Below are 57,671 nucleotides of genomic sequence, written 5' to 3' on the forward strand. Positions count from 1 at the left end.
CTGCGCACCTGTTCCACCGCCAGGCGCCAAATACTAAGCCCGCTCAATGAGCGGGCTTTTTTATTGCCTGCGATTTATCGCTCGAGGCAAATAGCCACCATCAATATCTATCCCCATCCCTTATCCTCTTCTGTTTTATAAAGTGTCATACCGTCTTAAGCCTTTAGCTCAGTACTAGGTTACGTCGGTAGGAGCATCGAAGGATGTCTCTGATTAATTTAAGTCGAGGGGATTTTGGCGCAGGGCTAAAAGGTGTTATCCGTTAATAAGTGGCTTCATTAAATGCAAATAGTTGCCTAGTGGCATCGGACTAATTGTGGATCTATTGCGGGTTTTTTAGATTATCGTGAGGTAAGCATTGCCGGAATTGTAGAATTACTAGGCAAATAATATCCGGTTTGGGGTAATCAATGCCGATTATTAGTGCGGTTTAGTCGTTCAATAGAGATGTTGTGGCACTTAAAGCTGTATCGGCGGTTCTGAATTAAAATTTATATGATTTTATAAAAACATTATGAAATGCTGATGATTGGTTATTTTATGGCATTTAATTTGCATTTTTTAGGCTGCCCAACCAGAAGCGGCAAAAACGACGGAATGTTGTCGGTTGAGCAGAATTTTTTGTCATGTAGATGTTCGTAAGGATATGTTTCTACTGACGTTAGTGGCATTTGCTTTGCTATTTGTAGCCTAAGGCTTACTTAGGTAACTAATTATAACAATTGAGCTAAAAGCTCGAGCCTAAGTTAAAGCGAATGGAAGAAAGTGGTAAACGGAAACTAACGTAAGTAGGAATAGACCAATGATTTCCCGATTTTTAGTGTTATGCGGCACATTACTGTTGTCTGCATGTTCAACCATTGTCGACGGGGTAGAAAAAGTAGCTGACGATGTTCAAGAAAGAGAAGATCGTAACCAACGCCAAGTAACGGTGAGTACCGATAGTCGTTCTCCGATCCCTGACGACCCTTTTTATGCGCCAATTGAACCTAGCCCAGCAGCCGACCCAGTGATTGTTACGGGCTCTATGTTCAATAGTAATACCTCTCGCAGTTTATATAGCTATACGCCGCCTTTCGCCTTAGGCGATACCATTACAGTGATGCTTGAAGAAGAGGCAACGGCGACTAAGTCTGCTAGCTCAAACCTTGCCAAAGAAAATAGCTACAAACTTGACCCTGTGACTGTGCCTGGCGGATCGCTAACGATTAATGGCAAAGTTGTTGAACTCGAGATGAGCCAGAAACAAGACTTTGACGGAACCTCTGATGCTAACCAACGCCACCGCTTATCCGGTCGCATTACTGTATCGGTAGTAGACATACTGAATAACGGAAACTTGGTGGTTCGGGGTGAAAAGTGGTTGGTAATAAACAACGGCAAAGAGTACATGCGCTTTACTGGCATAGTGCGACCACTTGATGTTGGTGAAAACAACTCTATTGGTTCTTATCAAGTAGCCGATGCTCGAATCGAGTTTAGCGGTACCGGGGATCATGCTGACGTACAAACTCAAGGCTGGCTGTCGTCATTCTTGGGTGGAAGTATGTGGCCACTATAGGAAAAGCCAATGTCCTTATTTATTAGGGCTTTCTGCCTATGGGTAATGCTAGCGGGCGTTAACGCCCCTAGCTATGCCGTGTGGTTTGAAGGCGAAGGCCAAGCCAAGATTGTAGACGGCCAAGTGGATAAAGCGCGCCAACAAGCGATTCAAGATGCTTTGCTTACCCTGATGTATCGAGGTGGAGCAAGCGTAAAGTCGCTACAGATAGTGAAGTCAGGAGTATTAGAAACCGACGAGCTAACGGTGCGCACTAATGGCGAAGTTTATGACATGAAGCTGTTAGTAGAGACCATTGAAGACGATCAAATGACAGTCACGGTTGCGGCTGACATCTTTCCTCTTAATACCTGTGAAAAAGACAGTTATGCGAAAACGCTGTTTGTTGGGCCTTTTCAGCTACAAAAGCGCGAACATGCACAACTTGGTGGTATTTATCGTACCCCTGAGGAAGTATCTCAGCGCTTGTTTCACCGCTTCAAGTTAAAGAGCAAGCGAGTAGACGCACGGCATTTAATGACCCGACAAATCGCTTTTGACGGTCGTTACGCTAATGATATTGAGCCGCAAATGTTGAAGGTTGCGAGGAGTCTATCTTCGCAATACGACGTGCAATACATCTTGTTTGGCAAAATCAATGATATGTCTAGCTACAACGAAACAAGCACCAATTTATTGGGTATGAAGAGCACTGTTAAGCAGCGTAACTTTCAAGTGAAGTTATATGTGATAGACGGGATAAATGGCGAAACAATCTTACGTAAGAGCTATGGCTCTAATCGAGAATGGCCATTTGATGTCACCATGAAACTTGACGTAACAGGACAAACTTTTTGGTCTTCTGACTATGGCAACTTGATTGATTCTTACATCGACCAAGCGGTTGTAGACGTAGAGGATGCCCTGTATTGCCGCCAAAGTTTAGCCACTGTGGTGGGTTTATATAACGGACAGGTGGTGATTAATATTGGACAAACCAATGGCGTGCGCAAAGGTGACAAGTTTGAACTGGTGAGGCAGCAGTACTTGATGCACTTAGATGGCGGCTTGCGTGGCCCGATATTTAATGCAGACGATACTCAGTTAACGGTGATGTCGGTGCAATCAGACCGCGCAGTGTTAGCGACCAAGCGTTTTTCAGATATGGCAAACATTCAAATACGAGATGTGTTGGTGGCAGTGGACAACGATCCATTTGCGATTACCGACAGCTCACAGTGATATTCTAAAGGAACGGAACATGACAACATCTTATAGTTCTACGCCATTGGCTACTAATGACGTAGCCTACAAACCTAAGTTACTTGATGTCAGCAATCAGCAGCCTAGCGAAGTGAAAACTGATACCAGTTTTAGTCAAAAGCTAAAGCAAGCGCTCACTCCAGATAGCCAAAAAGAACCGGTAACGGAACAAGTTGCTAGCAGTGCCCAAACAGCGGGTGCGGTAGAAAATGGTGTGGGAATTACTGACATTGCCCCTGCTGCTATGGATATTGGTCTTGGTTTAGCCACCGGAAATCCCATTCAGGCTGGCTTGGCTGGAGCAGATTTAATGCAAACCGTATTGAAGGCTGATATTGAAAAGCAGTTCACTGAACTAGGACAAGGAATTGCTGCGGCCTTAGTGGCCGGATTGTCTGGTGATCCAAGTGCCACTCAGGTATTACCTACCGCTGAAGAACTTGCTGAGCAAGCGGCTTTAGCCAGCGCTGAAATAGTTAATGAAGGTGGTTTACAAGTGGCAGCCGCTAATCAGTCTGCGGCCGGCCTTATTGGCACTAGCCAAGAAGGTAAAAGCGTTCCTACCAAGGGGAGTGTGCCAAAAGCAATGTTAGAGGCACAAGCTAACATCAATGACGATGAGTTGTTAGATCCCAATAAACCAAAGGTTTAGCCGCAGTAAATACCCGGCCTATTTCCCTTTTAGGTCGGTAACCCTTCCAATACTTTGTGCTTCCTCTCCTTATTTCATAGGGTTTGTTATAATTGCTTGATGAAAAGCTTAGGGCTTGAATACTATTTTGTGCGTTAATTGCATATCATGGGCGCAGCTCAGTTGTTGATGTAAGGGATTATATGAAAACGATTTTTACACTGTTATTCGTCGTTAGTTTGTTGGCTTGTGGCGGCGGTGGTGGTGAATCTACAGTGGTAGACAATAGACCTAGCTACTCACTAAGTGGCACCGCGAATGTGCTTACCAACACCGTAGTTGATAGCGATGTGAACGACCCTAATGCGCTGTACTCGTCCAATAATACTGCTAGTACTGCTCAAGTTCTCCCTCCTATTGCGGTAGTAAGTGGCTATTTAGCTAGCCATTTTACCGGTGTTAGCGGTGACCGCTTTGCTAATATGAACGATTCGATAGATATCTATCGGGTTGATTTGGAAGCTGGGCAAACCTTGTTTTTGGAAATTGCTGATTGGGAAACAAGCAGTAATGATTTTGATCTTTCCCTATATAGGGTGAGTGACGAAACTGAAGTAGCTAGTTCAATCGGCACAAATAAAACAGAGCTTATCCAAGTGACGGTTAGTGATAGCTACTATGTAGTCGTTGATGCTTATCTTGATAATCAACTAAGATCACAAGGCCCTTATACTCTGCGTCTTATCGATCAAAACCAGCAAAATGTCCCTGAAAGTACTAGCTTAAGTACTCAACATGCATTCATGGTTGATGAAATGATTATTCAACGCAGTGAGCAACAGTTTAGAGCGACGAATAACGAAGATTACGGCCTTTCTTCTGTTGCTTCAGGACCAAGCATGAGCTTGTATCGTGCCGAAGAAAATCTAGCGGTTGCATTAGCGACTAGCGCTGATTCACCTAGCGGTTTAAAGCCAAGCAATAATGCAGAATACCTCGCTAAAAAACGTACCTTACTCAAGATTAAAGAATTGAAGTATCGCTTGGGCAGTGATGAGGTTACGCCAAACTACCTTTATCAAGCGAGCGCATTATCAAATGACCCCCTTGTTGAGCGACAATGGCATTATGAGCAAATTGGTTTAAGTGCCGCATGGCAAACCATGCAGGGACAAACCCAAAGCGATGTTGTAGTGGCCGTACTTGATACCGGGATGTTCGAGAATCATCCTGATTTAACTGATCAACTTACTACCGATGGCATGGATTTCATTTCTAATACCCAAATATCTTTAGATGGAGATGGCGTAGATACTGACCCTGAGGATCCTGGTGATAAAAGTGGAACGAATGGCAGCTCTTCTTGGCATGGTACCCATGTAGCAGGTACCGTTGCAGCGCGTACTAATAACTCTGTGGGTGTGGCCGGCGTTGCGCCAGACGCTAAAATAATGAACCTTCGGGTGCTTGGTTTTGGCGGAGGTACTACTTTTGATATCAGCCAAGCGGTGTTATACGCCGCCGGTTTAAGTAACTCGTCGGGTCGTTTACCGAACAAAGCCGCAGACGTTATCAATATGAGTTTAGGCGGAGGTGGCTTTGATTCAGCCTTTAACAAAGCTGTGCAAGACGCTGTTGCTCAAGGTGTTATCGTGGTTGCGGCAGCCGGGAACGAAAGTACCTCGCAACTGAGTTATCCAGCCGCTTTTGACAATGTGATTGGTGTCAGCGCTGTCGATGCTCGCAAACAACTTACCAGCTACTCAAACTACGGCACCTATATTGATATAGCAGCACCAGGTGGCAATAGCAGTGTCGATCTGAATGGTGACGGCTATGGTGATGGTGTTTACAGTACTTACGTTAATGAAAGTGGTAGTAACTTAAGTGCTAGCTACCAATACTTAAACGGTACTAGCATGGCCGCTCCCCATGTAGCTGGCGGCGTAGCGTTGATGAAGCAATTAAATCCACAGCTAAATACATCGAGCTTCTTATCTCTATTAGCAAACGGAAAGCTAAGTGATGATATTGGCGCCAGCGGCAAGGATTCCTCCTTTGGTTACGGCTTGTTTAACGCTGAGAAAGCGGTACAAAGTCAGCTAGATTTGCTTGACCCCGACCGCAGCTACTTGAGCTTAAGCATTAGTCAAATTAGCTTAAGTGCCCAAGAAAGCGAAGTAAGCTTCAATATTCAATCCATTGGCCCTAACGCACTTACCGTTACTCGTGTTGAAGAGCAAGCCGCTTGGCTTACCGTAGATTCTAGTGCAACTGATGGTAGTGGTTTAGGTAGTTATGTTATTGAAGCAAGCCGAGACGGCTTAAGTGACGGTAATTACAGCGCCGATATTACTATTACTGGGTCCGATAGTTCGCAGCATATTGTTGCAGTGTCTATGGTTGTTTCTACCCAGCAGGCCAGTGACAACGGTTTGGTTTACATACTGTTATTAGATAGCGAAACCAGTGAAACTAAATACACACAGCTGTCTTCCATGAGCAATGGTGTATTTAGCTTTAACTTTGCTGAAGTGCGAGAAGGAAGTTACCGTTTGTATGTGAGTACTGACCTCGATAACGATTATGTTATTTGTGATCAAGGCGAGTTATGTGGTGCTTATCCGGTACGTAACAACATCACCCCAGTTGAAGTGAGTTCTGACTTAAAGGAGCTTAGTTTAAGTGTGGAGCCTATCGTTACCGAAGACGTGAGTAACCGTGCGTTGCCTCTGAATATCTCTAAAAAATAACTTTTCTACACCTATCACCGCTAATATCCTAAAATCATTAGGGTATTAGCGATTCATGTATAACTGCGATTCTTGTCATACAATTTAGATAATTGATAAGCTAGTTGTGATATTTTGTTTAATAATATGTCTATTAGCAGGCAAATTAGTGCAAAGTCAGATCCAGCTCAATTACTTGAAAAGTAAAGCTTCGGGGAGTATTGGTTCCCAAGATGCGACAGGGCATAATTACATTGAATAAGCGTTGGTAAACACAGCTATGTAGTAAGGCTGAGTTTTTAGTAGAAAGGGGATTTGATGCTCGAATTAAGTTGTTTACGTTTATCTCAAGATAAACTTGCGGCATTAATTGAAATAACTCCACAGGAGACACATGTTAGTGTCACCGACGTTAAAGCATTAATTCTTCGTTCAAATTTTGGTGATTACTTTGTCGATCCAGAAGCGATTGACGATGCTGTAGCCAAGTTTGCCGAGCTACGTGAGTCGCCAGAGCTGATTGAGCAATGGGGTGAAACCTTTGTTAAGTTAGCTAATATTAGAAACGCTGAAATCACCATTGATGTGTCTGAAGACAAAATGGTAGCACGAGCCATGATCACTGCAGCCTACGCTGGAAATCCAATTTCTCAAGGGGAGTTGGTAAGTGCTATGCAAGAAGCTGGTGTGGTATTTGGTTTACAAAAACAACGTGCTTTGAACTTACTCGCTACTGCTAAACAAGCCGACCCAGGCGTAAAAACTAAGAAAGTGGTGGCTTTAGGCCGTCCTTCAGTCGATGGTGAAGATAGCCGCTTCGAACGCTTTGTTGCCACCCCAAAAGAGCGCCTACTTAAACCTAAAGAAACCGAAGATGGTCGCGTTGATATGCGAGACTTAGGCAACCTAGAAACGGTTGAACCTGAGGTTGAATTGATGCGCCGTCATCCACATACCGTTGGTCAAGCGGGTAAAAATGTTTGCGGTGAAGAGCTACCATTTAAACAAGGCCATGAGCAGCCGTTCACTGTGGGTGAAGGCACTAAAATTGCCCCTAATGACGCTAACTTATTGCTTGCTGATAGAACCGGATTACCACTAGAAATTGAAAATGGTATGAAGGTTGACGATGTATTATCCATTAAAAGCGTAGACGTGAGTTATGGACACGTAGATTTCGCTGGCAGTGTGTTAATCACCGGTAATGTTGGTGAAGGCATGAAGGTTAAAGCTACTGGTGATGTGCACATTAATGGCTTTGTAGAGTCGGCAGATATTACCGCCGGCGGCGATGTAGTGGTGGGTAAAGGTATTATTGGTCATCGCCTAATGGAAGGTGACGAAAACTTCTCTTGTAAGGTCAATGCAAAAGGCGAGCTGCACGCTACCTTTGTGCAATATTCACATATCGAAACGGTAAAAGACGTTACCATTACCAGTCAAATGCTCCACAGTAAAATTGAAACCGATGGCAAAGTTACGGTAAGTGATGCCGGTGGTTTGCGCGGCACCTTAGTTGGTGGTTCAATTGATGCTGGCGGAGAGATTAGCGCCGTAGTGTTGGGAGCAACAGCCGGTACCGCCACGCAGTTGCGTATATCAGGTGAGTTTGAAGGTATTCAAGACGAGCGCCGTAGCCTTAACAATATCAAACATAACCTACATCAAAAGCTCAGCAAGGTGCTTGATGCACAAATGAGGTTGAGCTCTACCAAGCAAGAAGACCGCGAAGAGGGCACGGCAGAAAAGCTGTCTGCCACTATGCACCATACTCGCCAAGAGCTTGTACAGATTGATTTTGCCTTGGACTACAATCAGCAAATGGAAGACGAGTTTTTTGCTAATGCTCGGCTTACTGTTAAGAAAGAGCTGCACCCCAATGTGCGTCTCGACATTGTTGGCCAAAAGCTGTTTACTAATCGTGAGTACGGACCCACCGAAACTCAATATGAAAACGGAAAAATTAGTTTTGTTCCGTTAATGCCAGGGAAAAAATAGCCATCAATTTTCCCTCCATATAGTGTGTTATAAATGAGGGAATAATAATGAACTGGCAATCTATCGCGCGACAGCCGTTAGGCTTTTTCCCTACCCCAATGCATAGCTTACCGAGCTTATCGGCGCACCTAGCCGGCCCGCAAATCTATATTAAGCGTGATGACTTAAGTGGATTAGCCCTAGGTGGTAATAAAGTCCGCAAGTTAGAGTTTTTGCTAGGTGAAGCGCTGCAACAGAAAGCTGATTGCATAATCAGTGCTGGAGCCGCTCAATCTAATCATTGCCGACAAACTGCAGCCGCTGCCGCTAAGCTCAATTTACCCTGCTATTTACTATTAGGTGGCAAAGCCCCAGAACATGCCCAAGGTAATGTATTGCTTGATAAACTGTTTGGCGCGACGGTTATTTGGACAGGTGAACAAAGAAAGGGCGAAGGTATAGCAGCACTCGAGGTTCAGCTTAAAAGCAAAGGCTTAAGACCCTATGTGGTGCCTTATGGTGGCTCCGACGCGATTGGCTGTTTAGGTTTTGCTGCTGCTTTAGAAGAGCTATTGCAACAGCAAAGCGATATTGAAGAGATTGTATTTGCTTCAAGCTCTGGCGCGACCCATGCAGGCTTAATGTTAGCGAAAGCTTACTTAAACTCATCGATCCAGTTGCGCGGGATTAATATCGATAAGGCCAACCATCGCGCTCAACATTTCGGCCAAACCATTGCTGATTTGGCTAATAGCGCGAGTAAACAATTTAGCCTTGATTCTCAATTTAGCGCCAGAGACGTTTGTTTAGATGATGAATATCTTGGTGAAGGTTATGCAGTGTTAGGGGATGCTGAGCGAGAGGCCATTATGTTACTGGCCGAGACCGAAGGGATACTATTAGATCCGGTTTATACCGCCAAAGCGATGGCGGGGCTAATTGCTCGAGTACGGCAAGGGAAATACTCCTCCCAGCAAAAAATACTGTTTTGGCATACCGGTGGAACCCCCGCCTTGTTTGCCTACGCTAAGCAGTTACTAAGCTAAACTAAGCTATTAAGCATAGTGAGTTTATAGTATTCATAAATCGAACACATTTTGAGGGCGTATTATGGAATCAGGAATGCATACACTGAGTGATTTGTTTGAACAGCTAGGCTTAGATCCTTCGATTAATGGGATTGCTCAATTTGTTACCGACAAGGGGCCAATTGCTGCTGGAGTGGTATTACATAAAGCCAGTTTTTGGACTCCCACCCAGGCGAGTTTTTTGGCTGAAGCGGTTGAGCAAGACGCTGATTGGGCTGAGTTAGTTGATCAGCTGGATAATATGCTGCGCTAGATTTAGCTTTTTGGTCGCCGCACGTTCTCAATCGCATTTAAAGCCTGTTCTAAGGCCGTGCTAAAGTTAAACTGCTGGGCATTATGGTCTTTAGCTTGGCAAACACCACTTACGAAGCGGACATGTTGTGATGTTTGTTTGTAGCACTGAGGCTTAATTTTTACAGATTGATTCAAAGGCTATCCTTAGCGTTTGCTTATTTTTCGCTGCCATAATGTTCAATGGCGTATTTAATCATGGCAACGCTGCTGTCTAAATCCAATTTACGACGGATTTTTAAAGTGTGAGTTTCCACGGTTCTAATACTAATCGATAAACTATCAGCGATTTTTTTGTTACCGCAACCAGTGGCTAGCAGGCGCAGTACTTGCTGCTCACGTTTGGTTAAGCTTACTGTGCTGGAGCTGCTCTCATTATCAAACAGCATGTTGGATACACCGGCACTGATGTAGCGGCCACCATTGGCTATTGCTTCCAACGCGCTGATCAGCTCGCTGGAGGCAATATCTTTCAGTAAATATCCTTTGGCTCCATTACGCATCGCGTTCTGCACATACTCTTTATTGTCGTGCATGCTAAGCATCACCACTTTGCTGTTTGGACATTGTTCTGCCAACGCTTCTAGCAGCTGAATACCATTTAACTTAGGCATGTTTATATCGGTAAGCACAATGTCTGGGCAAAGTTGCTGCGCCATACTTAAGGCTTGCTCCCCATCTGCCGCAGTGCCTACAACATTAAAGCCGGGGTTGGCTTCTAGTCGCATTTTTAGTCCGTCTTGAACTAAGGGGTGATCGTCTACCAATAGAATACTGGTCATGCAGTTTGCTCTTGAATAGCCTTAACAGCTGTTTCAACTTCTAGCAGTGGTACTTTAATCGTTATCAGTGTCCCTTCTCCTAATTGACTGTCTACGTCTACGTGGCCGTCGATATGGGCAATGCGTTCAAAAATATTGCGTAAGCCAAGGCCGCTGCTGGCCAGTTCTGGTCGTCGAGTGAGCTCTTTAATAGAGTGGCGGCGTACTCTTTTACCCATCTCAAAACCAATACCATTGTCTCTGATCTTCATCACTAAGGTTTTTGCATGCTGGTTTAACACTATGTCCACGGTGTCGGCTTGTGCATGCTTTTCCACGTTCTGCAGTGCTTCTTGAGTGATGCGATAAAAGGTGGTTTCAACCGTAGACGGTATATTTAGGTTATCAATGTCGCACTCTAAAAACACATCTATTCCTGTACGGTGTTCAAACTCTTGGCAAAAACCGCCTAATGCGGCCGCTAAACCCAGGTCATCTAACACGCTGGGGCGTAAATCTTTAGAGATACGACGAATTTCGCCAATGGCTTCATTAATGGTACCTAGGCCTTGATTAAGGCTGGCGGCTACCGAAGCTGGTGTATTGTTACATTCGGTGGCGCTTTCTAGGCGATACTTAATAGAGACCAGTAGTTGGTTAATGCCATCGTGAAGCTCGCGCGATACACGCTGGCGTTCTTGTTCTTGCGAATCAATAATCCGCTGGGTAAGTTCTTTTAGCTTTTTGTCTGCTAGTTTATGCTCCGAAATATTTAAAGATGCCCCTAAAAAAGCGATTAAAATCCCTGAAATAGTGGTAATGATAAATAACCAGATAAAGGTTCTATTAATGTTCTCTTGAGTTTGCATTTCCAGCTTGGCGAGCTCTACATCCACATCATCTAAATATACGCCAGTACCAAACATCCATTGCCATTTGTCTAGCATCACCACGTAACCAAGCTTTTGAACGCGTTTTCCAGTGCTGGGTTTTTCCCATAAGTAATTACTAAAGCCGCCGCCAGCCTTGGCTTGGGCAATTAAGTCTTGGATTAGATGAGTGCCCTCAGAGTCTTCAAAATCCCAGAGGTTCTGACCGACTAACTCGGGTTGGATTGGATGAACTAAATTCACCCCTTTTAAGGTGTAGGCAAAAAAGTAGCCGTCTTCGGCAAAGCGCAGGCGATTTAGTAGTTCCCGTACTTGATGTTTAGCGTGCTCGTCATCGGCGGCTGCGGGTTCGTAAATGTCGCGAATGCTGGCAAAAGCTTGGTCGATATGGTTTTGCAGCTCTAGGGTTTTACTGCGCATGATGTTTTCTTTGATCAGCGCCAGCTGTTGGTCGGTAAGAATCGAAGATTGTTTAAAAACCAGGGTAGCAATTAGCGCAGTAACACAAACTAGAGGAACAATTGATAACAAGATAATTTTAAACTTGAGGGACCACATCTCGTGACGGCCTAACAAAGAGAATGTTAACTATATGTTAATCTATGCTATTTCCTAAAAATAGTGATCTAGCTCTCACTCCTACCAAAGTCTAGCGTGTACGTGATCTTACGTAGAAAAAAACCGTGCTTTAGCGGATAGGTTTTATTGTAACAAGTCGCTAACATTAAAGGTGACCATTAAGCAGTTGGTTTACATCTAGAACATTTAACCAACAATGGAAAATAACAACGAAAGGGAGAACAACATGCTTAAGTCCCTCTGCAGTAAAACTCTGCTGGCTTCTGCTATTATCGCGTTTAGTTCGGCAGCTGTTTCAGCCGATAAAGTGTACAAACTAAAACTGGCTGAAACTTGGGGCCCTAACTTCCCCGTTTTTGGTGATGCGGTGAAAAACATGGTGAAAATGGCCGACGAAATGTCGAATGGTCGTTTAAAGATCCGTGTTGACTCTTCGAACAAACACAAAGCACCATTCGGTGTTTTTGATCTAGTAAAAAGTGGCCAGTATGACCTAGGCCATACAGCGTCTTACTACTACAAAGGTAAAGTGCCTAATACCCTTTACTTCACTACCATGCCATTTGGTATGAATGCACCAGAGCAACACGCTTGGTTGCAATATGGTGGTGGTCAAGACTTGATGAACCAAGTTTATGCTGACCACAACTTAGTGCCGTTCCCTGGTGGTAACACAGGGGTGCAAATGGGTGGTTGGTTCCGTAAAGAAATCAACTCGGTGGGTGATTTAGAAAACCTGAAAATGCGTATCCCGGGTTTCGCCGGCGAAGTATTGGCTAAGCTAGGTGCTACGCCAGTGAATATTCCGCCGGGTGAGCTTTACACCGCACTTGAGCGCAACACTATTGATGCGTTGGAATGGGTAGGCCCTTCGTTAGATTTGCGCATGGGCTTTCATAAAATTGCCCCTTACTACTACATGGGGTGGCACGAGCCAGCCACCGAGCTGATGTTTATTGCTAACAAGAAAAAGTTAGAAAAAATGCCAGCGGACTTACAAGCTATTTTGGCTGTAGCAATGCGTAAAGCTGCCTACGACATGTATATACACTCTTATGCAGAAAGCGCTAAAAACTGGCAAACCATGTTGCAAGAGTTCCCTGATATTCAGGTGAAAACTTTCCCACCAGAAGTCATCAAAGCGCTTAAAACGGCTAACGATGATTTGTTAAAAGAGAAAGCAGCAGCTGACCCAATGGCCGCTAAAATCATTGAGTCTCAACAGCAGTACATGCAACAAGTTCGCGCTTATACCGCGATTTCAGAACAAGGTTACTTAAACAGTACCGAAGGTTTGTAGAGCATAGTTGGAGCCGCAGAGTATTGCGGCTCCATCAGCTAAACCAGAATAAGCAAGTGGATTGCTTGGGAGGCTAGGGATGTTGCGTTTGCAACGAGCAGTAGATGGATTCTCCAAGGCCATAGCAGGTCTAACAGCGGTACTGATGCTGTTAATGTTGGTAAACATCTTTTATGACGTGATCATGCGTTACTTTTTTCGCTCCAGCTCAATTGGTATGCAAGAGCTAGAGTGGCATTTATTTGCAGCAATGTTTTTATTAGGTATTGCTTCTACTTTGCAGGCCGAGGGGCATGTTCGTGTAGACATTATTTATGACAAGTTGTCGAGTCGCAAACGCGCCTGGATAGACAGCTTGGGTGTAGTATTTTTTCTGTTTCCCTTTTGTGGATTAATTGCTTGGTATGGCTACGACTTTGCCTTGGAATCTTACAATTTGGGTGAAACCAGTGGTGACCCTGGTGGCTTGCCCTATCGTTGGATCATCAAATCAATGATTCCCATCTCCGCGATATGTTTAGCTGTAAGTGGCTTTGGCATGTTGCTTAAAAATCTTATTCAGCTGCGAAATACCGCCTAGCTCGTAATAACAAAAAGGAAGTTGTCATGATTGGGATAGTCATGTTTTTCGTGGCCTTGCTAATGCTGCTTACTGGTTTTCCGGTAGCCTTTATCTTTGGTGGTGTCGCGCTGGTTTTTGGCGTATTTGCAGAAGGCATAGACCTGTTTGCCTTTATGCCGTATCGCATAATGAGCATTATGCAAAACTCGGTGTTAATGGCGGTACCGTTGTTCATCTTCATGGGCATTGTATTGCAGAAAACCCGTTTGGCTGAGCAACTGTTAGAAGCGATGGGCCAACTGTTTGGCCGGGTTCGTGGTGGTTTGGCGGTATCTACCATTTTAGTGGGCGCTTTGTTGGCTGCCTCTACTGGAGTGGTGGGTGCGTCGGTTGTCGCCATGGGCGTAATCTCGTTGCCAGTGATGCTTAAATATAAATATGACAAGCGTTTAGCCTCTGGGGTCATTTGTGCTTCGGGCACGCTTGGACAAATTATTCCTCCTTCTATCATCTTGATTATTTTGGGTGATGTAATGGGGGTGCCGGTGGGCGATTTGTTTAAAGCTGCGCTATTGCCTGGTGCTGTATTGGTGGGCGCGTTCATACTTTATGTACTAGGGGTTTCTTACTTTAAACCAGAATCAGCCCCTGCTTTACCTAAAGACGAAGCTGCTGGTCATGGTGTGCAACCATGTTGGAATGCCTTTAAGGCCATCGCTCCGCCATTAGCGTTAATGATTGCAGTATTAGGGTCTATTTTCTACGGTATAGCTACACCAACTGAGTCATCAGCAATTGGTGGCATTGGCGCGATTATTCTATCGATTATTTACCGTCAGTTTTCTTGGAAAATTGTTTACGAAGCATCAATTGAGACAGTAAAAGTCACCTCAATGGTATTTGCTATCTTTATTGGTGCAACGGCCTTCTCGATGGTGTTTTCTTATACCGGCGGCGAAGAAGTGATTGAAGAAGTGATGACCAGCCTTCCGGGTGAGAAATGGGGCTTCTTAATCTTAACCATGATTGTGATTTTGATTCTGGGCTTTTTTATCGACTTCGTAGAAATCTCATTTATTGTGGTGCCAATGTTGTACCCAGTGGCTGAGTTACTTGGCATCGATTTAACGTGGTTTGCTATTTTGATTGCGATGAACTTACAAACCTCGTTCCTTACGCCGCCCTTTGGGTTTAGTTTATTTTACCTAAAAGGGGTGGCGCCGCCCGAGGTTCAAACCACCGACATCTATAAGGGAGTGGTTCCCTTTATTATCTTACAAATAATGGTGTTAGCGTCGATATTGGTATTCCCTGAGTTTTATGGCTTTGGTATGTAGAACCATCAATTAAACCATCAATTAAACCATTGGGTAAACCTTTGTAGAGTAATAAAAAAGAGGCCAAATAGGCCTCTTTTTTGTATCTAGTGGCTAGCCTTACAGTTTGAAGCTGCCCACCAACTCAGCCAGCTTATCAGCCAGTTGCTTGAGTGACTTACTGGCTTCCGACAACTCAGCTGCAGTGTCGGTAGCTTCTTGAGTGCTAAGGTTAATTTCTTCTACGTTACCATTTAGCTCACTAACGACCGATGACTGCTCCTCGGTGGCGGTGGCCACTTGAATATTCATATCCGAAATCAAGGTGACTCGATTAGAAATTTCTTGCAAGGCGGAATAAGCGTGACCGGCTTCTTCAGCGCCTTGGGTACTCATTCCACTGCTCTGTTCAATGGCGTTTACTGCTCGGGCCGCTTGTTCTTGCAGGTTGTTAATCATCTGCTGAATCTCGTCTGTAGACTCGGCAGTTCGCCCAGCTAAGCTACGCACTTCATCGGCAACTACCGCAAATCCTCGCCCTTGCTCTCCCGCTCTGGCTGCTTCAATAGCGGCGTTTAGTGCCAACAAGTTAGTTTGGTCAGAAATACCTCGAATAACGTCTAAGATGCTGCCAATAGATTGGCTGCTTTCGGCGAGTGACGCGACAACGGTGGCTACTTGTTGCATCTCTTCGGCCAAGTGCATGATGTTGTCACGCGCTTTAAGTACTACCTGTTGGCCTTTATCTGATTCTTTCTCTGCATCTTGCGCGGCATCGGCGGCTTGCGAGGCGTTGTTGGCAATTTCATTTACCGTCGAACCCATTTGATTGATGGCGGTAGCCACTTGGGTTACTCGATCTTGCTGGTGCTGGGTGTTCTCTAAAGTTCGCTGAGATTGGCTTGCCACAGAGCGAGAAGCTTCACCGAGGTGGTCGCCAGTTTCAGCTACAGAGCTTACTGAACGGTGAATTTTTTCAATAAAGCTATTAAAGCCCATCGCCAGTTTCGCCATTTCATCTTTGTTGTCGGCATCTAACCGCTGGCGTAAATCGCCTTCACCTTCACCTAAATCTTGAAAAACGTCGGCAAGTTTAGCGATGGGGCGAGTAATGGTACCTGCCAGCCACACTGCGACCAGTAAGAAAATGCCAATAACAATGAGAGTGGTCACTATCATGTAATAACGAGATTGATACAGCTCTTCAAATACCTCGTCTTTAGGTACCTGTGCAATCAAGTACCAGTCCATGGATTCAATATAACTTGAGCCTAGAAATAGCTGTTTACCTTGGTGGTTCACTTCAACCAAACTAAAGCCTTGTTTATTAAACAGCGAACTGGTGGCGTCGCCAAACTCTTGGGCGAGTGACACCTTTCCTACGAGCTCTTTATTACGATGTAAACGAATCATACCTTCGCCGTCACTAAGGAAAACAAAGCCACTTTCTTCGATTTTAAAACTGTCGAGAAAGGCGATCATCTCATCCATTGGTTTAGATACACCAGACATGGTGTGGCCATTCACCTGTTGGTAGTTTAGAAACAATTTGGTTTCTTCTGTGGTGGAGGAATATACGCTGACCATGGTTTCTTTGCCTGAGTCACGAAAGGCAAAAAACCAGCTGTCTCGATCAGGGTTCAATTGGCGTAAAAATCCTTTTTGATTCCAGTAGTTGGCGGTTTTTCGGTTAGAAACCGAGGCATCAGCTAGGCCATATTGTTCTTTTAAACGCCCCAGCATTTCAATCAATTGAGTTTCTGAATTTGGCTTGGTTGATTTTAGGGTGCGCTCTTCAACAAAAACATTGTTTGCTAGTTGTTCGGCTGATTGCAGCAGCACGGTCACTTCTTTGTCGATTCTATTACGGATTTGTTTAAGTAAGGCTGGTAGCTCGTTGTTTACCATTCTGTTTTCGATAATGGTTTGTGCTTGGCGCTGGCTAACCAGACCAATAATACTGGTAGACGCAAGCACGGCTAATACGATGGTGATGGTGAGTTTTTTACGAATGGTAAGTTGGTTAAAGAACATTATCCCTCCTAGGATCGCCAAAAGGCAGCAGCTAGCACAGCTATTGAGAAACGATGAAAAGCTGGCCTAATTATTAGGTCAGCTAAACATCTAAATTCGAATTGTTACAATGAGTAACTTAATAAGTGTAGTTAAAAAGAAGTACGTTTGTAGTGGCGATACTCAGGCTTCCAAAAGCTCGCTTCAATGGCTTGCATCAGCACTTCATCGCTGGTTTTTACCGCAAGTTGTTGTTGCATAGCAGTGGTAGCTACAGCGTAGGCAATGTGTTTACTAACAAGCTGAATTTCTTCTAATGGCGGCAATAACGCTCCTTCGCCATCGTTGGCTAGTGGCGAGCATTCGGCCAACGCTCGGCTACTGGCTATCAGCATTTCATCGCTCACGCGGGTGGCTTGGCAAGCCAGTACACCTAAGCCAATACCTGGGAAGATATAGCTATTGTTACATTGGGCAATGGGAAAGGTTTGTTCGCCTAGCTTTACTGGTGGGAATGGACTGCCAGTAGCGACTAAGGCTTGGCCATTGGTCCAGCGGAGTATATCTTCAGGCAGCGCTTCCACACGGCTGGTGGGGTTAGAAAGCGGCAACACTATAGGTTTAGAACAATGCTGATGCATGCTTTCAATGACTTGTTGGGTAAACACTCCTGGTGCACCCGACACACCAATAAGCACCGTGGGTTTGCCATTTTCAACGACGTCGAGTAATGACAAGCTGTCTGAGTTTAAGCCCCATTGCTGCTGAAGTTGGGCTGGTTGTGCCAAGGCTTGCTGAAAATCTAGTAAATTGGGCATGTTGTCTTGTAATAAGCCCCAGCGATCTACCATGAAAATTTGGCTACGAGCTTGAGCTTCGCTAATGCCTTCCTCGACCATTGCTCTAATAATAGCTTCGGCAATACCACAGCCCGCTGATCCTGAACCTACAAAGGTGACGCGTTGTTCAGCAAGGCTAGAACCAGCAGCTTTACAAGCTGCTAATAGTGAACCCACGGTAACTGCCGCTGTGCCTTGGATATCATCGTTAAAGCAACAAAATTGCTCTTTATAGCGTTGTAGCAAGGGCATAGCATTCTTCTGAGCAAAGTCTTCAAACTGAATAAGCGCATCAGGCCAGCGCACTTTTACCGCTTGCATAAATAGCTCTACAAACTCATCGTATTCGGTGCCACTAATTCGCTCATGGCGCCAGCCCATGTACATTGGGTCGTTAAGCAACTGTTGGTTGTCGGTGCCTACATCTAGCACTATTGGTAGCGTATACGCTGGGCTAATGCCGCCACAGGCTGTATATAAAGAGAGCTTACCAATGGGAATGCCCATTCCGCCAATGCCTTGGTCGCCCAAACCAAGAATACGTTCACCATCGGTAACAACAATGATCTTCACATTATGACGGGTGGCGTTGTTTAGCAGTTCATCGATACGGTGACGGTTTGGATAAGAAATAAATAAGCCCCGTGAGCGGCGGTAAATATTAGAGAATTGCTCACAGGCTGCACCCACAGTAGGGGTGTAAATAATCGGCATCATTTCGCTAATATGATCTTCAACTAAGCGGTAAAACAAGGTCTCGTTAGTATCTTGAATGTTCCGAAGGTAAATATGGCGATCTAAATCGTTAGTGAAGCTTTGATATTGTAAATAAGCGCGCTCTGTTTGCTCATCAATACTTTCGATGTTTTCTGGCAGTAGCCCTTCTAAGTTAAAGAAAATACGCTCTTCTTGATTAAAGGCGCTGCCTTTATTTAACAGTGGAGTTTCAAGTAAAGCGGGACCAGCATAAGGAATGTAGAGCGGGCGTTTTTTATCATCCATGTGATTAGATCTTTAACTAGGGCAAACAAGAGAGGTATTTTTTCACAAATTTGGTGTTAGGTCATGCTGAAATGTTGGGGAAATGTTGAATCTAGGTGGCCCAGAAATAGGCCAGCCGGCACCGCTAACAGATAGGAGGGGCGTAACGCCTAACAGATGAGGTATTACCGCCCGGGCATCTAGAAGCGACAACCGACTTAATATAACTATAAAACAGCAGGTGAAAAACGCTAGTGTTATGTTTAAATTATGTTAACTAAATGTTTGTTTTGTGGCTAAGTGATTGAATTAAGCTACAGCGGCAAATGTTAAATTTAGCGGAATATGAGAAAGATTGATGCACTACGTGGACCCTAATTGCCATTATGCAGAGCATAATGGCAATTAGCTTAAATGTTAAAGATGTTGCAGCTCTAAGCGAAGGTAAGCAACCAGTAGCTCTGCAAAGCCTTGGTAAAATCCACCCTTACTGACTTTGCTTAGCGCCTCTAGCCATTGCGGTAGCCACGATAACAAGTGTTGCTGAATAAACTCGGCTTGTTGTTGCGGGTTATCATCTTCGCGCATGATGAGATTACCTAGATAATCTAACTGAATGGCAAGATGATCTGCGGGTTCGTTAAATTCAGGATCTACTCGCAGACCTTGTGCAACCAGCAATGCGAGCATTTGCTCATGCGGCTCTTGATACATCAACTTACTGCTAGATAAATAAATAGACGCGTAAGGTGGTGCACCAACTTTGCTGTCACTCAGAAACTGTTGGCAAAAATCTGCTGCTAATTCCAGCTCTGGGTGTTGCAGCGCCATACATTTAGCAAGATTGTTATTGATCAACTTCACCGCTGGGCTTAGCTCAGCGGTGTCGGCTAATTGTTTCAATAACTGCGCGCCTTCACCAGTGGTGTAGGCAGCTAATTGTTGCTTATCTAGCTCTTTGGTGAACACCGTAGCAAACCACCAGTAGATGCTGGCACGGGTTTCGTTTTCTTCGCTAATATTTGGCGTTTCTATCATTTACGCCATCTCCTTAGGGCCGCCGAATGAGGTAACCGCTGGAGCTTTACCTTCAAACTTCTCGTATTGCACTAAACAAGTATTTGCGCTGGTGGCTTGAGCTAATTGCGAGCTACCGATGTCCATGGTTAAGGTATTAGGATCGCCATAGGTATCGAGCGCACCAATGCTCTCATCCACAGGGCCGTACCACGCACCTTCTTGCAAGCGGGCTACGCCTTTGGCGTAATCCTCTGATACCACCGCTCCAGCTAATAGTTGGCCGCGCTTATTAAATACGCGCACTAAGTCGCCATCGTTAATGCCACGTTTCTTGGCATCTTCTGGATTGATGTACAGTGGCTCTCTGCCTTGAACAGCATAAGTTGCACGGAATTCCTCAGAGTCACACATTTGTGAGTGCAAGCGTTTGTCGGGGTGACAAGACTGCAGCCAAATAGGAAACTCTTCTGAGCCAGGGCCACCATGAGAGCGTTCGGCTTTTTCGAACCACATTGGGTGGCCTTGGCAATCGTCATAACCGTAGCGGTCAATCTTACGGCTGAATATTTCAATAAAGCCTGATGGTGTCCCTAAGGCATTAATCTCTGGGTCTTCGCGGAACGCCGCTTGGCGTGTCCAGTTAGGCCCTTTGCCAAAGTCTACCCAGCCTTCTTTCCAGAAGGTCATGAAATCTGGCATATCAAACTTGCCTTTGTTGGCTGCGGCACACTCATCATAGAGTTGTTTAACCCAGTCCATTTCACTCTTGCCTTGGGTATATTCTTTGCTTTTGCCAAAGCGCTGAGTCAGCAAGGTGAAAATTTCAAAGTCAGTTTTAGATTGGTACAGCGGGTCTACCAGCTTATGCATGGCAATAATGCCGCGGTTACTATAGGAGCCGTAGAGATCAATATCGTTACGTTCCCATTGGGTACAAGCCGGTAAAACAATGTCGGAGAAGCGGCAGCTGGCTGTCCAAGTGAAGTCTATCGACACCACTGTTTCTAGCTTATGGAAAGCTTTCTTCATGCGGTTGCGATCTTGGTGGTGATGCCATGGGTTACACCCTGAGAACACCATCATTTTTATATCTGGCAAGGTGATTTTAGCGCCGTTAGCGTTAATCACTTTACCCGGGTCCAGAATCGCATCAATCCAACGTGCTACCGGAATTGTGCTGCTATAACCTTTGAAATCTTGGTTCATATGAACCCGTTCATTAGGCTTGTCTGGATTACGCGGGAAGGCACCTGGGCTGGCTGCGCCAGTAGACGGTACACCAATTGAGCTGTAGTGGTGAGCGTAAGAAACGCCGCCACCCGGTAAGCCAATTTGACCTAACATTGCGGCTATTACCGCGCCCATCCAATAAGGTTGTTCGCCGTGTTGTTGGCGTTGAATACACCAGCCAAAAATTAGCTGAGTGCGGTCACTCGCCAGCAAGCGAGCAAATTCGCGAATGTCTTCGGCAGGTACGCCACAAATAGCTTCGGCCCATTCTGGTGTTTTCTCTACCTTGTCTTTGCTCTCACCGGTGACATAAGGAATAAACTCTTCAAACCCTAAGGCATAGGTACTGAGGAATTTTTTGTCGTAAAGCTCTTCTTTGTACAAGGTATGCGCAATTGCCAGCATGAACGGCACGTCGGCCTGCGGGTTCACGTATTGTTGCTCACAGTCTAAATACTTTTGAGTTTTGGTGCGCACTGGGTCAACACTAATTACTCTAATTTGTTTGTTGGCGACTTTGTCTTTCAACTGTTCAAGGTATTCAAAAGACTCGTGGGTTTCACATGCCCAACCTACTTGCAGGTTTTTCACCAAGTCGGTGGCCCACAAAACGATGGTTTTACTGTTGTCGAGGATCAGTGGCCAAGAGGTCCCCTGTGCGTAAACTTCGGTGGTTCCTAGTACGTAAGGCATAATGGTTTGCCCTGCACCAGTCGAGTAGTCACCCACTTTGTTTACCGAGAAGCCGTGCATGGATACCGCGCGCTGCATGTGGTTACCACAGGAGTGTACTTGTCCCGTTTGGCGCCAGCCAGTTTGGCCAGCATGCAGTGCCCACGGCCCGTAATCTTTTTGCACACGCTCGAGTTCTTGATAAAACAGATCTAATGCTTCATCCCAGGTGACCCGAATAAAGCGATTGTCACCACGCTGAGTGGTGTCACTTTTATTGCGTTTTAGGTACCAGTCGTAGCGCACCATTGGGTAACGAATACGTGATGGACTATAGATGATTCCCTTAATACCGTTAAGCATGTCGGTAGGGTATTTATCAGCTTCAAATGCTTTAATCTCTTGCACTTTACCGCCATACACTCGAGCTCTAAATGCGCCCCAGTGAGAGCCGGATACTTTCCAAGTACCAGCTGTTTCAGCGGCAGCTGCATCGTTAGCTACTGCCAATAAACTTGGGCCGATCAAAGTACTAGCGCTGGTGGCTAAGATGCCTTTGAGAAAACCGCGACGAGTAATTGCCATGTTAATCTCCTTAATTAGTGGCCAGCGTCAGAAAAATCTGAAGAATGTTTTTGAAGGTATTTTAATACCAGCGCTTGAGTATCACCGTCTAAATTCACAAACGACAACATGCCGTTGAACATACCTGGCCAGGTATTGGTGTCGAAGTGGTTTTCGGCGGGTTGAGTATGACAAACACTACACGCGCTATCGTAAGTGGTTTTGGCGAAGGTCCATAAGGTATCGCGAGAATCGGTTAAGGAGCCGTTACGCATCCACAATTCCACTGACACTTTTTGCCAAGGCAAACCAGTTAAATCGTCTTCTTTGGTTTCCCCCTTGGTCATGCTGCCTTCGGCTTGCGCGACTTCTTTGGTCAGGTAACCATCGTTAATGTTCATGGCAAAGTCTTCAAACAATACCCGGCCAAAACCTTTAGTTTTACGCCAAGCATCTATCTCAACTTTAATTGCATCACCTTTAACTTCTAGAATCTTCACTTTGGTGGCGGCGTTTAACTGGCCGGCTTCTTCGTTTAACTCAGGATTAGTGAACAAGGGCAATTGGCGCACGCTAAAGTAGCTTTCGCCCTTTTTGTACCCTGAGGTGGCCATTTCTTCTAGTTTAGCTAAGGTACCCTCACCAGAGTTCATATTGTCTGGTAGCTCATGGGCAATGCCTTTGTGGCAATCAATACAGCTTTGGTCGCGCTCGGCAGCCATTTTCATCTGTACTTGGGCACGTTCCGACATTGAATCGAAGTCCATGCTGTTGTAGTCGTGACAATTCTTACATTCTAAAGAGTTATTAGCAGTGAACCTGTCCCACTCATGTTGAGCCAGCTCGCCGCGTTTTTCTAAGAATTTTTCACGGGTACTAATGGTGCCAAAAATTTTGCCATAGACTTCTTTTGAAGCCTGCATTTTACGGGCAATTTTGTCAGTCCAATTATGTGGTACGTGACAATCTGGACAGGTGGCGCGTACCCCAGAGTTGTTTTTCCAGTGTACGGTTTCTTGAAGTTCTACATAAACATTGTCGGCCATTTCATGACAGCCAATGCAAAACTCTTCGGTATTGGTTGCCTCTAAAGCGGTGTTAAAACCGCCCCAGAAAATAATACCGGCAACAAAGCCGCCAATAGTCAAAAAACCAAAGCTTAAATGGACGCTTGGTTTGCTCACTATTAACCAAAATTTCTTCAGCATATTTTTCATCGTGGTATCTCACATTACTGCGAATTAGTTCGTTTTCTAAAGTGTATTATTAGGGCGATTAACCGTGTCCTGGGGGACCGGTAAGTATCTGCAGCATCCAAACGATAAAGCCATAACCACCGACAAATGCTACGGCTAAAATAGGAAACAGAATCACTGCGATAAACAGGAATACTTTCCACTCGTCAGACTTACTGGGTTTGTCATCCACGACATTGTTACTAGACATGCAAATGCACTCCTACATTTATGTTATGCATACAATTTAACTTAGTCTTGTTACTTAATTTTGACCAGTTTGTGCTTAGATCTTTGAGCTAACCTGTGGCAAGGATCAACAACACATCAATAGCGATGTTTCACTTTTTCAGGCATTGCGGAAAGTTGCTGGTTAGCAAGGGCGCGTAGTATACCCACTAAGGGAGTAGGGTCAAACATTTCTATCTGCTCAAGTGAGTATCCGATAGCCTCAATAGTTGATAGGCCTTTATCTATCGATGTTTTCCGTATTTTATATTGTCCACTTGGTGCACTGGTAAAGTGAAATTGTTCTAAATTGTGTAACCATGGATTGAGGTGCCAAAGCCGCTTAGCTTTTCGCCAAGTGCCATCTAAAAAAATGAGGCTGGGTGGGCATGGTGGATCGTTGAGGGGCGCTTCTTGAGTTTTTATTGAGGAAAACACCTCTTCAATAGCTCGGCTTTGTGAACTGGGGTAAATCAAATAAAACCGCTCTGGGTGGGTTAACACTTGCTGTTTAAGCATGGCAAAATCAAGTGGCGTTTCTCCCACCATAATCTGCGCTTTATTCAGTGCCAAACAAGCAAGTTGAGCGGTGCCTTTGGCGTGTTTTTGCTCACTAGGGTGCTGCAAAATAATCACCTGGTGGTGATGCTCACATGGTTCAATGTGCTTACATAAGCAGTGAGTTTGCGGGCGCAAACAACGTTGACAGCGGGCTCGACTCATTTAACGATTTGTCAGTGGCAAAAATGAACGCTGAGTATAACCTGCCTAAATAATCTAGTCACAAAACTCAGCCTGCTGTTGCTTGAGCCAAGCGCTGATATCGTCAGGGCAACGCTGAGCAAGGTGTAAATAGGTAGGTAATTCACCAATAGACTCTGGCCAAGCTTTAAGTATTCCTTCAGCTAGGCGAGACTCGACACTAATTTGTGGCAGAATTGCCCAGCCTAAGCCCGCTTCTAGGGCATCTAGCAGTAAGGTCTCACCATTAAACAGGTTGTTCTGTTCGGCTTCACGCACGTCAAATAGCTTGAGATGCCCGTCGAACCGTTGCTGATGGTTTACCAACTTAGGATGAGCCACCTTGATTAAGCCCGCGGGTTTCCACTTAAGCGTGTCTACCTGCTGTTTTGAAGAGCTGGCAGAGAAACTAAAGTGAACCGGCTGCTGAGAGGTACAGCTAAAGTGCAACTCTAGCAAAGGATCAAAGCGTTGTAGTTGGTTGGCCAACAACGTGAGCCACGGGCTAGGAAACCAGGCTTGAAAGCTAATACTTAAGCTTAAGCTTTTGCTGAGTTGAAGATGACGGCAGTGTCGTTGTAGTTCTTGATAGCGGCTTACAATAAGCTCCGCCTGCTCCACCAACGCGAGGCCAGCACTACTCAGTTGATAGGGCGGATTATGCTGGCTAAACAGTGTGCAATTGAGCTGCTGCTGAAGCGCATCTATCCGTGTCAGTATTTGCTGAGGCGAGCATTGTTGCTGCGCAGCGCATTTGGCTAAGTCGGCATGTTTGGCCAGGCATACAAAAGCGGCAAGCGCTTGTTGCTTAGTATTTTCATCCATCATAAGCACTCAAACCTAATAAATTTAAGCACTGGGCGACTTGGCTATCGTGCTGGCTATTTAGCCACAGTATTTCTATTTCTAATTTAGTGGGTGAAAAGTAATTGCTTAAGTGCAGCTCAATCAGGCTCCCGTTTCTAAAGCTGGACTCCAGCCAATGGCGTGGCGCAAAAGCCCATCCCATGCCCAAAACTAATAAATCATGCAGCATTTCTCGGTGGGCCAATTGCCAGCAATTTACTCGATTAAGTTGTAGCTCGATAGGAAGGTGGTTTAAACATAGCTGACGATGGCGCTGCAGTTGTTCGGCGCAGAGTTGCTGATGCTTACTTAGGCTATGACGCGCAGCACACGCCAAAGCCAGATTAAGGTTACAGTAACGGCGCGAGTGGGTTTTTGGCGGCTTTTGTTGCTGGGCCACACGTAAGGCGATGTCTATTTCACCGGCACAGAGTTGTTGCTGTAATTGAGCGCCGCTGAGTTGCACTAACTTGAGTTGTTGCAGTGACAGTTCGCTAATAAAGCGTGGGTAGTAATGCAGTAAGCTTTGGCTTGGTACAAACTCGTCTAAACCAATAATGATTTGCTGCGGCTGAGGCTTTTCTAATGGGCTTTGCAAGAAATTATCTAACTGCAATTGCAGCTGTTTAGCGCGTTGGTACAGCAGCTGACCTTGTGAATTAAGGTTCGAGTAGTCACCATCAAATAGCTTGCAGCTTAGCGACTGCTCAAGGGCCGCAAACACTTTTTTACGGCTGCTGGGGCTACTCGTTTCTGGGAAATGGTGACGTTGCTCGTAGGCATTAACAAACCGGTTGAGCAACTCAATATCCGGTTCTTGCATTCGCGTTCGCCATGATTGCTGTTCTTCTATAAGGCTAGCAGATAATGGCGAAGCGAGCGGCTTTAGAACAGGTAACGAACCCCTGCGCTAGCCTCAAGTTTTACTTCTAAGTCGTCAACCACGTACACAATAGGCTGAATTTCGGCAAAAAAGCGAAACTGCTCAACCACGGTATGCGCGCCAAATACTGCTCGAGCACCCAGCTTGTTATGATGATGGTCACTCCACTTACCGCCAAAACCATAATAAAAGTGTTCTTGATCGGGAAAGCCAATGATTTTGTCGCCACTTAGCGAAAATTCGCTAAACCCTAGATTTACGCGAATGTCATCAAATTGGGCACTTAAGCCATTGTCGCTACCTACCATTACACCCACTTCAGGGTTTGCTTGGCTAGATAACGCCACCATACTCAATAGACTCACGCTAATTACTGCAATTTTCATAGTCACCTCATTTATTATTTGCTGGGCATTTTAAAGAGGCTTATCAATAAGGTAAACAAAACCGCTGCTGCTTTTATCGGCACCACTGCGCATTTATCGTGACAGCCTAGCTTGTTTGGATATTTGCAGATAAATAGTACTTGTTGAGGGCGAAAATGCGTGCTAAATGTAAGGTAAGTGGTGGCATTTTGTTTGGCTTGCCACCCTTGAGCGCTAGCTGTTAATAGTCGTAAGGAGTGCTTATGAGAAGAGAACAAGATTTTGCAAAAACCGGTTTGCTAGGCCGTTACTTGGCAGAAAGAGAACAATTCTTTAAAGGGGCATGCTGCTTTGTTCCTGATTCCCACCAAAACCTAAAAGAGCAGCAACACTGTGCCTTACAACACGCCTATCAACAGTCTTGGATTAACATTTCTGAATTTCAACATTGGTCGCAACAGCTCGATTTGTGATTAGCTAATGTGCTTAGCTCACTTCGCGATGGCTTTAGTGAGTTTTGCTCGGGTAAATCAAAATAGGCAATCGGCAGTTTGATTGCCGCTAGCTGCTGGCGTAAAAACTGATTTAACTGCTGTGGGTTAACGTCCAGTTCGCTACTAATAAATGCCACCGGTCGTTGACCATATTCGCTGTTTTGCTGCGGTACAACTATCGCTTGGTTGATCTGCGGGTGCTGTAACAAGGCCAATTCAATTTCTTCTGGCTGAATGTTTTCCCCTGCGCAGATAAACATGTTGTTGCTGCGGCCTAAGGTAAACAGCTGCGCGCCTTCAATACGGCCTAAATCACCGCTGTTAAACCAACCATCGGGGTCGCAAGCGCGTATTATGTCGCCATTTTTCCAGTAGCCTAAAAATAAGGTTTTTCCGCGTAAATAGATTTCACCTTGGTGAATCTTAGCGCGCCGGTGCGGCAGCAATTGGTAAGTTGCTTGCCCTAAGCGGTGGTGGCGGGTAGCAATTTGTGAGCTCATTTCGCTACTGCCATAGGAGCTATAAACCTGAAAACCGCGACTAATGGCTTCTTCTAATAAGCTATCATTACACGCTGCGCCGCCAATCAAAATGTGTTTTAGGCTAAGCGCGCTCGCCCAAAATTTGGCTTGTGTGAGCAAACGGTATAGTTGAGTGGGTACGAGTGATACATGGGTTGTTTGGCTTGCCAGCAAGTCGGGGAAAACGCGACCTTTGTTTTGAGCCACTACAATCCGTGCACCGGCTAAAATACAGCGCCATACAATGGCTTGGCCACCAATATGATACAGCGGTAAAGACAGTAACCATTGGTCGTTTTCATCTAATGGAACAACCGCTTGTGAGCCTTGTGCGCTAAAGAAGTGATTTCGCCAACAATGCACCACTGCTTTTGGTGGGCCGCTGCTGCCGGAGGTAAATACCATGCTTTGCGGTAACTCGCTGTCGAGTTCTGCTTCGGCGATAAAGCTTAGTGCTTGATGGGGGTTAAACTCTATGCGCTTGGGTGTCGTTAAACAGAGATCTAAATCGCTCCAATAAAACTGACTATCTACGGTTTCGCTTAAGGCTCGTAATTGGCTGAGCGGGTGATGGTGATTGAGCGGGCAAAAAACATAAGCTAGCTGCAAACTGGCGAGTTGTAATAGCAGCATGCGCAGTGGGTCTTCGCCAAAACAACATACTCGCGAGCCTTTGCCAACTCCTTGCATGCGCAATTGCTCAGCGGTAGCACTTACCATGGCATAAAGCTGCTGATAATTAATATGCTGCTCACCAATGCTTAGAGCAATGTGCTTAGGCCTAAGCTGGCTTTGCTGTTTCAGGGGCTGGGTTGACAAAGAATTGATGCTCATAGCGGCATTATGCCGCAAACTGTGAAGTTTGTCGCCGCTGTTGCTATGCGCCAGCGGCGTATCATTACGTAAGAATTAAGCGACTAAGGCACTAATGCCAAACGCGCCTGCTAGACCTGCAATGGTGCGAGTGATTTTTTGCGTATATTGAGATTGTTGAGCTGCCTTACCTAGTGCGAATCCGGCACAAATTAGCGCTACTGAACTGGCAATGAAACCAGCGAAGAACAATTTCATGTCTGCGCCAGCGGGTACTTCGTTACCGTGAGCTGCGCCGTGTAGAGCTGCCACTAAACATACCACTAAACCTACAACACCGGTTGAGCGTGGTAGCACTTTAGCCACTAACACTGCCATTACTAGCAAGGAAATGGCTAAGCCTGTTTCTAGCATTGGTGGTACAAAACCCATGCTTGCCACTACTGCCGCTAGTATTAAAGCAAATACGCTTTGAGCAAGGCTAAGTTTTAGTTTTCCGGTTTGGCTAGCCAGTAAACCAATTAGGCTTAAGGCGATAAGGTGGTCAAGGCCTGTTAGAGGGTGTAATAAACCTTCTGACAAACCGTGGTGGTGACCTTCGTGAGCAAAACTCGGTAACGAAAAGAGTAAGCCTGCGGCTAAAGTAAGTAGCTTTTTCATGTTTGATATCCTTATAAAATAGTTTAGTTAGCAGCGACTGGGCTGGTTTCTTCCAGCATGCCTTGCTCAATAATAAAGTTGATGATGTCTTGCAAACCTTTATTGGTTTTTAGATTACTGAATACAAACGGGCGCTCGCCACGCATCTTTTTCGCATCGCGATCCATCACTTCAAGTGAGGCACCTACATGCGGTGCTAAGTCAGTTTTATTGATGATTAGTAAGTCAGACTTGGTGATGCCAGGGCCGCCTTTACGGGGAATTTTGTCACCAGCGCTTACATCAATCACGTATAGGGTGAGGTCACTTAACTCAGGGCTAAAAGTGGCACTTAGGTTGTCGCCGCCGCTTTCTACTAAGACCAAATCAAGGCCTTTATGGCGACGGTTAAGTTCGGCAATTGCTGCTAAGTTCATTGAAGCGTCTTCGCGAATAGCAGTGTGTGGGCAGCCGCCAGTTTCTACACCCAAAATACGGTCTTCAGCTAGGGCATCGTTACGTAACAAAAACTGGGCGTCTTCTTTGGTGTAGATATCGTTAGTCACTACTGCCAAGTTGAAACGATCTTTTAGTTCTCGACATAAAGCGGTGAGTAATGCTGTTTTTCCAGAGCCTACTGGGCCGCCAACACCTACGCGTAAGGTTTGTTTATTGCTCATTGTTATTCCTCTTATTTGTGGCTGCGCTTAAGAGCGGAACAGCCGACAATACTGGGTTTCGTGTAAGGCGCTGGCCAAGCTTAATGCTGGCAGCGACCCGCTAATTTGGTTAAAAGGTAAGGCTAGCCCTGCTTCTCGTGCTGGTGGCAACAAGGGCAGTAATTCGCTCAATAGCTTTTGGCAGGCGGTTTGCCCCAAGGGCAGCGTTTTACCTGCCACGGCCAGTTGGTTTTCTAGCCAGGTCCATAGATAGCCGTCGGCCAGTTCATCTAGCTCAACTTGCCAATGCACACCGGCCAAGACAAACATACTGGTCCAGCTCATGGGTTCATCGCTTAAATGCGCAGTGATGTTCTCATCGAGTTGGCTTAGCAAAGTGCGCAGGGCGTTACCCATTTGCACATCTTCTAGCTCCAGCTCAAGCGTTTCGCGACTGGCGATTAGCTCTAGGTTTACGCTTTCAAATTGGGCAAAATCTTTGTCTGCGCACGCTTTATACAGCGCCGCTAACATAGGGATGTCTAAACAAGCCAAGCCGGCGTTTAAACAACCACTTATCCACGCTGCCAGTTGCTCTGGGTTATTCACCCAAGCGTTTTCTATGGCGTATTCCAAACCTTGTGAATAGGCAAAGCCCCCCACTGGCAAGCTTGGGCTAACCAAACGCATGAGTTGCAGTTGCGCCATGCTAGACATTAGTGGCTGTGCGCCGGCAAGTGGCTATGGTAAGCGCCCGTTTCTGGGTCAAAGGGGCCTTGATGCTGCTCCACACGCAAACCATATAGCTCAACCAAGTCTTGCAATACGTGGTCGGGTTGAAAGCGCACCCAGCCTTCGCCTACTTGCAGCGGTGTATGGCGGTTACCTAAGTGGTAACAGACCTTAGCAAACATTAATGGGTTATCGCTGTAGGCGGTAGTCACCAGTTCGTCGGCACTTTTAATCTCCACCACTTCGCCATTTTCGGCTTCTAGAAACTGTCCATTTTGTAGCACTTGGCCACGCTCCAAGAAAAAGCCTATGTCTTGCTTATCCTCGGTTTGTGCCTTGATACGGGCTTTTTTACGCAGCTCGTAACTCAATACCACCTGATGATGCACCGGGCCGTGGTAGTGATGGAGGGTTTGATACACCTTTAACATTCATTCTCTCCTTAAAATAAAAAGTAACGCTGAGCGAGCGGTAGCTCGGTAGCGGGTTCGCACTCAAGCAGTTGACCATCGGCACGCACTTCATAGGTTTGTGAATCAACTTCCATATGCGGCTGATAATGGTTATGCACCATGTCTTGCTTCTTGATCTTGCGGGTATTTTTACAGGCCACTAAGCGACTCGATAAACCTAGGGTCTCATCAATTTTTGCATCTATGGCGGCTTGGCTAACAAAGGTGACACGGGTTTCGGTCATGGCTTTGCCATAGGCACCAAACATTGGACGGTAGTGCACCGGTTGTGGCGTAGGAATAGACGCATTGGGGTCGCCCATTGGTGCCGCAGCAATCGCCCCACCTTTAATAATTAATGAGGGCTTAGCGCCAAAAAAGGCTGGTTTCCACAATACTAAATCGGCTAATTTCCCCACTTCAACCGAACCTACTTCATGGGCGATGCCGTGAGTAATTGCTGGGTTGATAGTGTATTTGGCGATATAACGTTTTGCGCGAAAGTTATCACAACCAATGTCTTTATCTTCTGGCAACAAACCACGCTGTACTTTCATTTTGTGGGCGGTTTGCCAAGTGCGGGTAATCACTTCGCCAACTCGACCCATGGCTTGTGAATCTGAGGCAATCATCGAGAATGCGCCTAAATCGTGCAGAATATCTTCAGCGGCAATGGTTTCTTTGCGAATTCGAGAATCAGCAAAAGCCACGTCTTCAGGAATCGCAGGATCAAGGTGGTGACACACCATCAACATATCCAAATGCTCATCAACGGTGTTAATGGTATACGGTCGAGTAGGGTTGGTTGACGACGGTAATACGTTATCTAAACCACAGGCGGTAATAATATCGGGAGCGTGTCCGCCCCCCGCACCTTCGGTGTGGTAAGTGTGGATCACGCGGCCTTTAAAGGCTGCAATGGTATCTTCAACAAACCCTGACTCGTTCAAGGTATCGGTATGAATTGCCACTTGAACGTCATAGTTCTCGGCCACGCTTAAGCAGTTATCGATAGACATTGGCGTAGTGCCCCAGTCTTCGTGTAATTTCAAACCCATGGCGCCGGCCATTAACTGCTCTTCAAGCGGACGTGGCAGGCTGGCGTTACCTTTACCTAGAAAGCCCAAATTCATGGGGAAACTGTCGGCCGATTGCAGCATTTTTCCTAGGTGGAAAGGCCCCGGTGTACAGGTGGTTGCGTTAGTACCGGTTGCTGGACCAGTACCGCCACCTAACATGGTGGTGGTACCCGACATTAAGGCTTCTTCTATTTGCTGAGGGCAAATATAGTGAATGTGCGAATCTACGCCGCCAGCGGTAATAATTTGGCCTTCACCAGCGATGACTTCGGTACCGGCACCAATTTCGATGTCGATATCGTCTTGAATATCTGGGTTACCGGCTTTACCAATGGCTTGAATACGGCCTTCTTTAAGCGCGATATCGGCCTTAACAATGCCCCAGTGATCAAGAATTAACGCGTTGGTGATAACGGTGTCTGGCACCATGGCGCAGCTAGCTTGGCTTTGCCCCATGCCATCACGAATTACTTTACCGCCACCAAATTTTACTTCGCTGCCGTATTGGGCGTAGTCTTTTTCAACTTGAATGATTAGTTCGGTATCACCGAGGCGTACTTTGTCGCCCACTGTGGGGCCAAACATTTCGGCGTAGGCGCGTTTATCCATCTTGCTCATGCTTGTTCCTTATCACTTAGTGGGCCCATTACTTCGCCTCTAAATCCGTACACTTCGCGTTTACCGCTTAGCGCGACCAATTCTACTTTGCGGCTTTGGCCGGGTTCAAAACGTACCGCAGTGCCAGCGGCAATGTTTAAGCGAAAACCCAGTGCGGCTTTGCGATCAAAATGTAAGGCCGGATTCGTTTCGGCAAAATGGTAGTGGGAGCCTACTTGTACTGGGCGGTCACCACTATTGGCTACATCAACGGTGATAGTGGCTAAACCAGGGTTTAGTTCTATCCAACCGTCTTCAACAATCAATTCTCCAGGTATCATTGGTGGTTCCTCTGTGGTGGCCTAAGGGATGGGGTTATGCACGGTGACCAGTTTGGTACCGTCTGGAAAGGTGGCTTCTACTTGAACTTCATGCACCATTTCAGCAATACCATCCATCACCTCATCGCGACTCAATAGGGTGCGCCCCCAACTCATTAGCTCGGCTACGCTGCGGCCTTCACGCGCGCCTTCAACAATACTGGCAGAGAGGTAAGCAACCGTTTCTGGGTAGTTGAGTTTTAGCCCTTTGTCTTTGCGTCGCTCGGCGACCAAAAACGCGGTAAACAGCAATAACTTGTCTTTCTCTCTTGGGGTTAATTCCATGTTTGCCTCGTAATGTTAAAATTAGGTATTCCAAATGCGTGGGCGAACAGCTGCATGCCCTAATGTACGTGGGCGAATTACTGCCCAAGCCGCTTCAAACTCTTCTCGTACAGCCTCTGCGTTGTCGCCGAGGTAGCGCAATATCACTAAACCGCGCACTAAGGTGATGCCAATATCTGGGCAAGCCAGTTGTTCGCGTAGTTCTTCTAGTAGCTGCTTTTGCGCTTGTTCATCTAGCTTATCTACCGTGGCCAACATGCAGGCATAAACATGCTTGCCTGCGAGTGCCGCTGGGTTAGCTGCCGTTTGAGCGTTGTCGATACGGGTGTTTTCAATTAGTAGTGGACGTTGTTCGCGATAGACTTTAATTGACTGCATTAGCTCGCCATGGTCAAAGTCTTCGTCACTGGCTTTACGCCCCAAGCAGGTGATTTCCCAGGCGATAAGCTGAGCATCGCCTTGCAACATGAAATGACTGTCGAGGCGCCCCTGAGCGCCATTAAATATAATGGTTTCTGGTGGAAGCCATTCAAGGCTGCTGTTGTCTTGCAGATGAAAACGTTGCTGCTGACACTGTTCTTGGCGGGCTAAGTTAGAGCGGTATAACTTGCCTGAGGCTGGCGTGGTAAGTACCACTTTACTGCCTTCGAGGCATTCCACATTCATCAGCAATGTATCACCGGCCACTAATCCACCGGGTGGATGCAATAAATAAACGTGGCAACAGTCGGGTGCACCAAGTTCTGGATGAAAGGGGCGTTGCACCCTTAAAGGGCCAATGCTCTTATTTAGGGTTAAGCGCGTTTTGTTGGCAATGGGGGCAAAACCAAGCTCAAGCTTTGCTAACCAACCTTGTTTGATTGGCGCTGCTGCTTTGCTGTGCTGGGTTTGAATAAGCTGGCTCACATTGCTCCTTTAGTTAACTGCTTGTTTTCGGCTGTGTTTCATTAGCTATATACAGCAAGAACTAAACCAGTTTTTTGGCCTTACTAGGGGCGCGGTTTTGTTACATATTGGTGCTTTTATTTGGTTCATTGGTGGATCAATTTGGTGCGGACGATTCAAGTTAGTGCATCAGTTTGGGGATTATTATCTATTCGATCATTTTGGTGCGTTTTTCTGAGGCTAACGCTCGTAAAGTGTGCAGTTAAAATCTATTGAGTTAAATGTTTATACATTAACTTATTGTTATTGTTGTGTTTTTTGTGTTTGGCACAGTCAATGCTGTAGTCCCCTCAGCACTGCATGAGGTACCGCATGCTCTAAAGGACTATAAAAAAATAGGAAATATAGCAATGACACAACATAGCAAATGGAAGAAATTAGCAACGGTAGCAAGTGGTGTAGCCCTTGCGTTCTCTCTTAACGCAGCGCAAGCCGCTGAAACCATCAAAGTAGGTGTTTTACACTCTTTGTCTGGCACCATGGCGATTAGTGAAACCACACTGAAAGACACTGTGCTTATGATGATTGAAGAGCAAAACAAAAAGGGTGGTTTGTTAGGTAAGAAGTTAGAGCCTGTAGTGGTTGACCCTGCGTCAAATTGGCCTTTGTTTGCTGAGAAAGCACGTGAGCTTTTAGACAAAGAACAAGTAGACGTAATTTTTGGTTGTTGGACCTCGGTATCTCGTAAGTCAGTATTACCAGTAATTGAAGAGTTGAACGGTATGTTGTTTTACCCGGTTCAATATGAAGGTGAAGAAAGTTCTAAAAACGTATTCTACACCGGTGCTGCGCCAAACCAACAAGCTATCCCAGCAGTGGATTACTTAATGGCTGAAGAAGGTGTTGAGCGTTGGGTATTAGCGGGAACCGATTATGTTTACCCACGTACTACTAACAAGATTTTAGAAGCTTACCTTAAGTCTAAAGGTGTGGCTGAAGCTGACATCATGATCAACTACACACCGTTTGGTCATTCTGATTGGCAAACCATTGTTTCTGATGTGAAGAAATTTGGTGGTGCAGGTAAGAAAACAGCGGTTGTTTCAACCATTAACGGTGACGCAAACGTACCTTTCTATAAAGAGTTGGCTAACCAAGGCATCTCGGCTGAAGACATTCCAGTAGTGGCCTTCTCTGTAGGTGAAGAAGAACTATCTGGTTTTGATACTGCCCCTCTTGTTGGCCACTTAGCGGCTTGGAACTACTTCCAAAGCGCCGACAGCGAAGCAAATGAAGAGTTTATTGCTGCTTGGAAAGCCTACACCGGTGACGACAAGCGTGTAACCAACGACCCAATGGAAGCCACTTACATTGGTTTCCAAATGTGGGCTGAAGCGGTTGAGAAAGCTGGTACTACAGATACAGACCCAGTACGTGAAGCAATGTACGGTATCACTGTGCCTAACCTAACTGGCGGTTACGCGGTAATGAATACTAACCACCACCTCACTAAACCAGTACTAATTGGTGAAATCCAAGCCGACGGTCAATTCGACACAGTATGGCAAACTGCTGGTGGCGTAATTGGTGATGCATGGACTGACCATCTTGAAGAGTCTGGTTTGATTGTAGCTGACTGGACTGCCCCGATTAAGTGCGGCAACTTCAACATTAAAACCGGCCAATGTTCTGGCCAGAACTACTAATTTAGTTCGCGTACACAGTTAAGTGCCGAAAGGCACTTTTTTAAAGGCGCGATCGAAGTGGTTCGGTGGCGCCTTTTTGTATTGAATCAATCAAGAGTAGGGATTGTTTTGAGCATATACATATCTCGTTTCTCTCGCTTTATCGCCAGTGTATTACTCGTATTATGGGTATTACCTGCGGCAGCTAGCGATTGGGAACAGGCAGTGCAGGCCTTAACTGCTAAAAAAAATAATCAAAAACAACAAGCAATCGAACAGCTTATTGCCACTGGTGATAAGCGTAATAGTCTTATTTTTAACAGCTTGCTAGAAGCAAATTTGTACTATCAAAAATCTGATAAGCAAGTGGTTGTGGCGATTAAAGAAGGCAGTCTTTATCGTTTAAGTTCGGTTATAGATGGCGCCGATTTAGGTGCGCTTAAAAAATCTAAAATTAAAAAGATTTCGGTTAACAATAAAATTCGTCGCCAATTACGTAATGGCTTGGCGCTGGTGGGGTTAAACGCCAACGATGCAAGTGAACGTATTGCTGCGGTCCGCTCGTTAATGAATACCGCAGATGCCTCGTATACACCCATTATTGAGCAACGTTTGGTGGCCGAGCAAGACAAAGACGTGATCGCCAAACTAAAAGAAATGCAGGCGATTATTAACTTGCAAGAGGGAGATGCAGCAGCAAGAGAAGCAGCAGCTGAACTGCTCGCTGGTAAGCTTGATCCCGCTTCACGAAACGTATTGGTAAAACAGCAATCAGCTGAACAAGACCCGCAAGTTCTGGCTGCCATTGATAAAGCTATCGCCACTAATCAACAGCTACTGCAAATTAACACCGTTGCCGAGAATATGTACTTCGGTATTAGTTTGGGTGCCGTGCTGTTACTGGCCGCAGTAGGTTTGGCGATTACCTTTGGCGTGATGGGCGTGATTAATATGGCCCACGGCGAAATGATAATGCTGGGCGCGTACACCACTTATGTGGTTCAACAATTAATGCCTAACAATATTGAGTGGTCTCTGCTGGTGGCAATTCCGGCGGCCTTTGTAGTATCGGGTTTAGTGGGCATTCTTATTGAGCGTGGTGTGATTCGCTTTTTGTATGGTCGCCCACTGGAAACCTTGCTGGCGACTTTTGGTTTAAGTTTGGTGCTGCAGCAAGCAGTACGCAGTATTTTTGGCCCCTTAAACCAAGCGGTAATTACTCCACAATGGATGAGTGGTTCGCTAGAAATTAACGGCGTGCTATCGCTTACCTATAACCGCTTATACATCATTATTTTCAGCTTCATGGTCGTTGCCACTCTCTGGACTATTTTGCGTAAAACCTTCTTTGGTTTGCAAATGCGAGCTGTTACTCAAAACCGCCCAATGGCGAACTCAATGGGGATCCGCTCAAGCTGGGTAGACGCCATGACCTTTGGTTTAGGTTCGGGCATTGCGGGTATTGCAGGCGTAGCCTTAAGTCAGCTTACCAACGTAGGCCCTAACTTAGGCCAAAACTACATTATTGACTCGTTCATGGTGGTGGTATTTGGTGGTGTAGGCAACCTGTTTGGTACGGTGATTGGTGCCCTTACTTTGGGTATTGCCAATAAGCTAATGGAACCTTTTGCTGGGGCAGTATTGGCCAAAATCTTGGTGTTAGTTTTCATCATTCTGTTTATTCAAAAACGTCCTCGAGGCTTGTTTGCCTTGAAAGGCCGTACGGTGGAGGACTAAACCATGCCTAAGTCATTATTAGTTCGATTTTTAGTGAAAGATAAAGTGGGCAACGCGATGTTGCTGGCTTTGTTATTGTCGGCGATTTTAGTGCCGATTATGAGCCTAGCGCTTAGCCCAGAAAACCCAATGCATTTAAGCTCTTACTGGGTAACCTTACTGGGTAAATACCTGTGTTATGCCTTACTGGCGATAGCGGTAGATTTGGTCTGGGGGTATTGCGGTATTTTGAGTTTGGGACACGGGGCATTTTTTGCCTTAGGTGGTTACGCCATGGGCATGTATTTGATGCGCCAAATTGGCGACCGTGGTGTGTATGCCAACCCAGAGTTACCCGACTTTATGGTGTTCCTAGATTGGTCTGAAATACCGTGGTATTGGATGGGGTTTGATATGTTCCCCTTTGCCATGCTGATGGTGTTTTTAGCACCAGGTATTTTGGCCTTTATCTTTGGTTACTTAGCCTTCCGTTCGCGTGTTACTGGGGTATATCTGTCGATTATTACTCAGGCGCTTACTTACGCGCTAATGCTGGCGTTTTTCCGTAACGACATGGGTTTTGGTGGCAACAACGGCTTAACCGACTTTAAAGATATTCTCGGCTTTAGCTTACAAGCCGACACTACTCGCGCTGTGCTATTTGCTTTAAGTGCCCTAGCCTTGGCAGGCGCCTATGTCTTGTGTCGCTGGATTGTTAATTCAAAACTAGGTCGAGTGCTTATTGCGGTGCGTGATAGCGAAAGCCGCACCCGTTTTATTGGCTATCGAGTAGAGCGCTTTAAGTTATTTGTATTTGTAGTATCAGCTATGTTGGCCGGTGTTGCAGGCGCTTTATATGTGCCGCAAGTGGGCATTATTAACCCCGGCGAGTTTGCTCCGCTTAACTCAATCGAAAGCATTGTATGGGTAGCGGTAGGTGGTCGTGGAACCTTATTTGGTGCGGTATTTGGCGCCTTGTTAGTTAACTTTGGTAAGTCTTGGTTTACAGGGGCATTCCCAGAGCTTTGGCTGTTCTTCTTAGGCGCCTTATTCGTGATTACCACGCTGTGGTTACCTAAAGGTGTGGTGGGTTTATATGGCAGCATTAAAGCTAAGCTGCAAGAACGTGCGGCCACTAAAAAGAACGCGGAACTTGCTCAGCAAAAAGCCAGTGAAGAAGCGGCAACCGCAGCTAAAACGGATTCAACTGACTCGGCGGAAGGAGCAGTAAATGCGTAGTGTACATATTCCTCAAGACACCATCTTGTATGTAGATGGTGTAACCAAAAGCTTTGATGGTTTTAAAGCCTTAAACAGCTTGTCATTGATTCTAGAACCGGGACAAATGCGCGCCATTATTGGCCCTAATGGTGCCGGTAAAACCACCATGATGGATGTGATTACTGGAAAGCTGCGCCCTGATGAAGGCACGGTATTTTTTAATAACGACATCGACCTTACCCAACACGATGAAGCCGAAATTGCCAACATTGGCATCGGTCGTAAGTTTCAAAAACCCTCGGTGATTGAAAACCTCAGCGTGTTTGAAAACTTGGAGTTAGCCCTTGCTGGTCGCCGTGGTGTATTTGAATCACTGATCCATAAGTTATCATCTAACGATAATCAACAAATCAACGACACCTTAGCGCTGATTCGTTTAGCCGATAAACAAGATTGGCTAGCGGGCTCGTTGTCTCATGGGCAAAAACAGTGGTTAGAAATAGGCATGTTAATTATGCAAGAGCCGCAGCTATTGCTTATTGACGAGCCAGCCGCAGGTATGACCGACGAAGAAACCGCCCTTACTGCTGAACTGTTTAAGGAGTTGGCTAAAAAGCACTCTTTAGTTGTGGTAGAGCATGATATGGATTTTGTTAAAGCCCTCGATTGCCCGGTAACGGTATTGCATGAAGGCTCGGTATTAGCCCAAGGCACCCTTGAGCAAGTACAGCAAAATCAGCAAGTCATCGAAGTTTACTTAGGGCGTTAGGAGAAGAATTAATGTTAGAACTTTCTCAAGTTGATAGTCATTACGGGGCAAGCCAAGCGCTTTACAATGTAGGCTTAAGTGCCGAGCCGGGCAAAATTAGCTGTGTACTAGGGCGTAATGGGGTGGGTAAAACCACCTTGCTTAAAGCCTTAGCTGGTCAGCAAAGTATTAGCGCTGGCAGCATCATGTTTAACGGCAAAGACATAAGCAAAATGTCGGCGGCGCAACGTGCCAAACAAGGCATAGCAATAGTGCCGCAAGGACGTGAGATTTTTGGCCAACTTACGGTATTAGAAAACCTTAAAACGGGTTTTTCGGTATTGCCAAAATCCGAGCGTTTTATTCCCGATGAAATCTTCCGTTTGTTTCCAGTGTTAAAGCAAATGCTAGCGCGCCGTGGCGGTGATTTGTCAGGTGGCCAACAACAACAGTTAGCCATTGCGCGAGCCTTAATCATGCGCCCTAAGTTGCTGATGTTGGATGAACCCACCGAAGGTATTCAGCCCTCAATTATTAAAGACATTCAAAAGGTATTAGCACTACTGCGCGATCGCGGCGAAATGGCGATTGTATTGGTAGAGCAGTACTTTGATTTTGCGGTAGCTTTAGCCGACCACTACACCGTGTTAGATCGCGGCAACGTAGTGTTGCAAGGCAGCAAAGATGAAATAGATGAAGCCGACGTAAAACGTTGGATGAGCGTTTAAAAAGTTAACTCGCGTTAATGTTATAGCCGCTCACTTGAGCGGCTTTTTTTATATGTTCTGGTAGCTTATTGCTAAACTTCTAACCTTTTTTAACAAAGCGTGTTAGCAAGGAGGGGATTAATGTATTGCCAAATTTACTGCTTAATCAATCGATATTTGAAGTCAGCCATTATTGCTTCCATGTTTTTACCATCGAAGCTTGTCACTTCAATTTGCGCGTAATCTAGATCAATTGTCCCTTCTTTTATTTCAAATTGGTCTGGGCTCATTCTAGAATTTCCCATTTTTTGATAGAACTGATTCCCTTCAAACTGCCATTTAGTATTATCCTCATCAGGACTACCCATAAACTCAACTACTAGCCACTCTCCCTGTAATGTACTTTCACTTAAGTCGGCTGCATATGCAGAGGTTGATAGGGTCAACGCTACAATAAACTGTGTGATTTTTTTCATTTAAAAGTCCTTTTGTTGATTGAAATATAACAGCTTCTTAATAGGAAAAACGCCTTGTTTAAACAAGGCGTTTTTCCTATTAAGGTTTATTTTAAAAACGCAAGAATATCACTTTTTAATATTGCCATCAGCTACCTACGGTAGAAAATGATAAATAAATTATTAGTGATTAGTGACGAGTTATACAAGTACCTTTGAATACAGATATTAATAACCCCTGTGCTTTGCCTGCTAACAAATCTAAAACATGTATTAGAGGGGGAGGTGGTAAAGGGATGATAACAAGTTAACTAAAGCAACTTGAATTTCAGCTTAGGGACTAACATTTTGTTTAGTCTAAATTCTTAACTTTGAGAGTCACACCATCGTTGATTGCTTTTGGTCGTCGTTCACAAGCGCCTGATTTACAGTTTTGCAGGCACATTTTCCACAGGATGGGTTTTGCTTCTGCTTGAATGTCTGACAAGTCGTTAATGCAAATCGCTCCTGAGGCCAGCAGCTGTTGTAGTTTGTCGACCGACAAGCTCAAGTGGATTCTAGGTGGTGTTGCCGATTGATGAGCCATAGTCCTCTCCAAACACTTGTTGCGAATAGTTATCATTAACCATCCTTTAGGTTAGAGCAAGTGTCGGTTTAGTATTTGTTCGAAAATTCTGTTTGGCGTATAAATAAGGCTTAACAACATTGCTTGTTAAGCCTTTAACTAAACGGTTTACTTTTGTTGCTTGAGTAAGGCTTTTATCTCTTTTAGTTCTTGCTGTAACTCGCGTAACGAAGGCTCGTTGGTGCCTTCTGCCACACTGTTTTCTTCTCTCACTTTAGCGTGTTCTTGCTCCATTACATTCACCACAATGCCAATTACCATGTTGAGAAAGGCAAAAGCGGAAAGGAAGATAAAGCTTAAGAAGTAACTCCAGCTTAAGGGGTACACCGCCATGGTCTCGTACATTACGTCGGTCCAATCTTCAAAGGTCATTACCCTAAACAGGGTAAGCATTGAGATAGCAATATCGCCCCAAAGATTAGGGTTTATTTGCTCAAACAAGGTGCTACCAATGGCGGCATAAATATAGAAGATGATAAACATTAGCAGCATTACATAACCTAGTTGCGGTAATGCTTTAACCAAAGACGTAAGCAGAATGCGCAACTCGGGAATAATCGACACCATGCGCAGCACCCGAAAAACGCGAATTAAGCGGCCAATAACCGCCAGTTCGGAGTTTTCTATCGGGACGAGGCTCACCAATACAATCAGTGTATCAAACACATTCCAGAAGTTATTAAAGAAGCGTTTTTTGTGGGGCTCGGCGATAAAGCGAATAGTAAGCTCAATCAGGAAAAACAAGGTGATGAGGTAGTCGAGAATCACCGTTGCGGTAATTACTTGAGGTGGCAGCGGGTAGGTTTTGGCACCAATCAGTAGAGCGGATACCAAGATCACCGAGATAACAAATAGCTCAAACAGCTTGTTACGTTTTAGCCGTTCAAATTGAGTTTGTAATTGATTGCTAGGCTGAGACAAAGGAAAGCAACTCTGTAGTTAAATAAGACTTATTTAGAGTTTGCCTGAAGTATGCCAGCGAACTCAAGCCTTAGATGATGCCTATGGTGATTACTGGTTTAGGGCGGAGCGAAGTAAAAAGTAAGCCAGCAGCCCGAAAAGGCTACTGGCTTAAGTGGCTTAGTGAGTATCGGCCTGGGTGGCTAACTCATCTTCAGCATCGTTTTTTTGCGCTAAAGCAGCTTGTGCTTTAGGCGCGTCTAAGCTTAATTCGCTGCTGCGATTAGCTAAACGCTCTGGTGCTGATTCTGCTTTCATCTCTAGGTTTGAGCTGTTGTACTCATCAATCACTTTGCGCTGTTCATCATTCATGGCGGCTGTACCTGCTCGGCCAGTAATGCTGTGCATTAGTTCGTGATGTAACTCGTCGGCTAAGTTCTCGTCGCCATGCATGGTCATAATGTGGCGTGGGAACATTAGATTGGTGTTACCAATACCGGCAAAGGTAGAGCTGATGACACGAGTAACAAACAAGCGTGGCTGAATAGTAGAGGTGAATACGCTGGTTTCTAGGCTGGTGCTGTCGTTATAACCTTTACCAAAGGTACGGGTATCTTCTTTAACTGTGCCCTTACACTTGAAGTAAACCAAGCTTGATTCAAACTGAATCTCACTCCAGAAGGGGTGACTTAGGTTGCTTAGTAAGCGGCCAAAAATACCACATACGGCAGCGGCTGCTAATACTCCTAATACTGAGAAAAAGCTCTCAATACTGATAAGTGCAAACTCTTTACCTTGTTCATTGCTTAAGGCATCGAAATCAATGCCATCAAAGTAATCGGTAAAGGTTGTTACAGGCGTTAGGCTGTAAAACACTAACAAGGTGGCTAGCAGCAATAATGCTTGCGCGATACTGGTGGTAATAATGCGTAGCTTTTTAGCGACGGGCTCATCATTTTTATCCAGTGTTTTAGGCTGGGTTTCCTGAATCACTTCTCCGTCAAACTCACCATTGTTTGGGTTTTGACGAGCACTTAAAGGTTTATATACACGGTTGGGCACTTTCATGTAGCGGCGACGTTCCATCACTTGGTGAGTGAACTCGTTGAAAATGTCCATTGGTCGCGCACCTACTTCACTGGTGCGAGGCAGTTTGTCGGTAATTTCGGTGCTTGGATTGGCTTCTCTGGCACGCAACGCGGTCAGGCCAAGAACCAGCGCGCAGCTGATGATGGAGAAGACAAAGATCAAACCTAACCAGGTTGAGTTGCTATAGCTGTTATAGGCAAGGTTAACCATGTTGGCGACTTCTGTTTCGGCATTGCTCAATAGCTCAGGCGCTATTTCTACCCCACGTAAGCTGTCGATAATTGCGGCTTTCATGGTTTCTTGGTATTCAAATACCTTGTTAAGCAGGCTGTTTACAATGACCGGGACTAAGCTACAGATCACCACCATTTTTACAAAACCCAATGCGCTGACGGTTTCAATGCCTCGGCCAAGTTGGCGGTTAAGCGGCCTACCAGCTCTAAACCACACTAAAGCGATGTAGCACAATAAAGTGAAGGCAAAAAACGGCATCAACAGGGTTGCATTGCCGCCAGCTAAACCTACCGAAGTCACAAAGCTTAAGATGGCGAAAATAAACAAGGCCACCAAGGTTTGCGTTAAGGCGCCGGTAATTCGCTGTGCTAGGTTTTGAATTGGGTAAGGCACAAAAGTTATTTTGGGGAACAAGGTGTGCAGTAAGCGCGCCACTAAGCCAACCGGCTCTTTAAAGGTGTAGTTTTTGCTGCCAACCAACATAGATTCTATTTGTTGCTGGTCGTAGGCCACATCTCTTTTTTCTCGGCTGGCACTATCTTGCTCAGACTTAGCGTGGTTAAACGACAGCGAAGTAGGCGCTGAGCGTCCAACGTAAAAGCGCATCACCTGCATTAAGCCGCGGCCTAGGGTCCATAAGCCATTAGCCATTAATAAAAAGCCAATCAGTGCGTAAGTCCAGCCAGTAATAGGGTGGGTTTGCACTGCACTCGCTACGTTTAGTAGCGCGAGTAAACCAAGAAGTGCGGTTATGCCACCGCGAATGGCACGCAAGGTACCTTCAAAGCGAAAGGGATTGCGGATCCCTAAATTGAGAGAACCATGTTCAAAAGACATGTTATTTCCTTAAACGATATCTTGGATTAAATAAGAGTTTGGTAGCCGTCGGCATCGGTGGTTGCATCTGAACTAGGCTTGCCAGAAATCGGAGCTGCAGGTGCTGCTTGCTTAGTATTTTCAAAAGCTTTGATAAGTTCTTGTTTTAGCGAGCCAGCAAAGGCTAAGCGCATCTTGTTGCGCAGCCGACCAAGCGGAATACCAATGAATACTTTGCTGAGCACAAAACCCGCAATAGCGCCCATGAATGCCCAACCGTAGCTAACATTGTTGTAGCGCGCGGCATCAGAAAAGTTGCTAATTAAATGAGGGGTGTCGATCAATATATAAGGTATTGATTGAAAGAAAGACATTATTCCGTAGCGGCTGATACTGGCGCCAGCCCAGAATGCACTCCAAGCAAACAGTAGTACCAAAAAACCAGTGATTAACGGCTTCCACTTCTCTAGCTTTGCGGCAAAACCTTGTAGTGGAATGATGCGCTTGGCAGCGTTTAATAGATTAGCTTGAGAGGTATAACCCAAGAAGTCATTGGAGTGCAGGTAGTAGCCAAAACGAAACGTTTTTTTATTTTTTTTGTCTTCGCCCCATAGGGTTGAAATATGCTGAGTGGTTGGCGGAATATCAGGCTTAAAATCAACGCCCATTGTTTCTACTTTGCCATTGTTATCTTCTAGATATATGTTGATACCATCACTAAAGTGTTTAGAACCACCATAGGTTTTTGTTATTGAAATAATGTCGAAGTCATAGTCATTTTTACCCACTCTTATGGTGGTAGGGTGAGATATTTCCATACTGTTCTCGCTACTGCAATTGGTCTATTTAATACAAAAGGAATGGGCTATAAGTTGCCCATTTGCGCAGATTTTGCGGGAAGATTATTACACTAACAATGCGGTGGTTCGTAACTTAACGAATCTATTTGAATTATTTATAGAGGATTGATTTAATTTATTTTTACTTGCCATTCTTGTTTGTTATTTGCCCATTTATTGAAGCTTGAATAAGCGAAGTTGCCCTGCTTAGTCTGCCGCATTTATATACTCACGGAGTCGTTCGGCGGAGTGAGCGGCATTATCTTGGCAAACAAATAAGCCAATTTGCTCATAACCCCCCATCATTTGAGTTTTAGGTAGAAATTCCACATATAAGCCACAGCCTGGCCCATTGTTAATGATCATGTTGTAAGCAGGCAATATGTTCATTTGCTCCATTAAAGCCAAAATCGCTTGAATGGCTTGCTGTAACCCCAACACCACCTGCTGCTGTTCATCTTGATTTAACTGATGTAAATAGCGTTTGTCGGCGTCTTTTAAAATGAGCAACATGTCTAGTGGTCGTTTCATAAAATAAGGCACCAGTAATTGCCACTCGCCGTAATCTTTGATCAGCAATTCTGGCGGGTTTTCTTCAATCATGTATTGGCTAAAGGATTTGTTATGGCGTTTTCTAAAACGCAAATTGTTGAAAAAGTGCTGCGGCAAAATATTACTGTAAGCGATCTGCTGATGTCCATGCACCAAAGACGCGCCAGCGCTCGCCCCATAGTTTTTAATGATCGACACATAGCCGCTCACCACTTCTTGGTTAAGCTGAGTTTCTGAACGCGCCATAAAGTCGGTAGGTTGGCAAAGCAAACTTTTCTCTAATACTGCCAAGCGTTCAAAACTGATAAGGGCGTCGGCATAAGGCAAGTTTTGCCAATCTTTATTGTGTAAAGATGAGGTCCATTGCAGCAAGTGAAAGCCGTAAGACGCGCGACCTTGGTGCTCTGGATCTTGATGCAGAAAGTAGTCGGCTTCTTCCTGAGGAATATCTTGAATAGGGTGGAAGATGGGGTAGAGGTTTTTATTAATGAAGGTAAAGCCTTCGCTGTGTTCGGCAATATCTAATATATCGGCGCTTTTCCCCTCACAAATTGGGCACTGTGTATCGTTTTGATGTTGGCTAGGTTTAGCTGTGGTGTGCACCCGTTTTGCCCGGGCCGAATTGTAGATTACTAAGTTGCCATTGCGTGGATCAATTTGGCAAATACCATCTGGGGCAAATTGTTTGAGCTGCGGGTCGTCACTTATGTTTTGCAGTAGCTGGTGAAATTGCAGCTGGCTAACGTCCTTGCTTAGTGCCAAAGATTGCGCTAATTCTAGGGGTAACTGTTGCTTCATCTCTTCGCCTTAACAGGGTGAATAACTATCACTTTTGTGCAGTTTGAGTATAGGCAAGCTGAGTGAATTTGTTGGCACGGCTTTAAACAGAATGTTTTTTTAGATGGCTAAAGCAGCTATCAGGATAGCGATTTAAACAATAAAGATTGATTAATTAACTTACTTTCATTGGTTTAGCTTTGCTTTTAAATTCTTGTTTAGTGATGTTTATTGGCCGCTTTATCCTAGTGAAAGAAAATGGTTTAAATATTTCAGTGTACATGTGTACGCTGAAATATTATGGTGATAAAAAGTCGATAATAGTTTGGGTAATTAAATGCTGGCTACTAGCTATAGCGCTAGAGAAGAACAACTCAATGTGATCTCTCATGTATTGGGCTTACTGATAGCGATTGTGGGTTTAGTGATGTTAGTTGCTAAAGCGGATGGCGCTCTGGAATTAACCGCGGTGAGTATTTATGGCGGCTCACTGATATTGTTATTTCTGGCCTCATCTTTGTATCACGCTGTGGTTCAACACTCTTGGAAAGCCGGTTTAAAACTGTTTGATCATTCAGCTATTTATTTACTGATAGCGGGCACCTATACGCCAATTTTACTGGTGTCGTTTGACGGTTTGTTGTCGCTTATTTCGATGATAGTGATATGGACCTTGGCGGCTTTTGGCGTGGGCTTTAAGTTACTCACTGGCACTCGCTTCCCTAAAGTCTCGCTTACCACTTACTTATCCATGGGGTGGTTATCGTTAGCCTTGGCGTATCCTATGTATCAACATATAGCAGCGGAAGGATTGTGGCTGTTAGCGGCCGGAGGCTTGCTGTTTAGCGTGGGGGCGATGTTTTATGTCGCTAAACATAAACCCTATACTCACGCCATTTGGCATCTGTTTGTTGTGGCGGGGTGCGCATGCCACTTTGCCACGGTGTATGGCTATGTTATTTAAGTTTAGCCCAAGGCTTATTAGTAATAAGCTTTACCTACTTTTTGTCGGTACAGTATGTTTTGTTGGCCTTCACCATCTATGTACAGTAGCTCGTTTTCGTTTATCGAAATGATCTGATCACACCAAATACTGCCAATAGGCATAATTTGTGGAATAGTTGATTTAGTAATGGTGGTGCAAAGCGTTTTATCGGTGGTGTCGCTTATCTCATAGGTGCCATCAATTCTAAAGTCAGCATAGGTATCTGGAATCACTCCCCAACTTAGCGTTGTGCCGTCGGCATTAAATTGATCGAAGCCCCATACCGATTGACCATGGTCATCAGAGTTCCCCCAAAGACCTACCAGCGAAGGAGGGGGTGATGTTGCTTTGGTTACCGCCGCTTGCTCTACATTTGAGCATGCAATAATGCTTAAGCTCATAATTGAAATAGCTAATGTACTGAGATTCATAGAAAAATTACGTTTATTGTTATGGGAAATTAAAGTGACTTAATTATCACTTAAGCTGGGGGAGGTCAACGTTAAACCTCTCACAACAGCCAATAACTGTTTGCTAACGCACCTTTTTACCAGGTAATACTTTGGTTTGCTAAGGCAGCCAGACTAGTTCGGGTAGAGCGCCTAAATCTAACTTGTCGCCTCGTTTGGCTGCCACTAAAGCCTGCGGCTGACAGGACGGTGATTCCCGTATAGCATCAATAAGTCCTTGCTGAGCGCTGGTCTCGCCGTGCACTAATATTAATGGTGGAGAATCTACAAACTGTTGGTACCAGCTCATTAACTCGGCTTGATCGGCATGGGCCGATAAACCGCCCACGGTATGTAATTTTGCGGCAACTTTTACTGGCTTACCGCGGATGGTGAGGTGGTCGGCGCCATCAACTAACATACGCCCCGGTGTACTGATTGCCTGGTAGCCACAAATAATCACATCGCATTCGCTACGCCACAAATTGTGTTCTAAATGACAGCGGATCCGACCGCCGTTACACATGCCACTGCCTGCAATAATGATTAAGCCTTTACTTACCTCGTTTAGCTCCATTGATTGCTCAGTACTTTGAATGAATTCTACATTGGATAACAGTGGATGTTCGCCAGGATGCTGACGAGTAAAGCGTTTGAAGTCATCATCCATCACCGGATAATTGTTGATATACACTTTGGTAGCTTCAATCGCCATGGGGCTGTCTAAGCAAATCTTCCAGCGTGATAAGTCCCATTGTTTGGCATAAAGGTGGAATAAATACAGTAGTTCTTGGGCGCGCCCTACCGAGAATGCGGGCAATAGTATATTGCCTTGGCTGCCACTAATAGCGGCGGAAAAAATCTGCTCCAATTCACTAATGGTATCGTCCCACGAGCGGTGGAAGCGATTGCCGTAAGTGCTTTCCATTAGCACCAAGTCGGCTTGCTCAATGGCTACTGGGTCATTCAAAATAGGCATGCCTTCTCGGCCTAAGTCACCGCTAAATACCAGTTTTTTGCGAGTGCCTATTTCACTCAGCCATAACTCGACAATCGCCGACCCTAGAATATGCCCAGCATCAGAAAGTTGCAGACTGAGTTGCGGAAACAGCGCTACCTTTTGGCCATAATTTAGCGGCACAAATTGTTTTACGGTTTGTGCAACATCTTGGTCATCAAACAAGGCTTCAAGTTCGGGCAAGTTATTGCGAATACGCTTTTTGTTAAGCCTTTGAGTATCTCGGGCTTGCAGCATTGCTGTGTCTTTAAGCATGATTTCGCAAAGTTCTGCCGAGGCTTTATGGGTGTATATAGGGCCGGTGAAACCCGCTTTGACTAATTGGGGAATGCGCCCAGAGTGATCGATATGGGCATGGCTAAGAATGACCGCGTCGATGCTACTCGGATCAAAGGGGAAGTCTTGATAATTGCGCATAGCATCGGCTTTGCTGCCTTGAATAAGCCCACAATCTAATAATATTTGGTGTTGATCTAGCGTGAGTAAGTGACAAGAGCCGGTGACTTCTTCGGTGGCACCTAAAAACTGCAGAGTCATGGTCATGTTGGTTCCTCTTTTCAGTTCTTTGGCGTCTTATTTAGACGTCTTCACTGTAAGGATAGACCAGCGTTTGTGGGTATTTTGTGCGCCATAGCAAATCGTTACAGTTCGTTGGGTAAAAGAGCACTGAGATAAGAGGTATTGGCTGGATTGGCAAAAGCTTGTACTAGCGGGATGTTAAGTGAAGATAACGCTTATAAGTGGTATAAATATCAATAGTGTATTAGTTAATGGAATAACAATGAGTAGAATTGAACCGAGCTTATCTGAGATAGATGACGCAGATACCAATGGAAACTCTTTAGCGGCTAAGTCTCAACATTTAAGCTCAACAAAATTAGCGTCTGTTGGGCGTAGATATGTCGGGCAGGTAATTGATGGCTTGATCAGTGTTTTGCTGTATTTAGTTTGTTTAAAGTTAGGCCACTATATGGTTAACGATACCGAGAGTGCTAGCTGGATAGCGCTATTCGCTGCTGCTAGCTATTTTTTGTTATCTGATGGTTTGCCTAAAGGCCAAAGTATTGCCAAAAGGTTTTTAAGGATTACGGTTATTGATAAGGACAGCGGCGCATATTGTAGCTACTTTCAGTCTTTTGGACGGAATATTTTGAGTCCATTTATTGGCTGGATTGACGCGATTTTTATTTTGTTTCAAGGAAAACGCCGTTTAGGCGATCGAATGGCCAATACCATTGTGATAAAGAATCAAGATTAAGCCATGCTGAAACAAAAAAGGCTGCCAATGGCAGCCTTTTATCATCTAGAACTAGGTTTAAGCTTTTAGTGTGGAAAGCTGACTATCAATTAACTTAGCCACTTGCGACAACTCAGTACTGATGGTTTCTATGTCATGCGCTAATGAGTTCTGCACGCCAGCCGCTTCGCCAATGCCGGTAATATTGCGATTAATTTCTTCGCTCACTTGGCTTTGTTGTTCGGCTGCTGTTGCTACTTGAACGGCATTATCGTTAATCGCGGTAATGCTTGCGACTACAGTGTGTAGCTGCTCGTAGCTGGCTTCGGTATCTACAGCGGTGGTGTTCACTTGCTCACGGCTAGTGGCAATTAAATCAACCGTTGCGTTCACGTCGCTTTGTAGGGCTTGAATGAGCTGATTAATCTCTTCAGTTGAGCTTTGTGTTCTACCTGCTAGGTTTCTCACTTCATCAGCAACAACCGCAAAACCACGCCCTTGCTCACCAGCTCGTGCTGCTTCAATCGCTGCATTCAGTGCTAATAAGTTGGTTTGCTCGGCAATGCCGCGAATGGTTTCTAGAATGCTATTAATATCTTGGCTGCGCCCGGCCACTTTAGTGATACGTTCGCTAATGCCTTCCATGCTGGTGGATACACCGCGAATTTGCTCAACCGAGTTTTGAAACTCTTGCTGAGTTTTACTGAGCTGTTGTTCAGCTTGTTGGGCGTTATTGGCAGTGCCTTGAGCAAGACCGGCAACGTCGCTAGCCGTAGAAGACATTTCGTTTACGGCAGCGGCTACGTTGTCGGTATCGTTGCGTTGTAAACGGCTAGCTTCTCCGGCAGATTCTGCATTTTTAGCGAGAGTTTTTGAGCCTTCAGTGAGTTGGCCTGATTGCTGTTGCAGTTGGGTAATCATCAGGCGTAGCTTTTCAGTGAAGGCATTAAACTGCGTAGACATTTCAAGCAGTTCTTGGTGGCTTTGAATATCTAATTTTAAGGTTAAATCACCATCTTTGCCGGCAAGGTAGCCAATGCGACGCGTTATGGCGTTGAGCGGCTCCAAAAAGCCCTGCACGATACGAGATACAATAAATAGCGCGATGATTCCCACAACCGCAGAAATCATGATCATCTTGCCTTTTGCGTCAGCTGCCGTTTGGGCAAATAGTGCCTGCAATTCTGCAGCACTTAGCTGGCTAGCGGCTGCCGCTTGTTCGGCACTGAGCGAGGCTCCGCCAAACATCAACATGCTGGTTAACACAACAATAAATAATACAGTGATACTGATAAGTAGTTTAAATTTAAACGACAGATTCGCCATTCTGATCCTCCGTGAATGCGTCTGCGGATACAATCGCATACTTTTGAATTTTGCGCTCTATTTTCCTCGGATATTGTTGATGAACAAGCAAAAAAGTTCAGTTTTAGATGCCGCGCAGTGAGCGATATCTAAAACTGTTGGCATAGTAAGGTAAAACCGCGGCCTAGCGGGTTAAGCTGCTGGCCGCAACCTTGATTAAGGATGGCTTTGTAAATCGATTTGATAGAGGGCAAATCCGCTATCATCTAAGCCGACTTTCTGCATCGGATAAATTGCGTTATCCGCGATAAATTTGGCAGCTTTGTCGCTGGGCGAGGTTTCGAAAAAGATGTTTATTTTGGCTTTGCTTTTTGACTGCAAGGGTGCAAATGTCCAGTTGTTATCCGCAGTAGGGTTTATTTCTCCTTGGCTTTTGCTCACACGACTAATGTAATTGGCCAATACGGTGCGGTTTTCATCAGGGGCTTGAATCACTACTTTATCTTCGCCGGTGCCTGCAAAGCCTCCGCTATAGGCGCGGTAGTTGTTAGTGGCAATTAAAAACTGCTGTGAAGGGTCTATCGCTTTGCCTTGATAAGTGAGTTGTTTAATCCGCTCAGACTGAGGATTAGCCGGTTTGCAATCGGCGTCAAAGCGCGCTGGCTGGCTCACATCAATTTGGTAATTGACTCCATCAATCACATCAAAGTTATAGGTTCTAAACTGGTCCCAATTAATTAAGGCTTGCGGTGTGGCTTGCATTTGGTCTATTTGATTAAATTGTCCGGCTGAACATTCAAGCCAGTCTTTAACCTCTGCTCCGCTTACTTTAAGTACCACCAGAGTATTAGGGTAAAGATATAAGTCGGCGGCATTTCTAACGGTAAGCTCGCCGGCTTCCACCTCAGTATAATTACTTGGGTCGTTTTTTCGCCCTCCGGCTTTAAATGGCGCGGCAGCAGATAACACCGGTAAGTCGGCTAAGTCTGGGTCACCTTGAATCAATGTTTGCACGTAATCGGCTTGTGCTAGGTTAACAATTTGAATGGTTGGGTCGTCTTGCACTAAGGCCAAGAAGCTGTACATCAAATCACTCGATTTGCCCAAAGGTTGATTAACATAATCACGAGTGGCTTGATGATCGGACGCCACCGCGGCAACAATTTTAGGGTCTGGTTTAGCGAGGGCTTGCTGGCTGCTGTTATCAAAAATAGGCCGATTGATAGATTGGCTTTTGCTAACTTTCCAACCGCTTTCGGTGTGTGTTAACTCTAAGTCGATAATGCCCACATGGCTGCCCCAGCGACCAGGCATTACCGCAGCCACACCATTAATGGTGCCAAGTTGGTTGTCTACTCCTGGCAGGTTATCAAAGCCTTTACCTGGAAATACGCTGTGGGCATGGCCGAAGGCAATCGCGTCTATATTGGGGACTTCAGAAAGATAGTACACCGAGTTTTCTGCCATCAGTTTATAAGGGTCGGTAGATAAACCTGAGTGAGGAATCGCGATAATAATATCGGCTCCCTCAGCTTTCATTTTGGGCACCCAAAATTCGGCACTTTGCTTAATGTCTTGAGCGCTGACTTTTCCTTCTAAGTTGGCTTTGTCCCAAATCATAATTTGTGGCGGCACAAAGCCTATGTAACCAATCTTCAGTGCTTGAGCTTGACCAGCCTTATCGTTAAAGCTGTAGCTTTTAATCAAGAAAGGAGAGAAGTAGTTTTGCTGGTTGTCACTTTGAATAACATTGGCGTTAATATAGGGGAAAGCGGCGCCACTCAAGGCCTTATCTAAAAAGGCTAAGCCATAGTTAAACTCATGATTACCGATATTGCCCACCTCATAATTTAAGGTATTCATGGCTTTGTAAACTGGATGAACTTGCTGCTTATTCAAGCCCCTATTGGCAATGTAGTCACCCATAGGGCTACCTTGTATTAAATCGCCATTATCCACCAATACACTGTTAGCGACTTCTGCTTGTGCTTGTTTCACTAAGCTAGCAGTGCGAACTAAGCCAATTTTTGCCGAGGGTTTATCTTTGTAATAATCAAAATCCATCACATTGGCGTGAATGTCGGTGGTTTCAATGATCCGCAGTGTTAAGGTTGAATCGTGGGCATGGGCACTGATTGATAAAAATAGGCTGGAAAAAACTAAAAATTTTAAACCCTGCATGATGACTCCATGGTTATAAACTAAGTAATAAAATAAACCATAGCAGACCCAACTAAGTGTTGTGTCTCATTGCGTTGTTAAAGTGTATTTGCAGTACTAATTCAAAGTCTTAGCTATGCTAAAATAGTGCAAAATTTTTGGAGTTGCCATGCCCTACCAGTTGGTTTTACTTGGCCTAGCCGGCTTGATTGCCGTAGGCATTTTATTACACCACCCCTCGCGTACTTTGGGTATTCCCTCGTTGCTGATTTTTATGGGGGTGGGGTTGTCGATTGGTAACGGTGAATTCAACTTTGTTTACGACAACTTGCAAGTGACTTCATTGGTGGGGTCATTTGCGCTGAACATTATTGTGTTTGTTGGTGGCATTAATACTCCAATAAGCAATATTAAGCTGGCGTATAAAGAAGGTGGAGTGTTATCTACCCTGGGCGTGCTGTTTACTTCATTTATTTTTGCGGTCATCTTTCACTTAGTTAGCGACTACGACTTTGTATATTGTTTGTTGTTTGCTGCGGTGGTGTCCTCTACCGATGCTGCGGCTGTGTTTTCTATTCTTGAATCAAAAAAACTCAAACTTAAAGAAAGTACCGATACGGTGCTGGAGTTTGAATCGGCCACCAATGACCCGGTGGCACTGATTATGGTGGTGATTCTTACGGGCTTGTCGTTAGCGCCAGATAGTGGTGTATCGGCCTTAGAAATAAGCCAAACTTTAACCCTGCAAATTGTTGGCGGCCTCGCCATTGGTTATGTAGTGGGTAAACTGTGTGTTATTGCTCTGCGCCAAATTAGCTTGCAAGAATACGGATTGATTCCAGTATTTGTATTAGCCTGTTTCATTCTGGCGGCCTATGGCAGCGAACTGGCGGGCGGTAATATTTTGGTGGCATCGTATGTTGCTGGTGTAGTGATTGGTAATGGTTTGAAGCGAGGAAAAGAAGTAAATAAACACTTCTTTAATAGTGTGTCTTGGCTGGCACAAGCCATCATGTTTATTATCTTGGGTTTGCAGATCTTCCCTCAGCAGTTGCTTGAGGTGGTATGGCTAGCCCTTATCCCTAGTGTGTTGCTCATGCTGGTCGCTAGGCCGCTAGCAGTGCAGCTTTGCTATTTACCTTTTACCAAAGCGTCTTGGAAAAAACGTTTATTTATCTCCTCCATTGGTTTGAAAGGGGCCACTCCAATTGTGTTTGCCCTCATCCCCGCCGCTGCTGGAGTAGAAGGTGCTTTAGAGATGATGCACATGGTGTTTTTTGTGGTTCTCTATTCGGTATTTATCCAAGGCGCAGCCATTGAACCCTTGGCTAAGAAATTAAAACTTAATCAGGATTAACGGGCTCGGTGGTTTTGCTGCAATGCTCAATAATGAATTGACGTAACCAGCGATGTGCTTGGTCGTGCTCCAAATGTTGCGGCCAAGCCAGTAAATAGCTAAACGGCGCCATTACTACCGGTAAAGGCAACATGGTGAGCTGGTGAGTATCCATCACTTCAGTGGCGAAGCTGCGGGTGCAGGTAAACACTAAATCACTGGATTTACATAACAAGGATGCTGCAAAAAAATCCGCAGTAAGAGTGCTGTTTTCAATGTGTAAGCCTTGGTCGGCCAAGACACTGTGTAATAACCAACGGTCGCCCACTTCACATTCACAATTTACATGCGCTTGCGCTAAATAGAGCTGTAAGTTCCATGGCTTTTGTAGCACTGGGTGGTTGTTGCGAACTAAGCATACATGGTCTTCGGTAAACAGTTCTACAGTTTGCAGTTGCTCGGGGATTTGTCGTGTTTGAAAGGTACTTGGGGCGCGTTCATCGTTGTCTCGAGCAATAATCGCAAGATCAAATTCACCCTTAATTAAGCCATCAATACTGTAACTGTCTAAACGGTGAGTATCGAGTTTTAAGCCCGGTGCTTGTTGCATTAATTTGCCAAAAAATCGCGGCAGTAAGGTAGTAAAACAGGTTTCGTTCAAGCAACAACGAAAGTTTCGTTGGCTGGAACTTGGCTCAAAACCTTCCGCTTCAATCATGTCATTGGCGCTTTGCAGCCATTGTCTCAGTTTGGGTTCAAGGCTACGCACTCGCGGCGTGGGGCTTAATCCTCCGGCATGGCGAACAAATAGTGGATCGTTAAGTTGTTGTCTTAACTTAGCTAATTGCTTGCTAACGGCAGATTGGGTGAGGAATAATTTTTCTGCCGCGCGCGATACACTTTGCTCTTCTAGCAAGGTGAGTAACACTCGCAGTAAATTTAGGTCATATTGCTGTGACATAATATTCCTTTAGCGACTTAGGCTGAATCCAAACTATCATTATCATTCATATTACTGCAGTTCTACAATGCCCAGCTAGAACTAGGAGTGATTAATGCGTTTGTCTAACCCTTTACCCATATTCATGCTAATGGTGCTGTTTTCTCCCTTAGCCATCGACATCTTTTTGCCTGCTATACCGGAAATGGCCGAAGCCTTTAATGTTCCGGTGGCGTGGATAGCGCAAACCATTCCGGTGTTTTTGTTTGCTTTTGGCATTGGCCAGCTATTTGTGGGGCCTTTAGCGGATCGCTTTGGCCGCCGACCCATCGCCTTAATTGGTGCGCTGCTTTACCTGGTTACCTCTGCACTTGCGGCGCTAGCCAACAGTTACGAAGTATTAATGCTTGCCCGCTTGGGCCAAGGCATTGCGGCCAGTTGTTTATCGGTGGCTGCATTTGCTGGAGTACGTGACCACTTTGGCGCTGAGCGCTCCAAAAGTATGTTTAGTTATCTCAATGGTGTGATTTGCATCGTGCCAGCATTAGCTCCTTTGCTGGGCGGCGTGCTAACGCATTGGTGGTCTTGGTCGGCTAACTTTTGGTTCATGGTGGGTTTTGCCGTGCTGGTGTTTTTGAGCATGCTGCTGGGATTGAAAGAAACTAAGCCACAAAGTGATACTTTTAGCGGGCGTTTGTATTCACTAAGCCGTTATAGCAGCGTATTACGGGTGGCCAGTTTTCGCTTTTACTCGTTATTGGTGATGCTAGGCATGGCAATGATCATCGCTTATGTGTCTCAATCACCTAGTCGTTTAATGGTGGATATGCAGCTCTCAAGCAGTGATTACGCCTTTTGGTTTGGTAGCAATGCGGCGATTAACATCGTCGCCGCATTTATAGCACCGCAAGTAATTAAGTGGCTTGGCCAAACAGTGGGCTTGTGGCTTGGAGCTAGTTTGATGGCTGGCGCGGCAGTCGCCTTGGTGCTGGCACAAAGCATTTTGCATCCCTTGGCGTTTATGGCACCGGTATTTGTATCAAGCATTGGTTTTTGTTTATTAATCGCAGTAGGAACGGGCAGCGCTTTAGCGCCGTTTGGCAATAAAGCGGGTACTGCGTCTGCGTTGCTGGGTTTTATTCAAATGACTGGCTCTGCCTGTTTGGTGGGCATACTAGGCGTGAGTGGATTAGCCAGTAGCGAACAGCTGGCCTTGTTAATGGCCTTACCTTGCGTACTGATGTTTGCTGGTTTGTTTGGCTCACCACTAAATAATCAGGCTTACAAATAGTTATTTGAATTTGTTGAGTTATTTGTTTAAAAGCGCCACTTGGCGCTTTTTGCGTTTATTAAGGTGGTTAGGGCGAGTTTTAACAAACTAAACAGGCTAAATCCGCAGGGTGGTTTATAGTTTTAACTAAGCAAAACCAATACTTGCTGGTTGCCTTAATTTGAAAAGAAACGTGGTTATTTTATTGTTAGTGTTTTGCCCGTTGGTATGGGGGCAAGGTTCTGTGGTGTTTTTGAACCCTGGTAAAGCAGATGAAAGTTTTTGGCAGGACGTAGACACCTTTGCAGCCGTTGCCGCTAAACAGCTGGACCTAGATTTACAAACCTTTCACAGCGAACGTAATCACTACTCTAAGCTCAAGCATATTGAATGGATGATTGAGAACCAGCAATTACCTGACTATTTAATGTTAGTAAACGAGCGCCAAGCCTTGCCGCGTATGCTTAGTTTGTTAGAAGGGCATGCGGTTTATGTGGTCGTGATATTAAACGATTTAGATGAAG

At 45.2% G+C, this 57,671-nt stretch carries 54 protein-coding genes (1 of these 54 running past the window's edge); 21 read left to right on the plus strand and 33 right to left on the minus strand.

The annotated features are described in order from the left end of the window. Nucleotides 1–802: 802 nt before the first annotated feature. From Q4549_RS20230 to Q4549_RS20260, 7 genes are all read left to right on the plus strand, one after another. Nucleotides 803–1,561, plus strand: a complete 759-nt coding sequence (locus Q4549_RS20230; RefSeq protein WP_137674175.1) for a flagellar basal body L-ring protein FlgH — start codon at nucleotides 803–805, stop codon at nucleotides 1,559–1,561. A 9-nt stretch (nucleotides 1,562–1,570) separates the two neighbouring features. After that, the gene (locus tag Q4549_RS20235; RefSeq protein WP_303554190.1) at nucleotides 1,571–2,782 is read left to right on the plus strand and encodes a flagellar assembly protein T N-terminal domain-containing protein; all 1,212 of its coding nucleotides are present in this window, start codon (nucleotides 1,571–1,573) and stop codon (nucleotides 2,780–2,782) included. Nucleotides 2,783–2,801: 19 nt separating this feature from the next. Beyond that, nucleotides 2,802–3,455: a hypothetical protein gene (locus Q4549_RS20240; protein ID WP_303554192.1), complete on the plus strand. Its 654-nt coding sequence runs from the start codon at nucleotides 2,802–2,804 to the stop codon at nucleotides 3,453–3,455. A gap of 182 nt (nucleotides 3,456–3,637) precedes the next feature. Further along, nucleotides 3,638–6,187 carry a S8 family peptidase gene (locus Q4549_RS20245; protein WP_303554194.1) on the plus strand — a complete coding sequence of 850 codons (2,550 nt, stop codon included), beginning with the start codon at nucleotides 3,638–3,640 and terminating at the stop codon, nucleotides 6,185–6,187. Nucleotides 6,188–6,484: 297 nt separating this feature from the next. Then, nucleotides 6,485–8,164, plus strand: a complete 1,680-nt coding sequence (locus Q4549_RS20250) for a DUF342 domain-containing protein (RefSeq protein WP_303554196.1) — start codon at nucleotides 6,485–6,487, stop codon at nucleotides 8,162–8,164. A gap of 47 nt (nucleotides 8,165–8,211) precedes the next feature. Next, the gene (locus Q4549_RS20255; RefSeq protein WP_303554198.1) at nucleotides 8,212–9,189 is read left to right on the plus strand and encodes a D-cysteine desulfhydrase family protein; all 978 of its coding nucleotides are present in this window, start codon (nucleotides 8,212–8,214) and stop codon (nucleotides 9,187–9,189) included. A 76-nt stretch (nucleotides 9,190–9,265) separates the two neighbouring features. Further along, nucleotides 9,266–9,484 (plus strand): DUF2789 family protein, encoded by a 219-nt coding sequence (locus tag Q4549_RS20260; protein WP_235836237.1) that lies wholly within the window; start codon nucleotides 9,266–9,268, stop codon nucleotides 9,482–9,484. 2 nt (nucleotides 9,485–9,486) lie between these two features. Here the strand turns inward: Q4549_RS20260 and Q4549_RS20265 are convergent, their stop codons facing one another. Genes Q4549_RS20265 through Q4549_RS20275 form a run of 3 tightly spaced genes read right to left on the minus strand, consistent with a single transcriptional unit; the run spans nucleotide 9,487 to nucleotide 11,731 of the window. After that, a complete protein-coding gene (locus Q4549_RS20265; RefSeq protein WP_303554200.1) occupies nucleotides 9,487–9,660 on the minus strand; it encodes a hypothetical protein in 174 nt (57 codons plus the stop codon). A 20-nt stretch (nucleotides 9,661–9,680) separates the two neighbouring features. After that, entirely contained in the window at nucleotides 9,681–10,304 is a 624-nt protein-coding gene (locus tag Q4549_RS20270; RefSeq protein ID WP_303554202.1) for a response regulator transcription factor, read from the minus strand. Beyond that, a complete protein-coding gene (locus tag Q4549_RS20275) occupies nucleotides 10,301–11,731 on the minus strand; it encodes a cache domain-containing protein (RefSeq protein ID WP_303511317.1) in 1,431 nt (476 codons plus the stop codon). The genes Q4549_RS20270 and Q4549_RS20275 overlap by 4 nt, the downstream gene beginning before the upstream one ends. A gap of 247 nt (nucleotides 11,732–11,978) precedes the next feature. On the opposite strand from Q4549_RS20275, the gene Q4549_RS20280 reads away from it, so the two are divergent. From Q4549_RS20280 to Q4549_RS20290, 3 genes are all read left to right on the plus strand, one after another. Next, a complete protein-coding gene (locus Q4549_RS20280; RefSeq protein WP_137674167.1) occupies nucleotides 11,979–13,052 on the plus strand; it encodes a TRAP transporter substrate-binding protein in 1,074 nt (357 codons plus the stop codon). Nucleotides 13,053–13,131: 79 nt separating this feature from the next. Further along, the gene (locus tag Q4549_RS20285) at nucleotides 13,132–13,632 is read left to right on the plus strand and encodes a TRAP transporter small permease subunit (RefSeq protein ID WP_303511320.1); all 501 of its coding nucleotides are present in this window, start codon (nucleotides 13,132–13,134) and stop codon (nucleotides 13,630–13,632) included. Nucleotides 13,633–13,658: 26 nt separating this feature from the next. Then, nucleotides 13,659–14,951, plus strand: coding sequence for a TRAP transporter large permease subunit (locus Q4549_RS20290; protein WP_137674165.1), 1,293 nt, complete (start codon nucleotides 13,659–13,661; stop codon nucleotides 14,949–14,951). Between the two features lie 99 nt (nucleotides 14,952–15,050). On the opposite strand, the gene Q4549_RS20295 is transcribed toward Q4549_RS20290, so the two are convergent. The 10 genes from Q4549_RS20295 to Q4549_RS20340 form a co-directional block, all read right to left on the minus strand. Next, nucleotides 15,051–16,964 (minus strand): methyl-accepting chemotaxis protein, encoded by a 1,914-nt coding sequence (locus Q4549_RS20295; RefSeq protein ID WP_303511322.1) that lies wholly within the window; start codon nucleotides 16,962–16,964, stop codon nucleotides 15,051–15,053. Between the two features lie 131 nt (nucleotides 16,965–17,095). Then, a complete protein-coding gene (locus tag Q4549_RS20300; RefSeq protein ID WP_303554204.1) occupies nucleotides 17,096–18,784 on the minus strand; it encodes an NAD-dependent malic enzyme in 1,689 nt (562 codons plus the stop codon). Between the two features lie 396 nt (nucleotides 18,785–19,180). Next, on the minus strand, nucleotides 19,181–19,801 hold the full coding sequence (gene torD, locus Q4549_RS20305; RefSeq protein WP_303554206.1) for a molecular chaperone TorD: 621 nt from the start codon (nucleotides 19,799–19,801) through the stop codon (nucleotides 19,181–19,183). After that, nucleotides 19,802–22,270, minus strand: a complete 2,469-nt coding sequence (gene torA / locus Q4549_RS20310; protein ID WP_303554208.1) for a trimethylamine-N-oxide reductase TorA — start codon at nucleotides 22,268–22,270, stop codon at nucleotides 19,802–19,804. Nucleotides 22,271–22,284: 14 nt separating this feature from the next. Then, nucleotides 22,285–23,466 carry a pentaheme c-type cytochrome TorC gene (torC, locus tag Q4549_RS20315; RefSeq protein ID WP_303554210.1) on the minus strand — a complete coding sequence of 394 codons (1,182 nt, stop codon included), beginning with the start codon at nucleotides 23,464–23,466 and terminating at the stop codon, nucleotides 22,285–22,287. Between the two features lie 58 nt (nucleotides 23,467–23,524). Beyond that, on the minus strand, nucleotides 23,525–23,695 hold the full coding sequence (gene torE, locus Q4549_RS20320) for a trimethylamine N-oxide reductase system protein TorE (RefSeq protein WP_137674159.1): 171 nt from the start codon (nucleotides 23,693–23,695) through the stop codon (nucleotides 23,525–23,527). Nucleotides 23,696–23,811: 116 nt separating this feature from the next. Further along, nucleotides 23,812–24,435: a tRNA-uridine aminocarboxypropyltransferase gene (locus Q4549_RS20325; RefSeq protein WP_303554212.1), complete on the minus strand. Its 624-nt coding sequence runs from the start codon at nucleotides 24,433–24,435 to the stop codon at nucleotides 23,812–23,814. Between the two features lie 54 nt (nucleotides 24,436–24,489). Beyond that, nucleotides 24,490–25,281, minus strand: coding sequence for a LysR family transcriptional regulator (locus Q4549_RS20330; protein ID WP_303554214.1), 792 nt, complete (start codon nucleotides 25,279–25,281; stop codon nucleotides 24,490–24,492). Then, nucleotides 25,271–26,122, minus strand: coding sequence for a substrate-binding domain-containing protein (locus Q4549_RS20335; RefSeq protein WP_303554216.1), 852 nt, complete (start codon nucleotides 26,120–26,122; stop codon nucleotides 25,271–25,273). Before Q4549_RS20335 ends, Q4549_RS20330 begins: the two co-directional genes overlap by 11 nt. A gap of 62 nt (nucleotides 26,123–26,184) precedes the next feature. Next, nucleotides 26,185–26,568 (minus strand): hypothetical protein, encoded by a 384-nt coding sequence (locus Q4549_RS20340; protein ID WP_303511340.1) that lies wholly within the window; start codon nucleotides 26,566–26,568, stop codon nucleotides 26,185–26,187. 242 nt (nucleotides 26,569–26,810) lie between these two features. Between Q4549_RS20340 and Q4549_RS20345 the strand changes: the two genes are divergently transcribed. Further along, nucleotides 26,811–27,020, plus strand: a complete 210-nt coding sequence (locus Q4549_RS20345) for a hypothetical protein (protein WP_137674154.1) — start codon at nucleotides 26,811–26,813, stop codon at nucleotides 27,018–27,020. On the opposite strand, the gene menE is transcribed toward Q4549_RS20345, so the two are convergent. The 9 genes from menE to Q4549_RS20390 form a co-directional block, all read right to left on the minus strand. Beyond that, nucleotides 26,990–28,396 carry an o-succinylbenzoate--CoA ligase gene (gene menE / locus Q4549_RS20350; RefSeq protein ID WP_303554218.1) on the minus strand — a complete coding sequence of 469 codons (1,407 nt, stop codon included), beginning with the start codon at nucleotides 28,394–28,396 and terminating at the stop codon, nucleotides 26,990–26,992. The two genes, Q4549_RS20345 and menE, sit on opposite strands and share 31 nt — an antisense overlap. A gap of 75 nt (nucleotides 28,397–28,471) precedes the next feature. After that, nucleotides 28,472–29,035 carry a HupE/UreJ family protein gene (locus Q4549_RS20355; RefSeq protein WP_137674152.1) on the minus strand — a complete coding sequence of 188 codons (564 nt, stop codon included), beginning with the start codon at nucleotides 29,033–29,035 and terminating at the stop codon, nucleotides 28,472–28,474. Between the two features lie 23 nt (nucleotides 29,036–29,058). Next, the gene (gene ureG / locus Q4549_RS20360) at nucleotides 29,059–29,694 is read right to left on the minus strand and encodes an urease accessory protein UreG (RefSeq protein ID WP_303554220.1); all 636 of its coding nucleotides are present in this window, start codon (nucleotides 29,692–29,694) and stop codon (nucleotides 29,059–29,061) included. A 27-nt stretch (nucleotides 29,695–29,721) separates the two neighbouring features. Then, on the minus strand, nucleotides 29,722–30,390 hold the full coding sequence (locus Q4549_RS20365) for an urease accessory protein UreF (protein ID WP_303554222.1): 669 nt from the start codon (nucleotides 30,388–30,390) through the stop codon (nucleotides 29,722–29,724). Then, entirely contained in the window at nucleotides 30,390–30,836 is a 447-nt protein-coding gene (gene ureE / locus Q4549_RS20370; protein ID WP_303554224.1) for an urease accessory protein UreE, read from the minus strand. The genes Q4549_RS20365 and ureE overlap by 1 nt, the downstream gene beginning before the upstream one ends. 11 nt (nucleotides 30,837–30,847) lie before the next feature. Then, on the minus strand, nucleotides 30,848–32,554 hold the full coding sequence (gene ureC / locus Q4549_RS20375) for an urease subunit alpha (protein ID WP_303511350.1): 1,707 nt from the start codon (nucleotides 32,552–32,554) through the stop codon (nucleotides 30,848–30,850). Then, a complete protein-coding gene (locus Q4549_RS20380; protein ID WP_137674147.1) occupies nucleotides 32,551–32,874 on the minus strand; it encodes an urease subunit beta in 324 nt (107 codons plus the stop codon). The genes ureC and Q4549_RS20380 overlap by 4 nt, the downstream gene beginning before the upstream one ends. Nucleotides 32,875–32,895: 21 nt before the next feature. Further along, a complete protein-coding gene (gene ureA / locus Q4549_RS20385; RefSeq protein ID WP_137674146.1) occupies nucleotides 32,896–33,198 on the minus strand; it encodes an urease subunit gamma in 303 nt (100 codons plus the stop codon). Between the two features lie 21 nt (nucleotides 33,199–33,219). Continuing rightward, the gene (locus Q4549_RS20390) at nucleotides 33,220–34,104 is read right to left on the minus strand and encodes an urease accessory protein UreD (RefSeq protein ID WP_303554226.1); all 885 of its coding nucleotides are present in this window, start codon (nucleotides 34,102–34,104) and stop codon (nucleotides 33,220–33,222) included. A gap of 389 nt (nucleotides 34,105–34,493) precedes the next feature. Here Q4549_RS20390 and urtA point away from each other — a divergent pair, with 389 nt between their 5' ends. The 5 genes from urtA (at nucleotide 34,494) to urtE (ending at nucleotide 40,181) form a co-directional block, all read left to right on the plus strand. Further along, complete coding sequence (gene urtA, locus Q4549_RS20395) at nucleotides 34,494–35,789, plus strand: urea ABC transporter substrate-binding protein (RefSeq protein ID WP_303554229.1); 1,296 nt, start codon at nucleotides 34,494–34,496, stop codon at nucleotides 35,787–35,789. Nucleotides 35,790–35,897: 108 nt separating this feature from the next. After that, a complete protein-coding gene (urtB, locus tag Q4549_RS20400) occupies nucleotides 35,898–37,505 on the plus strand; it encodes an urea ABC transporter permease subunit UrtB (protein ID WP_303511362.1) in 1,608 nt (535 codons plus the stop codon). Between the two features lie 3 nt (nucleotides 37,506–37,508). Then, complete coding sequence (urtC, locus tag Q4549_RS20405) at nucleotides 37,509–38,723, plus strand: urea ABC transporter permease subunit UrtC (RefSeq protein ID WP_303554231.1); 1,215 nt, start codon at nucleotides 37,509–37,511, stop codon at nucleotides 38,721–38,723. Beyond that, on the plus strand, nucleotides 38,716–39,474 hold the full coding sequence (gene urtD / locus Q4549_RS20410; protein WP_137674141.1) for an urea ABC transporter ATP-binding protein UrtD: 759 nt from the start codon (nucleotides 38,716–38,718) through the stop codon (nucleotides 39,472–39,474). The genes urtC and urtD overlap by 8 nt, the downstream gene beginning before the upstream one ends. An 11-nt stretch (nucleotides 39,475–39,485) precedes the next feature. After that, the gene (gene urtE, locus Q4549_RS20415) at nucleotides 39,486–40,181 is read left to right on the plus strand and encodes an urea ABC transporter ATP-binding subunit UrtE (protein ID WP_303511367.1); all 696 of its coding nucleotides are present in this window, start codon (nucleotides 39,486–39,488) and stop codon (nucleotides 40,179–40,181) included. Nucleotides 40,182–40,315: 134 nt separating this feature from the next. Here urtE and Q4549_RS20420 read toward each other — a convergent pair whose 3' ends face one another. From Q4549_RS20420 to Q4549_RS20445, 6 genes are all read right to left on the minus strand, one after another. Then, nucleotides 40,316–40,636 (minus strand): hypothetical protein, encoded by a 321-nt coding sequence (locus tag Q4549_RS20420; protein ID WP_303554233.1) that lies wholly within the window; start codon nucleotides 40,634–40,636, stop codon nucleotides 40,316–40,318. 331 nt (nucleotides 40,637–40,967) lie between these two features. Further along, nucleotides 40,968–41,201: a hypothetical protein gene (locus Q4549_RS20425; RefSeq protein ID WP_303554235.1), complete on the minus strand. Its 234-nt coding sequence runs from the start codon at nucleotides 41,199–41,201 to the stop codon at nucleotides 40,968–40,970. Nucleotides 41,202–41,348: 147 nt separating this feature from the next. Further along, nucleotides 41,349–42,161, minus strand: coding sequence for an ion transporter (locus tag Q4549_RS20430; RefSeq protein ID WP_303554237.1), 813 nt, complete (start codon nucleotides 42,159–42,161; stop codon nucleotides 41,349–41,351). Between the two features lie 159 nt (nucleotides 42,162–42,320). Then, nucleotides 42,321–44,300: a hypothetical protein gene (locus Q4549_RS20435; protein WP_303554239.1), complete on the minus strand. Its 1,980-nt coding sequence runs from the start codon at nucleotides 44,298–44,300 to the stop codon at nucleotides 42,321–42,323. A gap of 26 nt (nucleotides 44,301–44,326) precedes the next feature. Then, entirely contained in the window at nucleotides 44,327–45,097 is a 771-nt protein-coding gene (locus tag Q4549_RS20440) for a hypothetical protein (RefSeq protein WP_303554241.1), read from the minus strand. A 228-nt stretch (nucleotides 45,098–45,325) separates the two neighbouring features. Further along, on the minus strand, nucleotides 45,326–46,468 hold the full coding sequence (locus Q4549_RS20445) for a hypothetical protein (protein WP_303554243.1): 1,143 nt from the start codon (nucleotides 46,466–46,468) through the stop codon (nucleotides 45,326–45,328). Between the two features lie 316 nt (nucleotides 46,469–46,784). Between Q4549_RS20445 and Q4549_RS20450 the strand changes: the two genes are divergently transcribed. After that, nucleotides 46,785–47,411, plus strand: coding sequence for a hemolysin III family protein (locus Q4549_RS20450; RefSeq protein WP_303554245.1), 627 nt, complete (start codon nucleotides 46,785–46,787; stop codon nucleotides 47,409–47,411). A 17-nt stretch (nucleotides 47,412–47,428) separates the two neighbouring features. Here the strand turns inward: Q4549_RS20450 and Q4549_RS20455 are convergent, their stop codons facing one another. Together Q4549_RS20455 and Q4549_RS20460 are read right to left on the minus strand one after the other, a co-directional pair. Continuing rightward, the gene (locus Q4549_RS20455; protein ID WP_303554247.1) at nucleotides 47,429–47,863 is read right to left on the minus strand and encodes a hypothetical protein; all 435 of its coding nucleotides are present in this window, start codon (nucleotides 47,861–47,863) and stop codon (nucleotides 47,429–47,431) included. A 139-nt stretch (nucleotides 47,864–48,002) separates the two neighbouring features. Beyond that, nucleotides 48,003–49,442, minus strand: a complete 1,440-nt coding sequence (locus Q4549_RS20460; RefSeq protein ID WP_303554249.1) for an MBL fold metallo-hydrolase RNA specificity domain-containing protein — start codon at nucleotides 49,440–49,442, stop codon at nucleotides 48,003–48,005. A gap of 238 nt (nucleotides 49,443–49,680) precedes the next feature. Between Q4549_RS20460 and Q4549_RS20465 the strand changes: the two genes are divergently transcribed. Beyond that, nucleotides 49,681–50,157 (plus strand): RDD family protein, encoded by a 477-nt coding sequence (locus Q4549_RS20465; protein ID WP_303511386.1) that lies wholly within the window; start codon nucleotides 49,681–49,683, stop codon nucleotides 50,155–50,157. Nucleotides 50,158–50,214: 57 nt separating this feature from the next. On the opposite strand, the gene Q4549_RS20470 is transcribed toward Q4549_RS20465, so the two are convergent. Both Q4549_RS20470 and Q4549_RS20475 read right to left on the minus strand, forming a co-directional pair. Then, complete coding sequence (locus tag Q4549_RS20470; RefSeq protein ID WP_161985177.1) at nucleotides 50,215–51,462, minus strand: methyl-accepting chemotaxis protein; 1,248 nt, start codon at nucleotides 51,460–51,462, stop codon at nucleotides 50,215–50,217. Between the two features lie 195 nt (nucleotides 51,463–51,657). Continuing rightward, nucleotides 51,658–53,622, minus strand: coding sequence for a bifunctional 2',3'-cyclic-nucleotide 2'-phosphodiesterase/3'-nucleotidase (locus tag Q4549_RS20475; RefSeq protein WP_303554253.1), 1,965 nt, complete (start codon nucleotides 53,620–53,622; stop codon nucleotides 51,658–51,660). A gap of 148 nt (nucleotides 53,623–53,770) precedes the next feature. Here Q4549_RS20475 and Q4549_RS20480 point away from each other — a divergent pair, with 148 nt between their 5' ends. Beyond that, the gene (locus Q4549_RS20480) at nucleotides 53,771–54,958 is read left to right on the plus strand and encodes a potassium/proton antiporter (protein WP_303554255.1); all 1,188 of its coding nucleotides are present in this window, start codon (nucleotides 53,771–53,773) and stop codon (nucleotides 54,956–54,958) included. Here the strand turns inward: Q4549_RS20480 and Q4549_RS20485 are convergent. After that, nucleotides 54,945–55,898, minus strand: a complete 954-nt coding sequence (locus Q4549_RS20485; protein ID WP_303554257.1) for a LysR family transcriptional regulator — start codon at nucleotides 55,896–55,898, stop codon at nucleotides 54,945–54,947. The genes Q4549_RS20480 and Q4549_RS20485 overlap by 14 nt on opposite strands. Nucleotides 55,899–55,992: 94 nt before the next feature. Here Q4549_RS20485 and Q4549_RS20490 point away from each other — a divergent pair, with 94 nt between their 5' ends. Both Q4549_RS20490 and Q4549_RS20495 read left to right on the plus strand, forming a co-directional pair. Beyond that, complete coding sequence (locus tag Q4549_RS20490) at nucleotides 55,993–57,168, plus strand: multidrug effflux MFS transporter (protein ID WP_303554259.1); 1,176 nt, start codon at nucleotides 55,993–55,995, stop codon at nucleotides 57,166–57,168. 160 nt (nucleotides 57,169–57,328) lie between these two features. Beyond that, nucleotides 57,329–57,671: the 5' end (the start) of an ABC transporter substrate-binding protein gene (locus tag Q4549_RS20495; protein WP_303557261.1), read on the plus strand. It continues 689 nt past the right edge of the window; the window shows 343 of its 1,032 coding nt (coding positions 1–343); the start codon lies at nucleotides 57,329–57,331; the stop codon falls past the right edge of the window.

The organism is Agarivorans sp. 2_MG-2023, from assembly GCF_030548085.1.
GTDB lineage: Bacteria > Pseudomonadota > Gammaproteobacteria > Enterobacterales > Celerinatantimonadaceae > Agarivorans.

Bases quoted from the DNA above. Each gene is read 5' to 3' on its own strand.
- Q4549_RS20300 (WP_303554204.1), bottom strand. From the start codon at position 18,784: ATGGATGATAAAAAACGCCCGCTCTACATTCCTTATGCTGGTCCCGCT.
- torC (WP_303554210.1), bottom strand. From the start codon at position 23,466: ATGAAAAATATGCTGAAGAAATTTTGGTTAATAGTGAGCAAACCAAGC.
- Q4549_RS20345 (WP_137674154.1), top strand. From the start codon at position 26,811: ATGAGAAGAGAACAAGATTTTGCAAAAACCGGTTTGCTAGGCCGTTAC.
- Q4549_RS20245 (WP_303554194.1), top strand. From the start codon at position 3,638: ATGAAAACGATTTTTACACTGTTATTCGTCGTTAGTTTGTTGGCTTGT.
- urtD (WP_137674141.1), top strand. From the start codon at position 38,716: ATGCGTAGTGTACATATTCCTCAAGACACCATCTTGTATGTAGATGGT.
- Q4549_RS20335 (WP_303554216.1), bottom strand. From the start codon at position 26,122: ATGCAAGAACCGGATATTGAGTTGCTCAACCGGTTTGTTAATGCCTAC.
- Q4549_RS20330 (WP_303554214.1), bottom strand. From the start codon at position 25,281: ATGATGGATGAAAATACTAAGCAACAAGCGCTTGCCGCTTTTGTATGC.
- Q4549_RS20365 (WP_303554222.1), bottom strand. From the start codon at position 30,390: ATGTCTAGCATGGCGCAACTGCAACTCATGCGTTTGGTTAGCCCAAGC.
- Q4549_RS20425 (WP_303554235.1), bottom strand. From the start codon at position 41,201: ATGGCTCATCAATCGGCAACACCACCTAGAATCCACTTGAGCTTGTCG.
- Q4549_RS20380 (WP_137674147.1), bottom strand. From the start codon at position 32,874: ATGATACCTGGAGAATTGATTGTTGAAGACGGTTGGATAGAACTAAAC.
- Q4549_RS20295 (WP_303511322.1), bottom strand. From the start codon at position 16,964: ATGTTCTTTAACCAACTTACCATTCGTAAAAAACTCACCATCACCATC.
- Q4549_RS20235 (WP_303554190.1), top strand. From the start codon at position 1,571: ATGTCCTTATTTATTAGGGCTTTCTGCCTATGGGTAATGCTAGCGGGC.
- Q4549_RS20290 (WP_137674165.1), top strand. From the start codon at position 13,659: ATGATTGGGATAGTCATGTTTTTCGTGGCCTTGCTAATGCTGCTTACT.
- Q4549_RS20355 (WP_137674152.1), bottom strand. From the start codon at position 29,035: ATGAAAAAGCTACTTACTTTAGCCGCAGGCTTACTCTTTTCGTTACCG.
- Q4549_RS20325 (WP_303554212.1), bottom strand. From the start codon at position 24,435: ATGAGTCGAGCCCGCTGTCAACGTTGTTTGCGCCCGCAAACTCACTGC.
- ureC (WP_303511350.1), bottom strand. From the start codon at position 32,554: ATGAGCAAGATGGATAAACGCGCCTACGCCGAAATGTTTGGCCCCACA.
- Q4549_RS20270 (WP_303554202.1), bottom strand. From the start codon at position 10,304: ATGACCAGTATTCTATTGGTAGACGATCACCCCTTAGTTCAAGACGGA.
- Q4549_RS20435 (WP_303554239.1), bottom strand. From the start codon at position 44,300: ATGTCTTTTGAACATGGTTCTCTCAATTTAGGGATCCGCAATCCCTTT.
- ureG (WP_303554220.1), bottom strand. From the start codon at position 29,694: ATGAGCAATAAACAAACCTTACGCGTAGGTGTTGGCGGCCCAGTAGGC.
- urtA (WP_303554229.1), top strand. From the start codon at position 34,494: ATGACACAACATAGCAAATGGAAGAAATTAGCAACGGTAGCAAGTGGT.
- Q4549_RS20455 (WP_303554247.1), bottom strand. From the start codon at position 47,863: ATGAATCTCAGTACATTAGCTATTTCAATTATGAGCTTAAGCATTATT.
- menE (WP_303554218.1), bottom strand. From the start codon at position 28,396: ATGAGCATCAATTCTTTGTCAACCCAGCCCCTGAAACAGCAAAGCCAG.
- Q4549_RS20420 (WP_303554233.1), bottom strand. From the start codon at position 40,636: ATGAAAAAAATCACACAGTTTATTGTAGCGTTGACCCTATCAACCTCT.
- Q4549_RS20450 (WP_303554245.1), top strand. From the start codon at position 46,785: ATGCTGGCTACTAGCTATAGCGCTAGAGAAGAACAACTCAATGTGATC.
- Q4549_RS20340 (WP_303511340.1), bottom strand. From the start codon at position 26,568: ATGAAAATTGCAGTAATTAGCGTGAGTCTATTGAGTATGGTGGCGTTA.
- Q4549_RS20240 (WP_303554192.1), top strand. From the start codon at position 2,802: ATGACAACATCTTATAGTTCTACGCCATTGGCTACTAATGACGTAGCC.
- torA (WP_303554208.1), bottom strand. From the start codon at position 22,270: ATGGCAATTACTCGTCGCGGTTTTCTCAAAGGCATCTTAGCCACCAGC.
- Q4549_RS20280 (WP_137674167.1), top strand. From the start codon at position 11,979: ATGCTTAAGTCCCTCTGCAGTAAAACTCTGCTGGCTTCTGCTATTATC.
- Q4549_RS20275 (WP_303511317.1), bottom strand. From the start codon at position 11,731: ATGTGGTCCCTCAAGTTTAAAATTATCTTGTTATCAATTGTTCCTCTA.
- Q4549_RS20465 (WP_303511386.1), top strand. From the start codon at position 49,681: ATGAGTAGAATTGAACCGAGCTTATCTGAGATAGATGACGCAGATACC.
- Q4549_RS20490 (WP_303554259.1), top strand. From the start codon at position 55,993: ATGCGTTTGTCTAACCCTTTACCCATATTCATGCTAATGGTGCTGTTT.
- Q4549_RS20445 (WP_303554243.1), bottom strand. From the start codon at position 46,468: ATGAAGCAACAGTTACCCCTAGAATTAGCGCAATCTTTGGCACTAAGC.
- torD (WP_303554206.1), bottom strand. From the start codon at position 19,801: ATGATAGAAACGCCAAATATTAGCGAAGAAAACGAAACCCGTGCCAGC.
- Q4549_RS20285 (WP_303511320.1), top strand. From the start codon at position 13,132: ATGTTGCGTTTGCAACGAGCAGTAGATGGATTCTCCAAGGCCATAGCA.
- urtE (WP_303511367.1), top strand. From the start codon at position 39,486: ATGTTAGAACTTTCTCAAGTTGATAGTCATTACGGGGCAAGCCAAGCG.
- Q4549_RS20230 (WP_137674175.1), top strand. From the start codon at position 803: ATGATTTCCCGATTTTTAGTGTTATGCGGCACATTACTGTTGTCTGCA.
- Q4549_RS20255 (WP_303554198.1), top strand. From the start codon at position 8,212: ATGAACTGGCAATCTATCGCGCGACAGCCGTTAGGCTTTTTCCCTACC.
- ureE (WP_303554224.1), bottom strand. From the start codon at position 30,836: ATGTTAAAGGTGTATCAAACCCTCCATCACTACCACGGCCCGGTGCAT.
- urtC (WP_303554231.1), top strand. From the start codon at position 37,509: ATGCCTAAGTCATTATTAGTTCGATTTTTAGTGAAAGATAAAGTGGGC.
- ureA (WP_137674146.1), bottom strand. From the start codon at position 33,198: ATGGAATTAACCCCAAGAGAGAAAGACAAGTTATTGCTGTTTACCGCG.
- Q4549_RS20440 (WP_303554241.1), bottom strand. From the start codon at position 45,097: ATGGAAATATCTCACCCTACCACCATAAGAGTGGGTAAAAATGACTAT.
- Q4549_RS20250 (WP_303554196.1), top strand. From the start codon at position 6,485: ATGCTCGAATTAAGTTGTTTACGTTTATCTCAAGATAAACTTGCGGCA.
- torE (WP_137674159.1), bottom strand. From the start codon at position 23,695: ATGTCTAGTAACAATGTCGTGGATGACAAACCCAGTAAGTCTGACGAG.
- Q4549_RS20475 (WP_303554253.1), bottom strand. From the start codon at position 53,622: ATGCAGGGTTTAAAATTTTTAGTTTTTTCCAGCCTATTTTTATCAATC.
- Q4549_RS20485 (WP_303554257.1), bottom strand. From the start codon at position 55,898: ATGTCACAGCAATATGACCTAAATTTACTGCGAGTGTTACTCACCTTG.
- Q4549_RS20260 (WP_235836237.1), top strand. From the start codon at position 9,266: ATGCATACACTGAGTGATTTGTTTGAACAGCTAGGCTTAGATCCTTCG.
- Q4549_RS20480 (WP_303554255.1), top strand. From the start codon at position 53,771: ATGCCCTACCAGTTGGTTTTACTTGGCCTAGCCGGCTTGATTGCCGTA.
- Q4549_RS20460 (WP_303554249.1), bottom strand. From the start codon at position 49,442: ATGACCATGACTCTGCAGTTTTTAGGTGCCACCGAAGAAGTCACCGGC.
- Q4549_RS20470 (WP_161985177.1), bottom strand. From the start codon at position 51,462: ATGGCGAATCTGTCGTTTAAATTTAAACTACTTATCAGTATCACTGTA.